This window comes from Gymnodinialimonas sp. JB5-7 (assembly GCF_055693405.1).
Genome location: NZ_JBVFUX010000006.1, coordinates 1 through 57,671 on the forward strand (window position 1 = coordinate 1; position 57,671 = coordinate 57,671).

Annotated in this window: 44 protein-coding genes, 1 tRNA gene and 6 pseudogenes (1 of these 51 running past the window's edge); 25 read left to right on the top strand and 26 right to left on the bottom strand. The window is 54.1% G+C overall.

Going from position 1 to position 57,671, the window contains the following annotated elements; translation table 11 throughout:
• Nucleotides 1–31: 31 nt before the first annotated feature.
• A pseudogene (locus ACZ1HK_RS05910) lies at nt 32–184 on the bottom strand (IS6 family transposase); the annotation flags it as partial.
• 185 nt (nt 185–369) lie between these two features.
• Here ACZ1HK_RS05910 and ACZ1HK_RS05915 point away from each other — a divergent pair.
• On the top strand, nt 370–1,662 hold the full coding sequence (locus ACZ1HK_RS05915; RefSeq protein WP_472627917.1) for a sensor histidine kinase: 1,293 nt from the start codon (nt 370–372) through the stop codon (nt 1,660–1,662).
• A gap of 58 nt (nt 1,663–1,720) precedes the next feature.
• Here the strand turns inward: ACZ1HK_RS05915 and ACZ1HK_RS05920 are convergent, their stop codons facing one another.
• Entirely contained in the window at nt 1,721–2,485 is a 765-nt protein-coding gene (locus ACZ1HK_RS05920) for an EAL domain-containing protein (protein ID WP_472627918.1), read from the bottom strand.
• Between the two features lie 161 nt (nt 2,486–2,646).
• Here ACZ1HK_RS05920 and ACZ1HK_RS05925 point away from each other — a divergent pair, with 161 nt between their 5' ends.
• Entirely contained in the window at nt 2,647–3,561 is a 915-nt protein-coding gene (locus ACZ1HK_RS05925) for a LysR family transcriptional regulator (RefSeq protein ID WP_472627919.1), read from the top strand.
• A gap of 791 nt (nt 3,562–4,352) precedes the next feature.
• Here the strand turns inward: ACZ1HK_RS05925 and ACZ1HK_RS05930 are convergent.
• The 3 genes and pseudogenes from ACZ1HK_RS05930 to ACZ1HK_RS05940 form a co-directional block, all read right to left on the bottom strand.
• Nucleotides 4,353–5,012 (bottom strand): annotated as a pseudogene (locus ACZ1HK_RS05930) (IS6 family transposase).
• Between the two features lie 144 nt (nt 5,013–5,156).
• Nucleotides 5,157–6,461 carry an HlyD family type I secretion periplasmic adaptor subunit gene (locus ACZ1HK_RS05935; RefSeq protein ID WP_472627920.1) on the bottom strand — a complete coding sequence of 435 codons (1,305 nt, stop codon included), beginning with the start codon at nt 6,459–6,461 and terminating at the stop codon, nt 5,157–5,159.
• Nucleotides 6,458–8,100: pseudogene (locus ACZ1HK_RS05940) on the bottom strand (type I secretion system permease/ATPase). Before ACZ1HK_RS05940 ends, ACZ1HK_RS05935 begins: the two are co-directional and overlap by 4 nt.
• Nucleotides 8,101–9,394: 1,294 nt before the next feature.
• Here ACZ1HK_RS05940 and ACZ1HK_RS05945 point away from each other — a divergent pair.
• The 4 genes and pseudogenes from ACZ1HK_RS05945 (at nt 9,395) to ACZ1HK_RS05960 (ending at nt 10,224) form a co-directional block, all read left to right on the top strand.
• Nucleotides 9,395–9,886, top strand: a complete 492-nt coding sequence (locus ACZ1HK_RS05945) for a calcium-binding protein (RefSeq protein WP_472627921.1) — start codon at nt 9,395–9,397, stop codon at nt 9,884–9,886.
• Nucleotides 9,887–9,895: 9 nt separating this feature from the next.
• Nucleotides 9,896–10,003: a hypothetical protein gene (locus tag ACZ1HK_RS05950; protein WP_472627972.1), complete on the top strand. Its 108-nt coding sequence runs from the start codon at nt 9,896–9,898 to the stop codon at nt 10,001–10,003.
• A pseudogene (locus ACZ1HK_RS05955) lies at nt 9,967–10,047 on the top strand (hypothetical protein); the annotation flags it as partial. The gene ACZ1HK_RS05950 and the pseudogene ACZ1HK_RS05955, both read left to right, overlap by 37 nt.
• Nucleotides 10,030–10,224 (top strand): hypothetical protein, encoded by a 195-nt coding sequence (locus tag ACZ1HK_RS05960; RefSeq protein ID WP_472627973.1) that lies wholly within the window; start codon nt 10,030–10,032, stop codon nt 10,222–10,224. The pseudogene ACZ1HK_RS05955 and the gene ACZ1HK_RS05960, both read left to right, overlap by 18 nt.
• 896 nt (nt 10,225–11,120) lie before the next feature.
• Here ACZ1HK_RS05960 and ACZ1HK_RS05965 read toward each other — a convergent pair.
• Nucleotides 11,121–11,990, bottom strand: coding sequence for a calcium-binding protein (locus ACZ1HK_RS05965; RefSeq protein WP_472627922.1), 870 nt, complete (start codon nt 11,988–11,990; stop codon nt 11,121–11,123).
• A gap of 1,607 nt (nt 11,991–13,597) precedes the next feature.
• Here ACZ1HK_RS05965 and ACZ1HK_RS05970 point away from each other — a divergent pair.
• Nucleotides 13,598–14,257, top strand: coding sequence for a hypothetical protein (locus ACZ1HK_RS05970; protein ID WP_472627923.1), 660 nt, complete (start codon nt 13,598–13,600; stop codon nt 14,255–14,257).
• Between the two features lie 199 nt (nt 14,258–14,456).
• On the opposite strand, the gene ACZ1HK_RS05975 is transcribed toward ACZ1HK_RS05970, so the two are convergent.
• Both ACZ1HK_RS05975 and ACZ1HK_RS05980 read right to left on the bottom strand, forming a co-directional pair.
• On the bottom strand, nt 14,457–15,929 hold the full coding sequence (locus ACZ1HK_RS05975) for a calcium-binding protein (RefSeq protein WP_472627924.1): 1,473 nt from the start codon (nt 15,927–15,929) through the stop codon (nt 14,457–14,459).
• 137 nt (nt 15,930–16,066) lie between these two features.
• Entirely contained in the window at nt 16,067–16,771 is a 705-nt protein-coding gene (locus tag ACZ1HK_RS05980) for a hypothetical protein (RefSeq protein ID WP_472627925.1), read from the bottom strand.
• A 506-nt stretch (nt 16,772–17,277) separates the two neighbouring features.
• On the opposite strand from ACZ1HK_RS05980, the gene ACZ1HK_RS05985 reads away from it, so the two are divergent.
• Nucleotides 17,278–17,538, top strand: coding sequence for a hypothetical protein (locus ACZ1HK_RS05985; RefSeq protein ID WP_472627926.1), 261 nt, complete (start codon nt 17,278–17,280; stop codon nt 17,536–17,538).
• Between the two features lie 1,281 nt (nt 17,539–18,819).
• Nucleotides 18,820–19,173 carry a thermonuclease family protein gene (locus tag ACZ1HK_RS05990; RefSeq protein WP_472627974.1) on the top strand — a complete coding sequence of 118 codons (354 nt, stop codon included), beginning with the start codon at nt 18,820–18,822 and terminating at the stop codon, nt 19,171–19,173.
• 969 nt (nt 19,174–20,142) lie between these two features.
• Here ACZ1HK_RS05990 and ACZ1HK_RS05995 read toward each other — a convergent pair.
• The gene (locus ACZ1HK_RS05995; RefSeq protein WP_472627927.1) at nt 20,143–20,622 is read right to left on the bottom strand and encodes an HGGxSTG domain-containing protein; all 480 of its coding nucleotides are present in this window, start codon (nt 20,620–20,622) and stop codon (nt 20,143–20,145) included.
• A 523-nt stretch (nt 20,623–21,145) separates the two neighbouring features.
• Nucleotides 21,146–22,468: a sensor histidine kinase gene (locus tag ACZ1HK_RS06000; RefSeq protein ID WP_472627928.1), complete on the bottom strand. Its 1,323-nt coding sequence runs from the start codon at nt 22,466–22,468 to the stop codon at nt 21,146–21,148.
• A gap of 230 nt (nt 22,469–22,698) precedes the next feature.
• On the opposite strand from ACZ1HK_RS06000, the gene ACZ1HK_RS06005 reads away from it, so the two are divergent.
• The 3 genes from ACZ1HK_RS06005 to ACZ1HK_RS06015 all read left to right on the top strand — a co-directional run bounded on the left by ACZ1HK_RS06005 (nt 22,699) and on the right by ACZ1HK_RS06015 (nt 26,257).
• The gene (locus ACZ1HK_RS06005; RefSeq protein WP_472627929.1) at nt 22,699–24,216 is read left to right on the top strand and encodes a tyrosine-type recombinase/integrase; all 1,518 of its coding nucleotides are present in this window, start codon (nt 22,699–22,701) and stop codon (nt 24,214–24,216) included.
• A 957-nt stretch (nt 24,217–25,173) separates the two neighbouring features.
• Nucleotides 25,174–25,455, top strand: a complete 282-nt coding sequence (locus tag ACZ1HK_RS06010; protein WP_472627930.1) for a hypothetical protein — start codon at nt 25,174–25,176, stop codon at nt 25,453–25,455.
• Nucleotides 25,456–25,552: 97 nt separating this feature from the next.
• The gene (locus ACZ1HK_RS06015) at nt 25,553–26,257 is read left to right on the top strand and encodes an IS6 family transposase (RefSeq protein ID WP_472627931.1); all 705 of its coding nucleotides are present in this window, start codon (nt 25,553–25,555) and stop codon (nt 26,255–26,257) included.
• A 525-nt stretch (nt 26,258–26,782) separates the two neighbouring features.
• Here ACZ1HK_RS06015 and ACZ1HK_RS06020 read toward each other — a convergent pair.
• Nucleotides 26,783–27,085, bottom strand: a complete 303-nt coding sequence (locus ACZ1HK_RS06020) for a hypothetical protein (protein WP_472627932.1) — start codon at nt 27,083–27,085, stop codon at nt 26,783–26,785.
• Between the two features lie 636 nt (nt 27,086–27,721).
• Here ACZ1HK_RS06020 and ACZ1HK_RS06025 point away from each other — a divergent pair.
• Nucleotides 27,722–30,334, top strand: coding sequence for a sensor domain-containing phosphodiesterase (locus ACZ1HK_RS06025; RefSeq protein WP_472627933.1), 2,613 nt, complete (start codon nt 27,722–27,724; stop codon nt 30,332–30,334).
• Between the two features lie 638 nt (nt 30,335–30,972).
• Here ACZ1HK_RS06025 and ACZ1HK_RS06030 read toward each other — a convergent pair.
• The 9 genes and pseudogenes from ACZ1HK_RS06030 to ACZ1HK_RS06070 form a co-directional block, all read right to left on the bottom strand.
• Nucleotides 30,973–31,971 carry a Hint domain-containing protein gene (locus ACZ1HK_RS06030; protein WP_472627934.1) on the bottom strand — a complete coding sequence of 333 codons (999 nt, stop codon included), beginning with the start codon at nt 31,969–31,971 and terminating at the stop codon, nt 30,973–30,975.
• Between the two features lie 466 nt (nt 31,972–32,437).
• Nucleotides 32,438–34,291 carry an EAL domain-containing protein gene (locus tag ACZ1HK_RS06035; RefSeq protein WP_472627935.1) on the bottom strand — a complete coding sequence of 618 codons (1,854 nt, stop codon included), beginning with the start codon at nt 34,289–34,291 and terminating at the stop codon, nt 32,438–32,440.
• 40 nt (nt 34,292–34,331) lie between these two features.
• Nucleotides 34,332–35,438, bottom strand: coding sequence for an MFS transporter (locus tag ACZ1HK_RS06040; RefSeq protein ID WP_472627975.1), 1,107 nt, complete (start codon nt 35,436–35,438; stop codon nt 34,332–34,334).
• Nucleotides 35,336–35,563, bottom strand: coding sequence for a hypothetical protein (locus tag ACZ1HK_RS06045; protein ID WP_472627977.1), 228 nt, complete (start codon nt 35,561–35,563; stop codon nt 35,336–35,338). Before ACZ1HK_RS06045 ends, ACZ1HK_RS06040 begins: the two co-directional genes overlap by 103 nt.
• 64 nt (nt 35,564–35,627) lie before the next feature.
• Nucleotides 35,628–36,413 (bottom strand): hypothetical protein, encoded by a 786-nt coding sequence (locus ACZ1HK_RS06050; protein ID WP_472627936.1) that lies wholly within the window; start codon nt 36,411–36,413, stop codon nt 35,628–35,630.
• A 973-nt stretch (nt 36,414–37,386) separates the two neighbouring features.
• A pseudogene (locus tag ACZ1HK_RS06055) lies at nt 37,387–38,073 on the bottom strand (IS6 family transposase); the annotation flags it as partial.
• A gap of 288 nt (nt 38,074–38,361) precedes the next feature.
• On the bottom strand, nt 38,362–39,177 hold the full coding sequence (locus tag ACZ1HK_RS06060) for a PAS domain-containing protein (protein ID WP_472627937.1): 816 nt from the start codon (nt 39,175–39,177) through the stop codon (nt 38,362–38,364).
• A gap of 650 nt (nt 39,178–39,827) precedes the next feature.
• Entirely contained in the window at nt 39,828–40,274 is a 447-nt protein-coding gene (locus tag ACZ1HK_RS06065) for a response regulator transcription factor (RefSeq protein ID WP_472627938.1), read from the bottom strand.
• A 12-nt stretch (nt 40,275–40,286) separates the two neighbouring features.
• On the bottom strand, nt 40,287–40,751 hold the full coding sequence (locus ACZ1HK_RS06070; RefSeq protein ID WP_472627939.1) for a hypothetical protein: 465 nt from the start codon (nt 40,749–40,751) through the stop codon (nt 40,287–40,289).
• 201 nt (nt 40,752–40,952) lie between these two features.
• Between ACZ1HK_RS06070 and ACZ1HK_RS06075 the strand changes: the two genes are divergently transcribed.
• From ACZ1HK_RS06075 to ACZ1HK_RS06085, 3 genes are all read left to right on the top strand, one after another.
• Nucleotides 40,953–42,647, top strand: coding sequence for a tetratricopeptide repeat protein (locus tag ACZ1HK_RS06075; protein ID WP_472627940.1), 1,695 nt, complete (start codon nt 40,953–40,955; stop codon nt 42,645–42,647).
• 112 nt (nt 42,648–42,759) lie between these two features.
• Nucleotides 42,760–43,458, top strand: a complete 699-nt coding sequence (locus ACZ1HK_RS06080; RefSeq protein WP_472627941.1) for a winged helix-turn-helix domain-containing protein — start codon at nt 42,760–42,762, stop codon at nt 43,456–43,458.
• Nucleotides 43,459–43,831: 373 nt separating this feature from the next.
• Nucleotides 43,832–44,341 carry a J domain-containing protein gene (locus ACZ1HK_RS06085; RefSeq protein ID WP_472627976.1) on the top strand — a complete coding sequence of 170 codons (510 nt, stop codon included), beginning with the start codon at nt 43,832–43,834 and terminating at the stop codon, nt 44,339–44,341.
• Between the two features lie 1,125 nt (nt 44,342–45,466).
• Here ACZ1HK_RS06085 and terL read toward each other — a convergent pair.
• From terL to ACZ1HK_RS06110, 5 genes are all read right to left on the bottom strand, one after another.
• A complete protein-coding gene (terL, locus tag ACZ1HK_RS06090; RefSeq protein ID WP_472627942.1) occupies nt 45,467–45,835 on the bottom strand; it encodes a phage terminase large subunit in 369 nt (122 codons plus the stop codon).
• A 5-nt stretch (nt 45,836–45,840) separates the two neighbouring features.
• Nucleotides 45,841–46,650 (bottom strand): hypothetical protein, encoded by an 810-nt coding sequence (locus tag ACZ1HK_RS06095; RefSeq protein WP_472627943.1) that lies wholly within the window; start codon nt 46,648–46,650, stop codon nt 45,841–45,843.
• Between the two features lie 249 nt (nt 46,651–46,899).
• Nucleotides 46,900–47,454, bottom strand: coding sequence for a DUF5681 domain-containing protein (locus ACZ1HK_RS06100; protein ID WP_472627944.1), 555 nt, complete (start codon nt 47,452–47,454; stop codon nt 46,900–46,902).
• The gene (locus ACZ1HK_RS06105; protein WP_472627945.1) at nt 47,454–48,890 is read right to left on the bottom strand and encodes a site-specific DNA-methyltransferase; all 1,437 of its coding nucleotides are present in this window, start codon (nt 48,888–48,890) and stop codon (nt 47,454–47,456) included. Before ACZ1HK_RS06105 ends, ACZ1HK_RS06100 begins: the two co-directional genes overlap by 1 nt.
• A gap of 183 nt (nt 48,891–49,073) precedes the next feature.
• Nucleotides 49,074–49,724: a hypothetical protein gene (locus ACZ1HK_RS06110; RefSeq protein ID WP_472627946.1), complete on the bottom strand. Its 651-nt coding sequence runs from the start codon at nt 49,722–49,724 to the stop codon at nt 49,074–49,076.
• A gap of 378 nt (nt 49,725–50,102) precedes the next feature.
• Here ACZ1HK_RS06110 and ACZ1HK_RS06115 point away from each other — a divergent pair, with 378 nt between their 5' ends.
• The 4 genes from ACZ1HK_RS06115 (at nt 50,103) to ACZ1HK_RS06130 (ending at nt 52,402) form a co-directional block, all read left to right on the top strand.
• The gene (locus ACZ1HK_RS06115; RefSeq protein ID WP_472627947.1) at nt 50,103–50,330 is read left to right on the top strand and encodes a DUF3489 domain-containing protein; all 228 of its coding nucleotides are present in this window, start codon (nt 50,103–50,105) and stop codon (nt 50,328–50,330) included.
• Complete coding sequence (locus tag ACZ1HK_RS06120) at nt 50,327–50,710, top strand: DUF2924 domain-containing protein (protein WP_472627948.1); 384 nt, start codon at nt 50,327–50,329, stop codon at nt 50,708–50,710. Before ACZ1HK_RS06115 ends, ACZ1HK_RS06120 begins: the two co-directional genes overlap by 4 nt.
• A gap of 16 nt (nt 50,711–50,726) precedes the next feature.
• Entirely contained in the window at nt 50,727–51,638 is a 912-nt protein-coding gene (locus tag ACZ1HK_RS06125) for a recombinase family protein (RefSeq protein ID WP_472627949.1), read from the top strand.
• A gap of 407 nt (nt 51,639–52,045) precedes the next feature.
• Nucleotides 52,046–52,402, top strand: a complete 357-nt coding sequence (locus tag ACZ1HK_RS06130; RefSeq protein ID WP_472627950.1) for a hypothetical protein — start codon at nt 52,046–52,048, stop codon at nt 52,400–52,402.
• Between the two features lie 356 nt (nt 52,403–52,758).
• Here the strand turns inward: ACZ1HK_RS06130 and ACZ1HK_RS06135 are convergent.
• Nucleotides 52,759–52,848 (bottom strand) — tRNA-Ser (locus ACZ1HK_RS06135).
• Between the two features lie 209 nt (nt 52,849–53,057).
• Here ACZ1HK_RS06135 and ACZ1HK_RS06140 point away from each other — a divergent pair.
• The 5 genes and pseudogenes from ACZ1HK_RS06140 to ACZ1HK_RS06160 form a co-directional block, all read left to right on the top strand.
• Nucleotides 53,058–53,939: an SPOR domain-containing protein gene (locus ACZ1HK_RS06140; protein WP_472627951.1), complete on the top strand. Its 882-nt coding sequence runs from the start codon at nt 53,058–53,060 to the stop codon at nt 53,937–53,939.
• A gap of 6 nt (nt 53,940–53,945) precedes the next feature.
• A complete protein-coding gene (locus ACZ1HK_RS06145) occupies nt 53,946–55,154 on the top strand; it encodes a D-alanyl-D-alanine carboxypeptidase family protein (protein ID WP_472627952.1) in 1,209 nt (402 codons plus the stop codon).
• 285 nt (nt 55,155–55,439) lie between these two features.
• Nucleotides 55,440–56,069, top strand: a complete 630-nt coding sequence (gene tmk, locus ACZ1HK_RS06150) for a dTMP kinase (RefSeq protein ID WP_472627953.1) — start codon at nt 55,440–55,442, stop codon at nt 56,067–56,069.
• 51 nt (nt 56,070–56,120) lie between these two features.
• Nucleotides 56,121–57,245 carry a DNA polymerase III subunit delta' gene (locus ACZ1HK_RS06155; protein ID WP_472627954.1) on the top strand — a complete coding sequence of 375 codons (1,125 nt, stop codon included), beginning with the start codon at nt 56,121–56,123 and terminating at the stop codon, nt 57,243–57,245.
• A gap of 24 nt (nt 57,246–57,269) precedes the next feature.
• A pseudogene (locus tag ACZ1HK_RS06160) lies at nt 57,270–57,671 on the top strand (TatD family hydrolase) (it continues 386 nt past the right edge of the window).

A 57,671-nucleotide genomic window follows, 5' to 3' on the forward strand; every position in this document is an offset into this window, starting at 1 on the left:
CAAACATCGGGCCGAACCGAAGCCACCACTATCGGACGCTCTCGTGGCTCACATCGACACCGCGCTCATGCAGCAGATCTTCGACGTTCCGAAGCGACAGAGGAAAACGAACGTACATCATCACGGCAAGACGGATGATCTCGTGACTGGTTTTGAAGTACTTGAATGGAGCGTGTTTGGTCATCCATGAAAGCTACGAGACAGCCCTGCCCCGCTCAAACGATGTTCCTCTGACAAGGCCATGCTCCTGCTAGGACAGCGCACCAATCGATCCGCTCATTAGAAAGGGCTTGCTTACCGCAATTGGAAGTGCACATCTAAGTTGCCAATGAGTATAGTAAAAACGCAACAGCCGTGCATCCCGTAGACTTGATCGATCCCCGTGACGAACTGGAAGAATTGTACCAGGCTGAGTACGGTGATCCTGTTGACATTCTATTGCGCGGTCTCGGTGTGCCTTTGGGTGCACTACTACTCCAGCTATACACTGGGTGGCTTGCTCCAGTTCTCTGGGTACTGATCTTTGCAGGTTTCCACGCAGTACAATGGCCCTTTCTTACGCTACGCAGGAAAGCGGCATCTCAGCTGGATGCAGTTATCGGAGGCTTGCTCTTCATTGCCGTGCAAATCTCATTTCTATGGCTTCCAACTGTGTTGGCCGCAAACGACGACCCGAGTCTGATGCTCATCGGAATGATAGTTTTTGTGATTACGGCAATGTACCATGTTCGCCGGGCTGACCGGTCGAGGTGGCTCGTGTTCACACAAGTTGCCATATTTGGAACGTCGCTTGCCTACATCTCATATGCATGCATTGAAAGGAGCGACGATCCAATTGTTCAAGCGGGCGTCGTCATGGTCACGTTGTTTGCCATCATCTTCATTTCCGTGACGATGCTTGGTGCCCATCATCGACGCCTTGAAATCATCCAGGCATCCGCAAACCTTGCACACGAACAAAAAATGTCCGCTATCGGCAAGCTGGCTGGTGGCGTTGCCCATGATTTCAACAATGCACTTACAGTCATCAAAGGAAATCTTGAGCTATTTAGCGAAATCCATGAGGCCAGTGAGCGGAGAGAGGTGATGTCAGAAGCTCTACGTGCCGCTGAGCGCGCCGAGGGCGTAATTGAACAGCTACTGATCTACGCCCGCAAGGCACCTTCAAAATCGTCCAAGATGGATGCCAACAAAGCACTGGAGGATTTAGAAGCGTTTGGCCAAACGATGGTACCCGAACGCATCCAGCTTGATGTCACCAAATTACCGCACCCGGTGATGATTGAAGTCGATCACCGACAGTTGTCGGCTGCGCTTTTGAACCTTTTGAAGAATTCAGTAGATGCCATTGAAGCTAACGGCACCATCATCGCCAGCATAGCGATAAGTGAAACAATGGGTTCTCGGACAAAAGTGAGTGAAAGTGTGCCGGGCGAGGGCAAGTATGCTATCTTGAGCATGTTTGATACAGGGTCAGGCATTCCGCCTGAAATTCTAGCTAGTGTCTCTGATCCATTCTTCACCACGAAGGAACCTGGGAAAGGAACTGGCCTTGGGCTTTCCATGGTAAGTGGTTTCGCAACGGAAAGTGGCGGGAAGGTGGAAATTGAGAGCACCAAATTTGGAACGTCAGTTTCACTCATCCTTCCGCTACACTTGTAACACCTGCTCACCCGAGGGTGGCCGAAAATCCAACGAGGAAGGTCGAGTGCCCGAACGGCTATGGCAGAGCATTGAGTCCTTCAGGTTGGTTCCTGCTTTGCCAAGCGTCCAAAAGGTTAGGCACCTTTGAGCCAGGTACTGGTTCGCAAAGGAAATGCCCTTGAACAAGGTCACATCCGAGTGCACTGATTGCTTCGAATTGAGGCTCGGATTCCACACACTCTGCTACGACCAGAACGCTCAGCGAATGGGCAACCTCTACAACACCTTCAACAATCGTGGCCACTCGCCAGCTTGTTAAAACCTCGTCGACGAACTCTCCGGCAATCTTGATCGCCGAGCACGGCACGTCACGGAGAATGGAGAGAGAAGATCCACCAGTCCCAAAGTCATCAAGCGCGATTTTGCAACCGAGTGCTTGAGCGGCTTCAATGTTGGACAACTTCTTTTCATAGGAATGGCCCGTCAAAGCTGCTTCAGTTATCTCAATGGCTAATGCCTTCGGGCTCAACTTAGTGCTTGCCAAACAGTATTTTAATTTTTCAATGAAAGTGTCTGAGCGCAGGCAGCTTCTTCCAACATTCCAACCGACGCTCTCAAACGGCACACCCTCTGCAATCCAGTCCCTGCAATTCTCGAGCACTCTCGCGAGCATCAACCAATCAAACGACGCCTCTCGTTCTGAGTTGCCTTTCATGCACTTCATGAATTTCGCTGGAGCGAAAACACGTCCACCGCGGTGGTATCTCGCTAACGCTTCCAATCCCTCGAAGCTTCCGGTCTTAACTCGGATCAAGGGTTGGAAGTATGGCACAACCGGCATGGCACAAATCCTTTTTAAGGTTGTGAGGTGTTTCCAATGACTACGAGCGAGCCGCGTCTCTGCAGAGTGGAACCCGACCTACTTGAAAGCTGGCTTGGGTTGATGCGGTCGAGACTAACAGCTACGGAAAATCCAATCCATCGATGAGAAGGTAATTTCGTATGCGAGAAATCGATATATACCGGCTGGACGCCCATTCGCTACGTGTTTTCGTGACCGTTTTTGAACTCAACTCGGTGAGTCGAGCTGCGGGATCACTGGACCTTAACCAATCGACCGTGAGCCACACCTTGGACAAACTTCGTTCGGCGCTCGGCGACCAGCTTTTCGTGAGAGCGGGTCGAGGTATCTCTCCAACCGAAAAGGCAATTTCCATCATGCCAAGGGTTCAAAGGATCATCGCTGAATTTGAAGGATTGTCGGCGCCAGAAAAATTCGACTCCACACTAGAAACGAGACCACTAAGAATCGCAATCTCGACACCTGCTTTAGTTGAAGACATGCGGGCACTACGGGCGGAGCTTCGAGTTGTTGCGCCAAGATCAAGTCTTCACATTCGAAGGTTAGCCCCTCGCAGTAAGGTCACAGCGATGCTGACAGAAGGCGAAGTCGATGTGGCGATTGCAGTTGCTGGTCTTCGATATTCGCCGACCCTGAAAAGCTGTCTTTATGGTCACGATGAGCTTGTGATCTTCTTCGACCCAGAGTTGAGATCACCTATTTCGAGCATCGAACAGTACTTTGATGCGTCGCACGCTGCGGTTGATTTCGGCGGCCACACCAAGAGTGTTGTGGAAGCCGCATTCGAGGAAAAGGGGTTCAAACGGAGCTATAGCCTGCTGGCCCCGACTGCCTCGATGCTGGCCGATTTGATGGTCGGCACGGACTTGGTAGCTACTATGCCACGGCGACTCCATGAGGCGGCGTTTGCCGAACTGGACTTTTGCCCTATTCCCTTCGCATTGCCGAAGCTGAAATATGAACTGGTTTGGCATAGGAAGTATGAACATTCAGGGCGCAACGCGTGGTTACGCAAGTTGCTGTTGACGGTGAGTGCGCGCCTTCACGAAAGCTAGCTAACAAAGCCGCAAGGCAGTCCTCTGGTTCTACAACGCAAGACCAATTGAAAGTCATAGCTTTGCACACCTGCCGAAGAGAAATTGCACGCTTCACAAGATGTAAGGGATATATGGGCATTAATGGTTGTCGGGTGGGAGGCTACTTGTACTTCGCCCCCGCTAATAGGGCCATCTCTTGACCCAGGACGCGTTCGTTCAGGGTGGCCCTTCGTTCCGCGACAGAGTAACGAGGGGCTCATATCAGGTCATCCAGGGGCTACGTTCGTTCTGCATCTTGGCAGTAGCGCATAGTTGCAGGCCGACGGTTTTTCGGGGGACGGCGACATGCTTAGGTCCAGCCAAGAAGGTGAGAGGCTTCTAGGCGGTGCTTCCAACCGATTCCAAAGCACCCCGCTAGGCCCAATTGCCATGACGGGGTGCACACTGCGGAAGCGGCGCTCTGCCAAACGCCTTTGTGGGTACATGTCCTTGCTCACTATATAGGAAAGGCCACGCATAAAAACATTGAGCCGAAAGCGTTAAAATTGGGTTAAAGTTTGATCGCTGCCATATGCGACTTGCACGTAGCAATTCGATGTGGATGGCTAATCAGAATTGGACGCGGCTTCGACGCTCGCCTTTGCTCATTTCGGAACGCATCCATATGCAGGATTTCGGCACTTTGCGGAACCGCATCGAAGCTCGGTTGCGGCCTCAATAGTTTAGATGGGTCTTGAACCTATAGCACGTTGAAAGTGTGACGTCAGACGAATACGTTTCAGTGTCACTTAGGAAATAGTCACCGCCACTTATTCAGCACAAGTGACCCGCCACTTGGACAGAGCAGCGGTCCGGCTCAGCAGCATGTTGTTTCGACTTGAGAGACTGCAGTCTCGGTTGAAGTGGTTGGAACCTGAGGCGTGGACGGAGGCAAACTTCTGTAGACTTCGCATTCGTCGGAACCGGAGCATTGCTCGCTCTCTTCGTCGAAACGGAAGATGCGAATTCTTAGCCCGATCGTTGACCCAACGCCCGGTCTCTTGGCTTTCAATGCCACCAATCTCTTTGAGTGCAGCGCCATAGGAGCGAAGCTTGTCGGTCACAAACACTTCAGGCTGCCCATACTTGCGCATTGCTTTTCCTAAGAACTTCAGCGCTGCCTTTTTGTCACGCCGTTTGGTGACATAGCTCTCCAGCACCTAGCCCTCGTGATCCACGGCTCGCCAGAGATAGTGCGTCCTGCCCGCGACCTTCATGAAAACCTTGTCCAAGTGCCAACGCCACTTGCTTGATTTCAAGCCTTCGACCTACCGCTTCTTGATCTCGGACGCAAACATGGGGCCGAACTTTTGCCACCGGTATCGGTTAGTCTCGTGGCACACTTCCACTCCACGTTCATGAAGCAGATCCCCGACGTTCCGGAGTGAAAGTCGAAGTCGGACATGGAGCATCACCGCCAGGCGGATGATCTCTGGGCTCGTCTTGAAGGATTTGAACGGGAATCCTTTGCTCTCGAGCCAAGATTAGAAAAGCACCCTGCCTATCTCAATAAAGCTTCGTCTAACAGCACCATAGGGGTTGTCCGGTTGACGACAGATGTAAGGACTGCGCCGTCAGCTCTCGCGAAGCGCCCGTCCAATAAACGCCGTAAACGGTTCAATCAGATACGTCATTGGTGTGCGCTCTTCGGTTTGGATGAATGCATCTACGGGCATGCCGGGCACAAGCACGCGATCCCCGAGAAGTGCTGCCTGATCTTCTGGCAGAACAATTTCAGCGCGGTAAAAGCTGTTGCCACTGACATCATCGACAAACGCGTCCGCTGAGGTCTGACTTACTAGGCCAGTAACTTGTGGGAGGTCGTTTTGATTGAAGGCCCGAAACACCACTGTGACTTCTTGGCCTGCAAACACCTGGTCGATGTCGATTGCGGGAACGCGCGCGGAAATTACCAACGGCCGTCCTTCGGGCACCAGATATGCAAAGGGATCGGCGGGACGCAAAACCGACCCTTCGCCAAAAATCGTCAGACCATGGATACGTCCTGCCACCGGCGCGCGGAGGTCCAACCGCGAGATACGTGAGGCGAGGTTGCTGGCGCGTTCGGTCAGCTCCTGTTCGGTGACGCGGATTTCGCGAAGCTCGGTGATCGCTTGTTCACGGCGCTCCGTCTGAAGCTGCAGGATGGCCAGTTCGTTTTCGATGATCCGTTCTGCGGCCTCAGCTTGGCCCGCAGCAACTTCCCCAGCGGAACCCTGAAGTTGAACAAGTTCCTGCTGCAATCGGACCACTGGTTCTCGTGTACCGCCCCCGCTGTCCAGCAAAGCTTGCCGCCGCTCCAATTCCTCTTCGACAAGCGCGACTTGGCCTGCCAGCGCGTCTTGCTGCGCTTCAAGCGCGCGGACTTGGGCATTGATCTGTGTTACGCGCCCACGCACTTGTTCCATCTGTCGCGCTGTTGTCTCGGCTCGTGCCGCAAAGAGATTTTGTTGACCGGCCAAGAGGTCCGCAATCCCCGGATCATTTTCAGCAATTGCTATGAGCTCAGGCACAAAGATGACGTTTTCGCGGCCATCTTGCTCCGCTTCCAACCGGGCCCTGCGCGCCTGGACCTCGGCGAGGTTGGTTTGGACGACCCTGAGTTCTGTCTGCAGCTCTGACGGGTCCAACCGGGCCAAGACTTGCCACGCCTCAACACGGTCGCCTTCATCGACGAGCAACTCAGCCACCAATCCGCCATCGGGATGCTGGATGGCCTGGCGATTGAGGTCCACTTCCACCTGTCCAGCTGCCACAACGGCCCCCGACAGAGTTGTTGTCACAGCCCAGGTTCCGAAGCCGCCAACGAGAACAAGCAGGGACAGAAAGCCAAGCCGCATCGGGCCCGCTACGGACCAATTTGTGTCGGCGTCGCTCATATCAGTCCACCTCTGCCGGGATTGTCGGATACCAATCGCACATCCGCCGTGTTCTTCAGAACACGCGCCAAAACCTCGTCCCGTGGTCCGAAGGCCTGGGCGATTCCGTCGCGGAGCACTAAAAGCTTGTCACACTGCTGAATGGCGTTCGGGCGATGCGCCATGATGATAACGGCGAGCCCCTTTCCTTGATGCCGTGTACGGCTTTGTTGAGGGCATCTGAGCCCGCGCTGTCCAAGGCCGAGTTCGGCTCATCTAAAACGAGCAGAACGGGATCGCCATAAAGCGCACGGGCCAGGCCAACGCGCTGGACCTGCCCGCCCGACAACATCGGCCCCATCCCAGAGACCTGCGTCTCATAGCCATCCGGAAGGGCTCGGATCATCGTATCGGCATCCGCCGCCACCGCTGCCGTCGAAATGGCCTCTGCATTTGGAGAGGCCTCAAGCCTGGCAATGTTCTGTGCAATCGTCCCGTCAAAAAGCGAAACGCTTTGCGGGAGGTATCCGATTAGATTTCCAAGCCGATCTGGCTCGTACTGGTCGAGGGTCGCTCGGTCAAGCCGGATAGACCCGCCCGACGGTTGCCATAGACCTGTGATCGCACGCGCCAAGCTGGATTTACCGGAGCCAGACGGGCCAATCACGCCGACCGCTTCTCCGGGCTCTACCCGAAACGAAATGCCCCGGAGCGTCGGTGCGCTCGCCCCGAGCGGTACGACCGATAGGCTTGCCACTTCGAGCGCCGCTTTCGGTCGGGGCAGGTCCAGTTTTGGAGACGGTACGGGTTCATCCGCCAGCAAGCCCTGCAACCGACCCCAGCCACGTGCAGCCTCCGAGATCATCGACCATTGCCCAATGGCAAGATCAATCGGCGCCAATGCGCGGCCCATCAGGATGGATCCTGCGATCATGGCCCCTGCCCTAAGCTCGCCCCGCAATACCAACAGCGCCGCCAGACCGAGGATCGCAGATTGCAGGAAAAGACGCAGTGTCTTGGATAACGTAGAGAAGCCGCCGACCTTATCCGCCGCCCGCATGGAGACATTCAACGCGCGCTTGCGCAGATCGTGCCACCGCGAGAAAGCCGCGTCCTGCATGCCAAGGGAACGTATGACTTCCGCCTGCGACTGCATCTCACCGGCCATGCGGTCAGCGAGGCGACCTGTCTCAGCGGCCTCACGAAGCGGCTTCGCCGTCGACTGACGATTGAGAATTGTTACCACAACCAACACAGCAGCGCCGCCGACCGCCAAACAGCCGAGCCATGGGTGGAAAATGAAAATGACCGCTATGAAGAGCGGCGTGAAAGGAAGGTCGAACACGGCCATGAAAACGGGCGATGAGGTAAGACGCTGGACAGAAGCCAAATCCGACAAGGCTGTTTGCGTCTGACCCGTGCGTTGCGCCCGCGACAGCGCCGCGCGGAAGATCCGTGCATCGAATGAATGTTGCAACTTCGCCCCATATCGCGCGGCCACACGAACACGTGCGAAATCCAACAGGCCCATCATGATGAACAGGAAACAGACGAGGACCGTGAGAGCCAGAAGCGTTTCTTCGCTGCCAGATCCCAATACACGTTCGTATACCTGCAGCATGTACAGCGGACCGGTGAGCATCAGCACGTTTACGAACAGGCTGAAAAGAAGCACTGACCACAAAAGCCACGCATTGCGGCGCCGAAAGTTATCGAGTTCGTCTGCGTGGTTAGACTTTTCTATAGTCAATATCTGAACCCATTCACTCCAAGACAAGTGTGGCAACAGGCATCCATCAGTGCCGGGACTGCGCGTGAAAGCCACTAAGGAGTCACTCATAAAACTAACTCGTTTAGAGAAGGTGAAATCATAACAATCAGATCTGCTTTGGCAGCTTCAAGAATGTGAAAATGCGTGCGCAACCGATAGACCTCGTGGCCTTCCCTCAGAGCCATTCACGTAAAATCCGCGAAGAAATCGGCCTGTTTTGTCCACGGAGATCAGTTTTCTCTTTGACATCGATGGCGCAGATGTCCGTGAGCGCGAAACTCATTATGCTGACTTGTTTGGTGGCTTGGGTCTCTCACCTGGTTTCTTCGAGCAGTAATCGAACCAAAATCGTGGAATGGCATTTCGCCTCAGCCGTAAGTGACATCGACTGTGCATCTCAAGAGAGAGAGAGAGAGAGAGGGGAGAGACATGCCACGAAAACGAAGACGAGCCTTGCGTCACATTTTTTCGGCTATGAGCTCGTAGCCTCTCGAGACAATGCCCCCCACAGAGTTGGGGGCATAAGAGGCCCAAAACGAGGCGCGATAGAGAGCAAATACCGCCTTCAACCACTTGCAAAAGATCATCCAAGACTGCCCGGCGAGGAACAAACCGACGCAAAAGCTAGAACGGTTTGATTGATCCACCCCCACGCTCCCTCATTCACAACGAGAGCTTAGTAGATACTTAATTCCGTTTAGGTACCGTTTCTCGTCCTGCACTATGGAGTTCAGTATGCTAGGTAAACAAGAAGACGTAGCAGAAAAGAGGCTCAAACTGTTGGCGCTTTGGAGGATGGAGCCCCCGCACGCGACAACCGATTGGACATCTGTTTCTCTCACAGCCAAGAAACCAGCAAGAATACAAGAAAAGGCTATGACGTTTCGCCTTCGCTGCCAACACTCAGCCGGTCATCCAACGCTTGTTCGTTTGACCAATGTTTCGACGCTTCAGATGAATTTAGGTTTGCTTGGTTGTAGTCACAGCTATGCTGTAGACCTCTCCCCTTCTACTTGGTGAGTGCGCGCTTCTAATGATCCCGTTATCAAATTGCAATGCAAAGTGATTAGGTGACCCAAAAGGTCCGTAGCAAAATTTTCAAGAAAGACCTTACGTAACTTTAATTTGCGGGCCGTTGCCCTCAGCATTGGCCTCCGACGCAAGCACTGGGGGCGACGTTCCATTGCTAACTGTTTTCTCGTTGCTGCTTCTCAGCTTTACGGCTTCGCTTGTTTTTTTCGGAGACGACAACGATGAAACTGATACACCGGACGCACCATACGGGGACGACAATGATCGCGTCTTCATTAACGACGAGTTCGCATCAGATATTCTCACGTTCGCTGGTGATGAGACGATCGCTATTCAATCCGAAGTGGGGATCAATGTGCTCGAAGGAGACGCCAACGATTCAATAACCTCTGGCTCCGGTGCGGACTACCTTTCAGGTGAGGCCAGAAACGAAACAATCGGCGGATCATCTGGCAACGACACGCTATCCGGACGCCCAAGAAACGATATTCCGTCGGGTGGAACAGGAAACGACTTTATGTCCGGTGGAACCGGACAAGACACATTAATCGGAGGTCAGTTTAATGATCGTATTTCAGGAGGCGCTGCAAGCGACCTTATTCGAGGGTTGCGTGGTACAGACCAAATGAACGGTGGAGGTTGAAATGACACGCTGCTTGGCAGCGCTGGCAAAGACTTTCTAACCGGTAACAGTGGGAGCGACACCTTAGAGGGGGCGAAAACACTGACAGGATTCTCGGTGGCAGCGAACATGATCTGATCAGTGGAGACGCCGACGATGATACACTGCTTGGCGGAACTGGCTCAGATACCGTACTCGGCAGAGGCGGAGATGACGAAATCAGGGGCGGGTACGGAAAAGACGTTATCTACGGTGGAAATGGCAACGACACGCCACGCTTAGTTGAGAATGACACAGCAGTGGGCGGGGCAGGAAACGATAACTTCAGTGTCACCGTGTTTAAGCTCAAAGGGTCGTAAGTAGCTGTCGTTACCGATTTCGACGTTACGAGCGACCGTCTTGCACTCAATGTGATCAACCCGTCAAACGAAGATGTCGCAAGTGTTACTTCGCTTCGAGACGCTGTTGATGGCTCGGGTATAGAGGTTTTCTTCGGAGTAGACGAATACGCTAAGCTGCTGAACGTATCGGCGGTTGATCATCCTACTGTTGAGATTATGTTGCATTAAGTCGTGCTAACTAGCCCACGCCAGCATTTGGGGAGTGCCACTATCACTGAGCTTTTCTCTAATTCTTGGACAGCATTTAACATGTCTATTGCTGCCATCTGCTCGTAATTGATCGCGCAGTATGGCGTTTTCTTTGACCAGCACGCCACCGCGGACCGGCTACGGCAAAGGGCACCGTGGAAAGGTTTGTGATCGTAAGACACAATCCAATTGATGATCCAAGCGCGAGTTACTAATTCGGAATCTTAGGCGTGCAAAAATACGGTCCTTTTTCATTGACCGTCAGAGCAGCTTCACGAAATCGTTGTCCAAGCGGCGCTACATACCATCCATTGAGATCCTGAAGCTGGATAGCTGTATTCGATCTGTCCAGGCAAAAGGCATCAACTGGCTGTCCCGATCCGTATGTATGATCGCGGCATGGCGCGCTGGCTACAATCACCAACGCCCAATTTCAAGCCTCGAAAGGCTAATCCCGTTGGAGTATTATCGACGGCCAAAAATGGATCGAACCGCGAACTACGCTCACTGAAAAACGCGTACTAGAAGCGGGGCAGGTCAGTCGAAATGTTCAAGCTCAGCCATTTTTTCATACCTAAGGTGGGTTTCTCGAGCTATGTGGCTGCCCAAGAGCAGGAGACACTTTGAGCAGCTTGGTCATTCAAGAAAAAATCCTGTGCTTTAAGCTACGCTTGCCACTCTAATATCCAACTCAGCGGTTTGAGAAACTCCTCCAAAAAGACAACTGGCACTCCGTTCACGACCACTTCGACGCCGTACTCTACTGGCCGAACATCGAGATGAAGCTCGCCTCCAGTTTGGTCATCCCTCATTTCTATCAGCAAAGACTCAGCTGAAGCGTCAAAATCAGCAATTCTTGCAGTCGTGGGAGTGGCTCCATCATCAGAAAAAACATAGAAAAAATCGGTTCCATTTCCCCCGACCAAGAGGTCGTCGTTCTCGCCAATGAGCGTGTCATCTCCATCGTCACCGTATAGCTCAGAGGCAGGAGCTTCATCTCCAAGGTATGGGTTTGAGACCGCCACAATCAGATCGTTACCGTCTCCTCCCAAAATAGTATCGGATCCTTCCCCACCGTATAGGTAGTCATCACCAGAACAGCCGGCGATTGCATCAGAAGCACCCCCTCCTACAATCAGGTCGCTTCCACTTGTGCCAACGATCTCATTGTCGGTGTCTTGCGCGAACTCGACCGACTCAAACGCTTCAAGATCGAAGTCGTTTTCGTATGGAGCATTCGATGTGCCGGTCCGGTTGTTATCTGCTTCGCTATCGTCAGCAACAACAACATCCGCTGCCCCTGGCCCCGAGATGATATCAACGCATGGTTCGTCAATCGCCACATCACCGGAACCTCCCGGCAAAAGATCAAGTAAGTCAGTCTGATCAGGCGACACAGCGCTGTCGTCAGTTTCTACAGAAGGCTCATCCGAGTTGGCATCGCCTCCCAAATCCGAACCGCCGTCCTCAGAGCCGTCCGGCAGCATCAGGGAAATTCCCATACCCAGAAGCAAGAATCCAAGAATGCCAATCATGATAAGAGTCTCGCAAGTTGAACCTCATAAGACCCTTAGCATACTACACTGCTTGAATCCGTTATTCTTTGGACGTTGGTTAACGCGCCGCTGATATGCGCCGCCAAATCGAAAACCCAAGTTAGAAACGGCGGGTGCTTGATACACGACAAGACGTCAGACGAGTGTTGTGTCAATTGCACGGACCGCAAGAATAAGTTTCGTTACACCAAAAGGCTTCACTCAAACGTAGTTCCGCGTTTATGCCCACTTGGTTCTCCGGCATGTCGAAGCACTGTAACACATGCATCTTCACTGACGCTGTCGACACCGTTGCGGATGTCTAAGTGCCACCATATGGCATGCAAAATCGCATCATCCAACACCGGCCTGTTCTTAGAGCTTCTCTCCAATAGAAGCGGTCGATGATCAGCCCTTTTTTAGCAACGACAGAGGCGTTGCTTCTCGCATGCGAAAAGAAAAACAGTCCGATGGAAGCTGCAGTTAAGACAACTTGTGTTGCGCAGTTGTCTCATTCTAACGGTGGTTCCTTCGAGCATTTGGCCGTGCTCCAAGTGACGACACAAGATTACATTTGGTAATCCTTTTCGGCCAAAATATCGGTTCATCGCACCAGTTGTGAAACACTCGAGACAAGGAGACAAAGAAGATGTCCAGCATTTGCTCCCAGAAGGCGGCGCCATCGGCTCGGTTTACAAATCAACTTCGACCGACAACTCTTGGATTAACCCTCCAAAAGCGAGCTGCAGAGAGGATCTGTTGGCCTGCCGCAAGATAGTCAGTCTCGGAGTTCGCCTTGGAGAACGCCACAAGCTGGGAAGGGACGTTAAGCTAACCGCCTTACCGCAGCGAGGGTTGCAATCACGGCATTGCGCTCCGTTATTTGGTGACCGTGTCGCGAGTTGCCTTCAATCGACACGGAAGCAAACAGCGGGTGGGGCAAAACGGAACCCTTGAAAGTTCGGGCAACTCACGAACACATGACTGCTATACATTCGCCTCTTCCATGCGGGTTTTTTCTTAGTGGCTAAGGTCTACACTGTTCCTTATTGCCCTTGGAAAATCGTCAGTAAGCCGCCGAGGCATAGGGGCGATGACGCATTCTTCATCCTGTTTCCTGCACCCTAACACCATCCGTAAACAGCACGCGCCTAACAGGTGATCGACGCACCATTGCGGATTACACCATATTTCACCGTCCTTCTGGTTTCGTACGGCAACCATAGTCTCTCAGTTGGATTAGCGGAAATACAGCGCAACTACGTGCAGCTGAACTCTTTGTCACTACAGATCCGAAATTGTCCGATGCATTTGCTTTTCTTTAATTCTTTGACGTCATCACGTGGTTGAGCAGTCACTAAACTTATCAACTTACTGAAACCGAAACTGTATCAAAGGCTGGCCAGATGAGCCCTTGGCTCACTGGTTGCCTTGTGCACATTTGCAAGCAAGGCGGTTGGTCCGGTGGGACTGGCGACCTCCCAATTTTTCCAATCGTCGCTGCGCACTCCCATCAAACTGCGTAAGGCTTCCATAGTTCTAGGTGATCGCGTTAACACTATTTTTACTATGTCTGACGTTATCTAAGAAAAAAGCGGGTAAAAGACATGGCTAACTGGGACGACAGACCACCGAGAACGGCAAACGTCGTAGGGTCTCCAGCTGCAAACAACTCACGAAATGAGCTTATCAGCGAGCTGATCAACGAGCACGCTGGGTTGCGACTTAGGTATGCGGAGGAAACCAAAAAAGTAACGGACGCGTACGCATGCATCGCAAAGCACCATCAGAGAGTTGGCCGAGTCGCCACAAGCAACAGCGACGACTGCCTGGTTCCGGTAAATGATACGGTGACGCCCAAAGGGGTTGAACAGGCCATCTCTTCGCCGCAAAATATGACCCAACCTCAGCAAATCGAAAAGAGCGAATACGCGGTTGGTTTGCCTGCAAGCACATTTCAAAAATCGGAGCCAGACCGCCCCTCGGTCGTACATATGGACATCAGTGAATACGAATTTGAGCAACTTGAATTGTCCGAGCTACGAATTCATAGTTTCCTTCATCAACTAGAGGAACTGGAAACTGAGATTGCGGGGAGCACCCCCAAAACTCCAAAAGGACTAATAGAGAAGCTTCGTTTCTTTGCAAGGTTGGCATCTGAAGGCTCTGAATTTGCATTGGAGGTTTTGCCATTTGTTTTGGATGTATCCTTGGATCACCTCGAAGAGATTCTTTGGATCAAGGGAAGAAGAAGCAATAGAAATTGACCCTACCGCTTTATACAGGGCCAAGAAACCTGCGCGCATAGTAGCATATTGGCAACTGGCAAAACGCCTTCACGAAGCAGCGCTGAAAAAATTGCGACGCTAAAAATCACCAATTGAATTTAGAAGATTAGTATATCACTTGCGTCAATACTATTATGGTCGACACTATCCAATACAATACCGCCAAGAGATTTATCAACTATTTCATTGGAATCAAGGAACCGTACCACAGTGGAAACGCCACCGTCATATGCGATGAACTGCACTCCGTTGAACTCTCCTCCAAACCCCCTGAATTGAACACTAGTAGGTCTTCACCAACTTGGAAATCTGTCACCCGGTCAAGGCGATCGTCGAAATTGTCGAAATAAAATAAGTCGTCTCCAAGTCCACCGGTCAAAACGTCAGCACCCGACCCGCCGTTGAGGGTGTCATTTCCGGCACCACCATCCAACGTGTCAAACCCCCAATCACCGATAAGTTCGTCGGCACCATCTCCTCCGCGCAGAGAGTCGCTATTTCCGCCACCAATCAACAAATCTTGACCGGCATCTCCTTGGAGAAAGTCGAACCCATTGTCGCCAAAAATAGTGTCGTTACCGACTCCTCCCATGAGAGAATCGTTGTCCTCTTGGCCGTGTATCCGGTCGTTGCCGTTTCCACCTAGAATCGTGTCCTCACCAATGCCTCCGACCAGAAAATCTTGGCCCGCGCCACCCTCCAATTCATCTCGCCCGCCGTAACCAAGTATGGTGTCTGCACCGTCCCCACCTATCGCTGTATCGTTGCCCTCGCCTCCGTCGAGCACATCTGCTCCATGTTCACCACGAATGTAATCGTCGCCCAAACTGCCAAGGATAGTATCATCACCGTCGCCACCCTCGATAAAATCGTTGCCACCTTCACCAATCAAAACATCATCTCCGTTTTCGCCAGAGATGGAGTCTGCTCCTTCCAGGCCAAGGAGAAAGTCATCGGCCGCAGTACCAAAGATTTCGTTGACGGTTTCTACAGGGGAAGTACTAGGCTCGTCGATTGTCTCGACAGACGTAATGTGCAGCACCTCGTAAGGGTTCAAAAAGACTTCGAGAGTGCCGTCAATCCAAGCTGAACCAAGATCAACTGTGCGCAGCTCGGCGTTACGGTGATTACCTCCGGTTTGCGCATACCCGACAATATATGCAAACAGTTCCGCATTTTCATCTACAACCGAAGAAAGATCTACCGAGAAGACGCCAGCCTCTGAAGTTCTAGAGCTGATAAAGATCTCGCTTCTCTGCGGCATCTCCTCAGGCTGCAATAAGCTGCTGAAAACAGTAAGCTCAAGATCTTGCGCACCCTCAGTCGCGGTCCAATCAGTATTCAAAAGCTCCAGGCCAACGGTTACCTCACCAAGAATGTCGAACATTGCCGCGCGCGTGCTGTTAACGACGACGTCGTAGCCGTTCACAGTTTCGATGATTATATCCTCATGGCGGTTGAGATACGCATTTTGGGTACTATGGATGATCGGCCAAGCGAACGAGAAATCTACTTCTGCCTCCACCAGGTTTGTGTAGTGCTCCAATATAAAGGATGCCCCGTGAATACCGATATCAACTTCATCACCTCTTAGGGCCATGTTACGATTAATGTTGAATTCGCCGACAACTCGCAAAAGCTCGGTTCCCACCCATTCTTCCCAATTTGCCGACTCGCCTCCGTCGAGATTTTCACTAAGCCCACGATCTTCAGCAAAGATTCCACTATCATCCTGGAAGCTACCCTGGTCGGAATCCCGCCAATAGAAGTTTCTAACGATGCCGTCGATCAGACCATGCGGATCAGCAACTTGCTCAAAAGCGTTTTGAATTGCTGCATTCGCTGTGCCGATGTCATTTCCATAACTTCCCCAAGGTTTCCACAGGCTTGAATTAGGATAGCTGCGCTGTCGCCCGAAGCGTCCATGCCAGACTTGAGCGCGACTGCAGCCTGGGCGGCACCAGCTCCATAGTCTACTTCACGCGTCTCGTCGCCCGGCTCCCTCTTGATCCAGTATTCATTGCCGAGTTCATATGACGCCACAGTGCCGGGATACTGTTCACCGATCAGTTGCGACATCGTTGCCAGTTGGTCGTAAAGCTCTGCTTCGCCAACGCCTCCATATGGCTCCAGTGTTTCAACTGGAACGACCAGGCTTACCTTGATGCCATGCTCATGAGCATACGAAAGGTATTCGTCTAGAAAATCACTTAACTGTCCGTTAATTACGATACCGTATTCTGAGAACGCTTCTTTTTCTTGACCAGCCGGAAACCTGGTGTATTCGACTCTGAACTCAGAAAGAGCATTAAGAGTTTCCTGCGTTGGCGCGCCAAGCGGATTACCATCGTTCCCTCCCCAAGGTGTCTCACCTGTATTCGCACCAGGCAAAATATTCACGTTGAAATGGCCGTCGGTAGAAAAAGCACCGGTCGACTCAATTGCGTTGATCTCATAAACAGTCATCATCACACCCTCAGTTTCGCTGACCAAGGGCTAGACCTTCTACAGGTTGTACCAGATGTTCAAAATTGGGCAAAGCGATGGAGGATGGAAACCTGTTGAAGGGGTTTCTGAAGGCTTTTGTAAACCATGTCCTCTTATCTAGATACACCGCCTGGCGGGCGGGCGACGTATCTTTGTGGGCACTATCAGTGTCACTGGGTGAAGATGTTGGTTAAAGCCCGATACGTGAATGCGTCATTGGCAAATTCTATACTCACGGCCGGCATTGGTGTATCGTAGTACGCGATCTACCAGACCATCTTTTGACAGTTGAATGCGCCCCCAAGGTCATTCTCACTCTGGGAAGCCGTCTCGTTGAAGAGGTCATCGAAGTAGCGCATCGTGTTTACAGCGGTGTTAACAAACTCCGTACATTCGCCCTGGGTACTACTTTTGAGTATATAGGGAGCGGATGCGTACCGCCTTCTCAGTGATGGGCATCGCGCCAAACGCGAGCCCTTTTGTCCAGCCTGCTGTGACCAGGTGGTGCGGAGATGCAGAAGACGCCGCTCGATTTCGTTACCGCGGCCTCACCAGATTTCGCGTCGCAGAAGGAGCCGCAGGTTTTTTGCCACAAGAGCAAAAAACTGGCCTGGGACTTGCTTTCTCACGCTTGCCTATTTCTAGGGCAATTAGCGGGTTTTGACACTCCAAAAGAAGCGCAGGCATCATATGGCGGACGCAACAAAAAACTCATCGCCGCTTGCGCTCCAGTACTCAGCCAACTGCCATGCCAAGACGTGACTCTGTTGTGAGGTCTGAAGAAAGCAAACATCAGCGGCAATGGTGGTAGCTGTCCGATAGATGGCAAGCGGCAATGGCACTCCTAATTTGGGGTGATTGATGATTGGCGCTTCAAGATCTCGCTGCGACCGAGCAAAGTGCAAAGCAGATCTCCAAAGCTGACGCGTCTGGAAAGCGACTAGCTACTACTGCTGCTGTGGCGTGTGCCGTGTTGCCATTCTCAAGCAGCTCATGAGCCGCTAGAGCCTCCATTTCCCTAATTTGCCTCAAAAAGAACTTCTCTTACCTTGCCCTCAGAATGCAAATAGTAACTACAGCTTTGACCCTTCGAAAGCTATCTTAATGGACAGGAAAGAAATTGAGTAAATTCAACGTGATTTCGCCCGTCTAAAGCTGTCCAAGCGAACACCAATGCGGCGCCCTTCGGCAGCGCGCTCATGTTTTTCTTAATTTGGACGGAGCAATCCTAAATCCTTGTGCGCGCACTATGCTCGTGCCCTCAGGCATACCGTGCGGCTAGCACAAGATTGAACTCAATTATGGAACTTCTCATTTCAAACCATAGGAATGAATTACGATCGCTGCATGCAAAATCACGCCATCGAATATAGTCTTTAGCTCGGGTGTGCCTGACCGGCAGAACCCGGAGTGCACGGAGTCACGAAAACACCAACTGAAGTTACTACCTATGCTGTCCGGATTACCATAGAATATTAGTTTGATGTATCCATTCACGAGCTTTTGCTGACCGGTTGGTCTACCGCAACACGGATCAGAGCGCATGGTGGACCGGTCGAGATAACACTGTGCAAACCCCAGCCATTTTAAAGGCGTCTGTCGCATCAATGGGACTAGGGCTATAACCTTGTGCCAATCAAGTGGATGCAGAACCGTATTCTGTAGACGACCGCAGATCAGAGGTATTCTTTCCGGGTGGAACTGGCTGAAGGGTACCATTGGCTTCGGGAGTGTTTCGCTGTTTGCGTTTCAGCTTCTGCGGAAAGGCACATAGCGTAAGTATTTGAGAATGCGACCATGTGTTCACTTAGAGATTTTGCGTTCGTGTAGTCGCAGAAGCGACCTCCGAAGCACAGAAAATGGTTCCAAGATTCTAGAGCGCCTCTAGACTATGGCTAACGTAGCATTCAATTGCGACCCTGCAATCTTGTTATGAAGCGCAAGGCTTGACAATTCTTGAGACTAGTCAGCGTGCGACTGGTCTGGGAGTATCGTTTTGCCCTAGGGATTGGATACTGCCTTTGCCTCGGCCATTCTCGTTTCATTATCCGCTCTTGGAGCAACGACGATCCAGTGTTGTAACGGAACCGATCGCTATACTTGCGTTTGACGGTGAAACGCATTCGCCAAGCGACGTAGACCCATGCCTTGCTGGGTTCGACACACCGGAAGAGCACACAAATGCCTGTGGCGGCTTCACCGAGATTGATTTGGCTCGAGGGGCTTCCAGACGCTTGGTTGAATTGCTGAACACGAGCGGCTGGCAGATCCAAACGTTGGGAGAAGCCGACCGCTACGGTAGAGTTCAGGCAAACCTATATGTGAACGGCGAAGACGTTGGCGACATACTCGTTCGTAAAGAGCTTGCAAGGTATTGGCCTGATGGGCCGGAATTTTGGTGCCAGTAGCTCGTGGAAGGGACAACAGCGAGCGTTCCCATGAGTGAGTAGAACACGCCTCCTGGAACCGCCCGCACTAGCAGGTAAAGCAAGGCCCGTTCGCCTGCTTGAACGCCTAGTGGACGTTCCTCAGGAAATCGTGCGCTGTTTCGCCAGCTCGGCCCGATTTCGGGAGCGGACTGCAAGCAACGACGCATGATGGATTCAGAGCCACTATCTGCCGTCGAAGCCGCGACCGAAGCAAATGAAGGCTCACTCCAGAGTCTTCGCTCAAACCCTTCAATACGGGTTCCAGTCTTCTCAGTGAATTGTCTATTCCGTGTTCGCTTGAACATTCGAGCGCGAGTTCAGCGATTGCACGGAACACGTCGTCTGTGTTTCTCGTCATATCTCTTCCCCATACAATAGCGAAGAGGATGCCGACGCGTGGTTAACAATCCCCTAACGAACGTTTAGAAACCGCGCGGCGCGGATTTGTGGTTCCGTTGATGGGCGCAACATAAAAGCCCGTGCCGCGAACCAGGAGGCTTCGGCGTTCAATCTCAATCATCTCAGTAAGCGCTCTCTTGGTGTTCGTAAAACCACGCCGCTCCGCTGCGGTTTCCGCGACAAGCAGCTTTTCTAGAATGGAAGTATCTGGGGTCATGGTCATTCTCCCTATTGGCAAAAGGAAGTGTCGGCAATGAGTGTTAATGAAGTCTTAAGTTAACCTTTGCGTAAGCGGTTTCTCGCCCAAATCTCGTATCTGGAGTTGGTAAGCACGCTATTGGTGGACAGCTATACAGGGATGTAGCCGTTGTGGCGGCGCACCACGTGCGATGCACGAAAGAGCAATGGAAAATTATTTGAGCGGTCATCTCTCGCGCACAGAGTTGCTGTGCAGCGTCGCCGCCGATGCGGCCTAAGCACATTCAGCGCGATTTTCCGTTAAACCTCAAAACCAACTCATGATTGGACCAACTGGAGGGATGCCGGATTTCATGACGCATCCCCGATACTGTGCATTGCCTTAGCCTCCCGCCATTCAGCACATCGCTGCTGCTGAGCAAGAGAAATGCGATTGCGACCTTCTTGAGTGCGCGGGCCAGTGCTAAGGCCCCCGTGCAGCTCGCAGCGTTTGCGGCCTGGCTCGCCTTTGGCACGACAGTGGTGGCCATTCCGGGTCTTTGCGCCACAGGTTGGCCGCTGCTTTCCATGCTGGACAGTATTTCGCGGAACTACGGACCCGAGATGCGCGCGCTTGGCTGGATCACGAAAATACCGCCGGAAATCGCTGAATTGCGCAGCGATGCGGGCAGGAACGCCATGAGCCAGCGGCACAATGCCCTTTGCCTCCCAATAGCCGACAGCGTGGCGGCCACAGCCAATCATTTCGCCCAACTCGGCCTGCGTCTGTCCAGAAGCCGTGCGCAGAAAGGCAAGGTCTGACCCTTTGATGTGGGAGGGCTTCATTGCCATGTGCGCCTCCGTGCTCTTCGATCCCGTGCAGCAGCTTTTCGGCAAGCCTCACGGCAAAACCGTGCGTCCACCCTCTTCCAGCTTGGCATGACTGAACCGCAGCGCTCACAGATCCACCCAGTCGCGTAGCGCCGATACATCGCGATTGCACGCCGCCTCATACTAAGGTTGCGCTCCGCCGGTGCCTCGGCTCGGATCACCAAACTCCCATTTGGGTCTGCTTCCATCGTGATTGAATGTGCATCCGGTGCTGGCATTTTGTGAGCTCCATAGGCGGATCAATACACTAGGAAGATATCATTTGGCTTCCATGCAGTGCGCGTAACATCCACGGCAATGGGGTGCCAATTTACCTCATCTGTTCAAGGGGTTTACGCGACTATTGCCCAATATTTCTTGGCGAAAACCTTAGGGTAGTCTTCGGGCTTCTGTTCTCCTGCTTTCAGGAAACCAGAACGCACCTTTTCCGGCAAAACGGAAAAGCACAAATGGCCCCCGAAGATGCCCCTAGAGGGGCGCCTGGCTATCCTATCATCTCGACGCGTGCTGATCTCTGAGGCGAAGTCGGTTCAGCAAGGTCATTGGCCAACGGTAGGAATAGTGAAATTTCAGTGCCTGCATTCGAGCTTTGGATACAAAGCCCACCGCTGTGCTCCGCCAAGAAACCGGCCACCATCGAAAGCCCGAGACCAGTTCCCTTCCCTTGCGGCTTTGTAGTGAAGAACGGCTCAGTGACCAAAGCCACTTCTTGATCCGGAATTCCCGAACCAGTGTCAGTCACCGTTACCAAGACGTACCGACCGTCTGCTGGTCGATCACCTATGAACCGCAAATTGGGGTCCAACGCTTCAACAGCCGAGAGTCTGATGGCTATTGTCCCATTTCCGACTATCGCATCCGTTGCGTTCTTTACTAGGTTGAACAATGCGGCTGAGAACTGGCGATCATCAACATAGATTTTTGATCCCGGTGCGTCCTGCTCAGATTTGAAGTGAATACGTTCAGGAACCATCGGCCCTGCGAGTTCGATTGTGTCTTCCAAGACGTCATTCGCATCTAGGAAGCGCTTCGTCGATGGTGCTCTTCGAGCAAATACCAGGAGTTGTTGGATTACGCCTTCCGCCCGCGTCGCTGCTGACAATGCTTGAAAAAGTACTTCATCTCGGTCTGCAGGATCTTTCACATACTGCTGCAGTTCCAGGTTTCCCTTGATGACTGTGAGTGCGTTGTTGAAGTCATGAGCGACTCCACCGGCGAGCCGACCAATTGCGGACATCTTCTGCTCTTGGGCTAATCTCTCAGCGCCTTCCAACAGACGGACTTGCCGCTCGTGACCGCTGCGTAAGGTCAAGGCAATATACACTGCAGTCATCACAGACGTGAAAATCAAACCGGCCTGCACCAACGGTTCATCAATCCGCATCACATGTGTTCCGGAAACGAAGACCACAATAATCGAAAAGACCGCAATCTGTGAGGTCACCAACCAACCGATGGTATCGGATCTCCGGACAAAGAACATTGCTGTCGCCACGATCACGAACATTCCAACTAACATCAAACCTGGCTCATCGAGTGAAGCCAAATATGCGGGCAGCCATAGAAATGACGCGTGAACGAAGACGAACAGTGCCGCACCGACAGCTACATGCCTTCTAGTGGGATTTCGCAGCGCGATGCTTAAGCGAAAAAGCCAAAAATGAGCGGCATGCAGTGCGGCGTATGCGAGCACCCAAAGAACCACAGAAAGCCAACCTGTGTACAGGTACAACAGGACGCCGCCGACTGGCACTCCAATGGCGCGGACGATGATGTCGAGCTTTTCGCCATACTCGATATCGTACATTGCCTGCAGCTCGTCTCGGGGTTCTCTGATAAATGCAGCAGGCCTTTGGTGTTGCCCAATTGCTATACCTTTGGACGGGGCCACCGGTCAATTTAGTTCGAGAAATTTCGCTTCCAACACTATTTCGAATGCGGCCCACCAACAGACGACGTGGCTGGCTGAATGGACTCCTAGACTCCTTCCTTCGTAAACTTCCTCATCCACCGAACTTGAGAAATCAAATCCGGTTGGTGGCGAGTTCTGATCCGCCGTGTGGCCAATTATTCGTTGCTGCCTTTGAAACCATAACGACATTCACCGCATCGAAATTTGTGGAGGCACTAAACATGAGAACAGCAGCACATGCTCCTTCCTTGTCATGCGAGGAGAACGTTAGAGCACTTGCCCCAAGAAAAAGCCCTTATTGGAATATCCTGGAGTTCTGTCGCCACATTGGTTTGCAAAAGCTCTCTTCTGGAGAACTTTACTGGGTGGCGCGAATTCGTTGCTTGGATGGGCGGTACAAGCAGACAAGGCTCGGGCCTCATTTGTCCAACGAAGGCCATGGGCTGAATTACAAAGAGGCCTTGGCTCGTGCGCAAGACTGGTTCAATGACCCTGGGATAATGGCCATCTCATCCGAAAAGTACCCCGTCGGGGTCAATACCAAGCTCAAATATACTAAGAAAACAAAAAGCTTCACAGTCGGAGACGCAATGCACTATTTTGTGGAATGGAAGCGCATCGCAGCCGCAAGGACATACTTCGAAACAACCCTTACGCTGATTAACCATCATATCATTCCTCGTCTTGGCCACTTGCCGGTTGAGGAACTCACTCAACCCGTTTTCACCCAATTCTGTATCGACGTTCTTGAAACCGCGCCCAAGAGGGGCAGAGGTGAGTCAGGCGCGCGAGTTCGTTTGGAAGACATCGATCATGAGCGGCTTCGAAAAAGGAAGAAGACCCTTAACACCGTCATCGGCCTGTTGCGCACGGCAATTGAAATGGCCTGGGAAAACGGTGACGTGGAGAGTGAGCTGTATTGGCGACGCCTACGCCGCGTTCCCCACGCCGATACGCCGCGACAGTTCTTTTTGACGCGGGCTCAGGCAAAAAGTTTGATCGTCTCCTGCAGACCCGACCTAGCGCTCTTGGTGCAGGGCGCTTTGTATTCTGGTTGCCGCGTATCTGAACTTGCTCGCCTTCAGGCGCGAGACGTCGGCGGCCACGTGTTCGGGATCTACGTAGCACCCATGAAAAGCTATCGTGGACGTTATGTCGTGCTGCCGAACGAAGGCATGTCGTTCTTCTTAGACCTGGTCGAGGGCTTGGAGGACGAAGATTTGGTTTTCAGAATGTCATCAGGAAGATCATGGTCAGGCTGTCACAAACACCTCTTTAGGGACGCCGTGCGACGGGCCGGATTACCCAATGGTTTTGTGTTTCATGGGCTTCGACACACATATGCAAGCCAGCTCGTACAAGCGGGTACGCCACTCGCAATGATTGCCAAGCAACTAGGGCACTCGAACACTGACACTGTCAGCCGCACATACGGACATCTTTGCTGCGATGGTCTCGAGAGCGAGATATCCCATCGATTTGCCCCCCTTCAAAAAAAGCGAAAGGATGCCAGGCTCGAACGTCTGAGAGACTCTTTGCAAAACCGCACGGAGCCGCATTGGTCCTGGCCAAGAAAGAATAGGAGCAAAGCATCTGGTGAACTGGTGGGCTTACTTAGGTCTCATGAAGAGGAGCTGAAATAGGGCTCTACGAACAGCTACCATTCTTAGTTCGTATAACCCATCTAACCTGCGCGCGTGCTGTTCTCTTCGAGCTTTCTCGCGCAGTCACGGACAGGCGATTGCGACTTAGGCCCTCTGGCAGCACGTAGAAAAGTTTGCCCGTTCAAAAAGTATCCACCGGGACCCCCGGACCCGTGTACAAAATCAGTGGTCCCGGTGAATACAGTGCGGCTGTAATCCGAGCGATACGGCCGTCCAGCATGGATAGTCCTGGAAATCTTGACATGAAGTTAAGTCGGGGCACCGAGGCAGGCTCTTTCACAATGAGAGGAGATTTCACCTTTAAGAGACGATCAGCTTGTACGGCACGCCGTTAACTCTCCGTTTGCCAAATTGGCACACAATTCAGAGATGAGCGGAGTAACTAAGTCTCAGTTCTTGGTCGCTGTGGCCGCGTTGGGTGCGATGATCGCGGCATTGCAGTTCGGGTCGACGTTACTCGAGACAATGCTGGCATTGGCTGGTTGGTCTTTTCTTGCAGGACTTGTTGCAATTGCTGTGCTTGGTGCTTTCAGCTTGTTCAGGTCAACAGATCCAGTTCAACCTCTAAGGCCACATCCGAGGTTTGATGCAGTTCCACAAAGCGCTGAAATCCTGCATCTGGATGCCTTCCGGAATGAACGAGGAGCGACCGACGAAGCGGCGTCCAAGTCTGACTAGCCATACTCAACTACCCGGCAGTTGTAGGTCGCACCTTGCAGCAATCCTCTGTTAACCCATTATTAGCGATTTCAGCTCAAGGCTTTGAAGCATTGCCCTCCTTAGGCATAGGGACGGGGCAAGTACCCACAAAGGCGTTTGGCAGAGCGCCTCATCCCCAGTGCGCACCCCGTGACGGCATTCTGGCCTGGCGGGGTGTTTGTGGACTCACCGATATCTTTCTGTGAGCCTAAAAGGAGATCATTGGAGGATGCTGAAATGAGTGAAGTTGAAAAACTACGCAGAGTATTTGAGGCGGCAAATGCCAAGGCGAGCGCCGAACGATTGATTACAAAGTTGATCCTCCAAACCTTGCTGGCAAGGACCGCAAGGATGGACGACGACCCAGAGCAATTCGTTATGACATTGATTGCCCCAATAGTTGAGGGGATTGACGGTTCAGAGCCGAGCGGCGACTTGCAGAAAACAGTCTTTTCACGAGCAACGGAGTTCGCGCAGGAAATTGAATCTGCGGTTCTTGCCCAACTCGAATTGCAATAGTTCTAGCGAGTGACGCACCCGCGAAAACAACAATACCGATGGCCTTGTCAGAGGAACATTGCTTGAGCGGGGCAGGGCGGTTTCGTAGCGTCGCGGGATGACCAAACGCGCCCCATTTAAGTACTTCAAAACCAGTCCCGAGATTATCCGTCTTACCGTGATGATGTACGTTCGTTTTCCTCTATCGCTTCGGAAAGTCGAAGATCTGCTGCATGAGCGCGGTGTCGATGTGAGCCACGAGAGCGTCCGATACTGGTGGCTTCGGTTCGGCCCGATGTTTGCGTCTGAGATTAAGAAGCGACGGGTCGAAGGGATGGAGTCCGGTCGCCGGCGCTGGTATCTGGACGAGGTCTTCGTGAAGATCAGCGGCAAGACACACTATCTTTGGCGGGCCGTAGATCACGAAGGCGAAGTGCTCGAAAGCTGCGTCACGAAGCGTCGCGACAAGAGGTCCGTACTGAAATCTTTAAGAAAAGCGATGCGCAAGCACGGTCGACCTGTAGTGTTGGTAACCGACAAGCTTCGTTCCTATGGCGCCGCTCTCAAGGAACAAGGCGGCGCAGACCGGCAAGAGACAGGTCGCTGGGTAAACAATCGAGCGGAGCATTCGCACTTTCCGTACCTACGAAGGGAGAGGGCAATGCAGCGCTTCCGGCGGATGCGAAGTTTGCAGAAGTTCGCCTCCGTCCACGCCTCAGTCTCCAACCACTTCAACCAAGACCGTAGTCAATCGAGTCGAAGCCGCTTCAAACTTAGCCGAACCGCCGCTCTAATTGAGTGGCGCGAGCTTTGTGCTGAATAAACCGCAGGGGCTCTGTCCTAGCTGAGACTGGTTCAAATTTGTCTCGATAGCACCCCTCAACAAGTTGCGGGACGACGAGCCAGACCCCGAGCTGGTCGCTGATCTGGATCGGGTGATCGATACCAACCAGAGGATTGTCGACAAGGCGAACTTGATACTGCCAAGCGAGAGCTGAAGCTGCAGTGCAGCGATGGCGGTGATTGGGAGGTCGGGCGGGATGCGGACGTTCGCCGCAGCGCCGCGATCGTCCTTTAAAATCTCAAACCGGACGGTTGGTGTGCACACGACACTGAGAATGCGGCCGCAAGCCCAGCGAAGGTCTGATTTGAGCCCGAAGCTCTGAATTTCTGCGTTCTGCCTAAACGACCGCTCTAGGGAGAGCCGAGGTCGTCTTCCAGTCAGTTGTTGCGGCCATGAAAGGTGTGGTTCTGTTCGAAGAAAAACTCGCGTCGTACAGCATTTTCGGCACGTTCGTAGCGCTTCAGCCACAAAGAGATCGCGGCCTTAGCTGTCTGACGTCGGTAGTTAGTGGTGCATCGGCAGCAACGTTTTTCGGCTACTGCTCGCGCCGAGTCTGCAATTCCCATCATGATGGGTTGAAGCACAATAGGAGTGATCGACTGTTCTGGTGGAACAAACTGTAAACCCACTTGACTGGTTTGCTTCAGCCAATAGGAGAAATACCTCCACATCGGTCGGCGCCATTTGCGTGTCGACTGCAAGTGCGTGGATTAATGATTGCCGGATTTCACTGTGACCATGATCGCCCATCATTGATGAAAGCGTCAGAAGGTTTGCTATTTCGGCGAAGATCTTTTCGTCATGCATTTTGTATTCATCCCGCAAGAAAGTAGCTAGTTTCGCGTGAATTGAATTAGCAAATGATTACTCGCTGAAGCTGTTGCCGTCAGCAGGATCGAAAGATTACGTTTTCTGCTTCATCCCTCAGGTTGTGAACCCCAATTTCTCTCTGAGGATTAGTCGTCGCCAAAAGCACAAGCTCAGCGCGAAACGCGTTGGCTGTATGCTCAAAGCCTTCGACTTCCCCGGCCATTAACGCAGCTGTTGTTCGCTCAATTAGTTCAATTTGACTCATTTCAGTCCACCGTGCTTTACGGCAAATTTTGTCTGCTGTACTTTACAATACCTCCACCTAGAGGTGAGTAGTTAATGAACGGTTAACGATAAAGTCATACAAAAATTCCTCGGCATGAATTAGCCGACTTGCACTAAAGTCCCCTAACTGCGACTTCGTGCTTGGAGGTGGGGCGGATCAATCAAAACTACAATGAAGAAGCAGTACGTTTGCTTTCGTCGATAGCGAAGTGTCGAAAGTAGCTACGGGGAACAAAAAAGACGGACGGCCACTTGGTCCGCAGTCCTACCGTTAACGTTCGGTTAAACAATTGACTGCTAATGCCTTTTGGTAATTGGTACCTAAAGTCGCGATTGGCGATCCTACACATGCCCGACTACCCGCTGCCGCAAAACGAAGTAGCTCGCTTGCAAGCTTTGTGCGACCTCAACATCTATCGCAGCGAGCGGTGTCCCGAGTTTGATGCGATTACTGGGCTGGCTTCTGAGATTCTTGACTGTCCAATTGCACTGATTTCTCTGGTCGAAAAGGATGAGCAATGGTTCAAGGCGAAGGTCGGATTAGATGCCGACACCACGACGCGAGATGTCGCATTTTGCGCTCATGCAATTGCAAAGAACGAGCCCCTTGTCGTTCCAGACGCCCGCCAAGATTGCCGGTTCGAAAACAACCCACTCGTTTTGGGGCACCCAAACATTGCTTTCTATGCTGGGGTACCAATATCGATAGATGGAGAACACAATCTTGGAACACTCTGCGCGATCGACACGAAGCCGCGAGAGATAAGCGAAGCACAGCTTTCACAGCTGGTCCAGCTCGCAAAAGTTGTAGGTGGGCTCATCTGTTCACTTCGAGATCGACGCGCATCGGAACTCGCACAGATCGCTAGGAGCGAACAACACCAACAATTGGTTCGTTCGCTGACGTTGCTGGAGCAAGTGAAGGAGCTTTCCGGGGTTGGGGGATGGGAGCTGCGGCTCGATCCCCAAACTCTCACTTGGACGGAGGAAACGAAGCGAATTCATGAGGTCTCGCTGGATTACGAGCCACAACTGGACACCGCCATTGAGTTTTACGCACCGGAAGCCAGGGAAGTAATTGCCGCTCACGTCTCAAAAGCGATGGAGGATGGCACCGCATGGGACACTGAACTTCCTTTGATCACAGCCAGAAAGCGGAAGATATGGGTGCGTGCAATGGGCCGTCCCGTCTACGAACACGGTGAACTTGTAAGCCTTGTGGGTGCTTTCCAAGACGTCACTGAAACGAGAGAGGCACACAATCGAATTTTGGCTTCTGAGGAGAAGGCGCAATCGCGTTCAAGACAGCTTCAGGTAGTGATTGACAGCATGGATGAAGGTGTATCCGTGTTTGATGGTCAGGGCAAACTGAGAACGTGGAACCAACGTTACATCGACCTTTTCCGAAAGCCAGACGGTGAAGTTCAGCCCGGTGTAACGTTGAAAGAGCTGCTCGAGTTGGAAAAGGCACGCGGCGACTTTACGGTAGATATTGATGCACACCTGAAAGACTTGAAGGCTCAGCTTGCCACCGGCGAAGCTCAATCGCGTGTCTTCCGAACCCAGAACGGTACGATAATTCAATCGACTCATTCTCCGATCCCCGGAGGTGGTTGGGTAGGAACGCACTCCGATGCCACAAAACGGATCACCGCCGCTGAGCAAGACGAGTATGCCGCCCGTCACGATCAGCTAACGGGGCTTGGCAACCGGCTGGAGTTCGAGACTCGAATGGCGGAAGCAGCCAATGGTGAGCTTTCCGGCCAAGCGCATGTGCTAATGCTCGTGGATCTGGATCGATTCAAAGAAATCAATGACACGTATGGCCACCAATCTGGTGACGATGTACTTGTTGAGGTGGCTCAACGCTTGCGCAATTGCATTCGAGAAGATGACTTCATTGCTCGACTAGGTGGAGACGAGTTTGCGATCCTGATAACTTGTGTGCACCGAAAGGCGCGAGCTCATGCTGTCGATCTTGCAGAGCGGATAAATGCGTCCGTTGCGCACCCCTTCGAAATTGGCTCCAAGAGCGAGAGAATTGGTGCAAGCGTTGGAATTTGCGTCGCAGACGGGCCAAGACTCGCGCCACGTGTCCTTATCAGACGCGCAGATCGCGCACTCTACAAGGTCAAGGAAACCTGCCGCGGCAGCTACTATTTTCATGACAACGTTCTTGTCTCAGAGGAATATGCGAAGCAGCGCAGCGACGCTGCCGTTCGCAACTCGGCCAAAAACGGATCGCTGGCGTTAGCCTTTCAACCGATATTCGATTTGAGCCAGCAAGAATTCTGTGGGGGTGAAGCGCTTATTCGATGGGCGGGTTCCTCTCCGACCCAGATTACTCCCAGAGATCTCATTCAGATTGCTGAGAGTACGGGCGCAATTGAAGAGATAGGCACGTGGGTTTTGGAGGAGAGCCTTCGTGTTGCGTGTGATTGGGACCGGGACACGAAAGTGGCCGTGAATGTCTCACCCAGCCAGCTAGGGAATGGCACCTTCTTCGATAAAGTCAGTCAAGCATTGTCGCGCCATCGTTTCTCGGGAGAACGGCTTGAACTAGAGATAACTGAAAAGGTGCTCTTACAGGACAGAGGTGCTGTGATTGAGGAACTTCTGTCGCTTCAATCGCTCGGCGTAAGGGTGGTCTTGGATGATTTTGGTACTGGTTTTGCGTCCCTAAGCTACCTACAGAGCTTTCCATTCAACAAACTCAAGATAGATCGCTCATTTGTGGCAGAGTCATCTCATTTTGCGTCGTCGCGGGCAATCCGAACAGCGATCATCAACCTGACCAAGGAGCTTGGTATGGATTGTACCGCCGAAGGCATTGAAAACCGTGAACAGTTCCAAGACATCGCCGCAGCAGGATGCGATTTTGCACAGGGCTTCTTCCTGGCAGAGCCGGTAAGCGCTGCCGAGCTTCAAAAATCCGAGGCATTCCAGAAAAAAGCCGCGTAGTTAACCGCTGAAGGTGAGTGCCCACTAACTGGCATTGGGTCGCGAATTCAGACTCGTTTGGATTCGCCGCAATTGAAGACTGCAGAAGGTGGATCCATTGGTTTTTCGGTCAGTTTTCAGTTGGTTGGCATCTCCGAAGCGGTCAAAGGCTAGAGGTCCGCAGTGTTTCGCGAACTGTGAGTTCGACTGCGGCCAGGTTACACTGATCCAGCGAACGTGCGAACCTAGGGCCTGCATCGCAGCATGCCGATCGGCCAGTGAACAGCAGCTTGGGGCCGTTGGTTGCCAATATGCCCACTCGTCAAGGAAGATTGACGAATCTGGCAGCTTGCATCGGGAAGGGCCTTCAATGTTCTGGCTGTGGAATGGACCCAATGAGTGAAATCATTAACTTGGTGATAGGCAGCGCATTGGACTTGATCCTAATAGCAGTAGCAGTCGTCGTTATTGTCTTTCGAGCGTATGTACGACGGGCGAACAAACAAAAGGATCAATAAAAGTCGCGGCTGGCGCGAATTGCGACGCGCAACCCCACTACCTGGCGAGGGTAGAAGGGACACCCTGCCTTAGCCTTGCAAGGGTTCCGATCACTCGTACCAAACCGCGTTTTTTCGTATCAAAGCCGAATGCACACCAACCTACGCAACATTCAGTATATCTTGCCGCGGTTCGTCGCAAAGCAGAGTTCCATTCTTCTGGTGACGCAGCAGAAGTTGCTTCAATTTCTTGCCTTTGGCGAAAACTCTGGCAGGTGTCATGGCGAAGATTTCCGATGGGTTAAGCGTCTTCCTGATGGACCTCATTTCCGGTCGACTAAGGTCTGCAAGAGCGCTTCGGCCCAAGTACAGGCTCTCCGTTCCGAGTCCATTTGCTTCAATTACCGAGTGTTCACTTAGCAGCAAGTGAATGTAGGAGAACGGCTTCACTGTTTCCACGCGGCGTATTCCCTCGAAGCCTATTAACTGCGCTGCGGGCGCAAGGATTTCCTGTGCCCCATACATTCTTTGGGCAACTTTTGACCGGATCAGCATCCGGTGCTGTGGTGAAACGAATAGATCGGCATGGTTGGAAGTAAGGGCGAACGCCGTCCCCGGTATTCTAATCGGCGCATGCCTCGGGTTGGCTCGCAAATGCGGTGCCGACATTCTGCGATGCCGAATGAAGGCGACAGGTTTGGCACTACCGCCCAGTACGCAAACAAGATCACCAACGCGGAGATCCTCAATTTTCACGGAGCCAGTTGGGGTGGAAATCAATGTTCCTGGTAGAAAACACGGTGGGCCGAGTTGGCTCGTCAGGAGAGGTCCTTGCGTCGTCACATATGTCGAGGAAAAAAATTCCCCTTCAGAAAGTACTTGTCCATCTGTCGGGGTGAAAATGACGCTGCCATCGCTGATGTAGATTGTCGTGCCCACGTACGTCACGTCGCCAACCCCAGGTACCGTGATCGTCACTGTATCACCTGGCCAAGAAGCTGTGACATCCAGACCGGCTACAGCGTCGTCATCAAACTCGTCAATATCGCCGTCATCATTCTGATCGGTGAGAGTGAACTGTTGGACAGTCACTACTGTTCCAGGATCTGGTGGATTTGCTGGATCAAACGTGAAGAATTGATCTGTAAAACTTGTCGGCATATGGTCACCCAGTTGGTTGAGTTGACCGAGCAGTAGCTTCCCAATTTCAAAGAACTACTAACGTTAAAAGGAATGCGGAATTGTCTCCAGATTTATGGAATACTCGAGAAGACGTGCAAAAACAATCTGGTTGAATACAGAATAACTGTATGCGGTGTGGAGGCCACTGTTAGTCCGTTGCGTCATGCCTTGTTTGCCTGAAGCTTAATGGAGACTCAATAAAGAACATCAAAAATGGTCCCTTCTGAGGGGGCCTTGTCGCGATATGATGCAGATTGGGGGAGCAGAAAAGACGGAGCGCCTGTCTTTCATGGTTGTGCAACTGATTAGCCCCACTTGAGTGGTTCGAAGCCAGTTTTGGGCAGCCAACTGACTTAGTCACCTAAGCTGAGATTGATGCAAGATGCCAAAGAAACAAACCCCGCCCCTGGGCCTCAATGCTAGTTGGTCTCAACGACGAGTGGCACTAGGTCAGATTGTCTGTCGATAGTTCCACTTGTGGGAGCCTCGAAGCTGAACGCCAAAGGCACCCACTCTTCTGATTCAGCATTTTGAATAGGTCGGACCCGGTCATTGGCTTGCCAAAGTAGAAGCCCTGCAAAGTGTCGCATCCCAATTCGCGAGCGAGTTGCGCCTGGGCTTCAGTTTCCACCCCTTCTGCGACCACTTTCAGCCCTAGGCTCTTCCCAATGCCAATGAGCGACTCGAACAACGCTCGGGAATGTTGGCGTTCCGCAGCAGGCCGAATGAACTGACGATCAATCTTGAGAATGTCTGGGTTTATCTGAAGCAGCCCCTGGACTGAGGCATGTCCGGTTCCGAAATCGTCTACCGCAATCTCTACACCGATTTCACGCAATTCCTCTAATGTCCAACTGGTGGCGTTATGGATCTGCTCCAGGTAAACTGATTCAACAAGCTCAACAATCAAACGTGTCGGGTCGATCCCTGAGACTTTAATTTCGTGTAAGAGAGCCGTATCGGAGAGGCGACCAGCAGAAACGTTGATCGCAAACGTGGAGAGCTTGGTATGTGCTTTATCAAGATATGCCACCGCCTTGCCAAGGCGGCTGAACAAGATCGCATCAATCTCTGCTAGGATCCCCATTTGTGCCGCGACTCCTAAGAAATCTGCTGGCGGCAAAAGACCCCTTGTCGGATGAGACCATCGTACAAGAACTTCAACACCCGTAATTTGACTTGTCGAAGCATTCACTAAAGGTTGGAAATAAGGAACGAACTCTTTCCGCTCGCACGCAACTAGTAGCTCTGCCGCCAGATGTCTGGTCGCCAAGGATTTGGTATGCATTTCCGCCGTAAAGAAGGACCAACGCCCCCGGCCCGCCGACTTGGAGTGATAGAGCGCCGTGTCTGCATCCCCGACGATTTCTTCGGGGTTCTTGGTATTTTCGTCCGCGATAGCTAAGCCGACACTGGCCCCACAAGAAACCAATTTTCCGTCGTATTCAAATGGCTTGGACATCTCCTGCATGATAACGTCTGCGAGGCCGCTGATTTCGAGAGCGCTCTCTCCGAGATGCCTCAAAATCACAAACTCGTCTCCCCCAAGCGCGCAACAAGGTCTGGAGTCGGAGGTGATCCGTTTCAGCATTGAGGCGACGGCGACAAGCAAACCGTCGCCCGCTTCATGGCCAAGCGTGTCGTTGATGGTCTTGAAGCGATCCAGATCGATGTAGAGGATTGCGAAGGCGGCGCCGCCATTTCTTAGGGAGGAAATCCAGGTGCTTAGATTCGCCTCAAAGTGCCGCCGGTTAGACAGGCCGGTTAACGGATCCTCGTTGGAGTCGCGTGTGACGGCTGTGGCGATGGAGCGCAGGCGTCTGTTCTCGCTTTCCAAGAAAGCGACTTGTTCCGTGTATTTCGCAACTAGATCGTTGGTGGAGGCGTCGTTTGCGCGCTCTATAACGTTCTTCAACGGTGTTGAGTCGGATTGAAGCTCGATCAAGGAGCAGAGCCACCAGCGACTGCCGTCCTCTGGGTCAGTGAGCGGTGTCCACGTCATCGTAACCCAGACAGGGTCACCGTTCTTCTTGTAGAGCCGCACTCTGACGGAGAAGTGCTCCCAGCGCATCAGCTTATCGATGGTAAGGAGGTGGGCGCTTTGGTCCATGTCCGGGCTGACAAAGATCGTCGCCCGCTGGCCGATAACGTCGGCTTGGTCGAACCCCATTATTCGAACTAGCGACTTGTTGCACCAATGGAACACCATCACCGCACCGTCGTCATCACTTGCGAGGGCCAGCCCCAAGCCTTCTTTGCACTGGGAGGGCACTTGTTCGAGGAGGCCGAGCGATATCATGAAACCATTCACTATGTACCTGAATGGTATCGCTCATAAGTTAACGAGTGGTTAACGGAGCCCGGCGTGTCTGCGGTCGAAGCCACGTATGTTTGGCGGCGTCCGCCAGAGCAATTAGCGGCCGCTCGCGGGCGGCAGGCCTGCTTCGTCTGGGCGCCGGCTTGCGCCAAATGCGCAGAGCAATGCAAGGAGGCACAACCCACATATCGCGAGGCTCGCGTACCCTATATCCATCCGTGCTAGGACGGAGACTGTCGCAATACCGCCGATCCGAGCAAAAGTGATGTCCAGGCTCGCCGAGAAGGTCGTTAATCCTTCGGGCGCGAGATCTTAGGATTAGCTGCGTCGAGGGTGCATTGCTACACGCCAGTCCAGCGCCGACCAGAACGGACGAAACTGCGACGAGCAGGAAGCTTTGGTGATTGAACAATAGCAGCACTGCGACCGCCAAAAAGAGCGGCGCGGCCAGCATGATCCCTTGGACATGATCGCGATCGACCAAGTTCCTCAGCACTGTGCTGATGCACGAAAAGGTGATCCACGCCAACGACAAGACGATCCCGATACCGGAGGCGCTGATGTCACTGTCGGACAGCCAAACCGGGAGGCGGAATAGATAATAGGTGACGCTTCCGTAGGTGAAGAAGACGTAAGCGAGTGTCAATAGAAGGTCCCGACTGCGCAGGATTTCCAAGTGGTTTGGTGTGGGTGCCGTGGAGGGTGCGGTATCTTGCGACTCTGTGGATTTCTTCAGCAAGACCCACGCGCTGGCAGCCAAAATTGAGATGAAGACGAAAGCCAGTCTCCAGCTGTACCCCCCAAGTAAGTGCCCATAAAGAAGCGGGGCGAAGGCTGCGATGTAGCCTGTGAGACTCCCCCACAAGATCAACGCACGTCCTGGCATGTCAGGGGAGGCGCGCGTGAGGTAAATCGGGACCAGCGGGGAGAAAATGCCGCTCCCGAACCCTTGCACGAGGCGCCCGAAAATGAGGGTTTCAGAGGTCTGCGCTGTGGCAGCGACCAAAGCGCCCGCCGCGAAAAACGCTACTCCCGCGCCAAAGACTTTCCGGATGTTGAACGCGTCGCCGAAGCATCCGCAAAAAGCACACCAACGGCGACCGCGGCGCCGTAGGTATTGAACACCCAGGCAAGATCCCCGACCGACAAAGCAAACTGCGCCTGTATGGCGGGCAACAAGAGGGGCACGAGGGTAAGATCCATAACGAAGGCGACGTAGGCCGAAATTGGTCCGAGGATCACGGCACTGGGCAAGGTAAGCCCTCCGAAAATCGTACGAGTGTTTGCGGATCTCGTAGTCAATTTCCAAAGTGTTTCCTCATCCATTGGCAGGAACTCCAACCCCAAGGGTGGCGCGCGCGAGCGACGCGGGAATCGTTGTCATTGCTGCCACTGTCGCAGCTTGGACGGCGGGTCGTGTCTTGGATAGTGTGCGCGCCAATTCGCTGGCTTCCATCCAGATCAGATAGTCTTCCTCGGTCACCTGTTGGTCCGGCCCGATCCAACGTCCAGGCTCGCAATGGTTGAAACAATAGCGCAGATGCGCACCTTTGGCAGCGACACGCTGCGGCACAAGCGCGAAGACATACGAGGGGTTCCAAGCCGCCACTGCAATCTCGAGCATCAGACGCGAGAGGAGGGTAGTCACGCCTTGACTGCGCGCGCCACCAAGGCCTTGGGCGCGCAGCCAGAATTCGCCCTGATAGCAGACCTGTCCGGTGATGAAATCAAGCGCGTTGGGTCCCGAATAAAAGGTCTGATCCGGGTCCGGCGTCGAGTCAGGCGTGATGTATTTGTGGCGATGACAGACCAGGTGCGTGTTCAGCGAGGTGCCCGACAGGTCAAGAAGCCGCACGGCTTGCGTATGGATCAGATCACCGTCTTCGTTGAACCCGCAAATCCAAAAGCCGTTCGTTTGGTCAATGTAAGAAGCCGCTACGTCGAACATTGGATAGATTGGCCCACGATCAGATAACTTGCTTCGGTAGGCCCGGTATTTGGCGAAGTCGTCGCCAATCTCGATACGAATGCCGGTTTCTTCCAGGTCTCTAGCAATACGGGACAATTGGGTTGTTAGTTCAAAAAGTCTACTTGGCGACGTCATCCTTGAGTAGCTCCTCAGTCCCAGGTCACTGGGCGTTTTTGACGACAATATGGTTAACATACCGTTAGTCATGAGTTGGTTTTGAGGTTTAACGGAAAATCGCGCTGAATGTGCTTAGGCCGCATCGGCGGCGACGCTGCACAGCAACTCTGTGCGCGAGAGATGACCGCTCAAATAATTTTCCATTGCTCTTTCGTGCATCGCACGTGGTGCGCCGCCACAACGGCTACATCCCTGTATAGCTGTCCACCAATAGCGTGCTTACCAACTCCAGATACGAGATTTGGGCGAGAAACCGCTTACGCAAAGGTTAACTTAAGACTTCATTAACACTCATTGCCGACACTTCCTTTTGCCAATAGGGAGAATGACCATGACCCCAGATACTTCCATTCTAGAAAAGCTGCTTGTCGCGGAAACCGCAGCGGAGCGGCGTGGTTTTACGAACACCAAGAGAGCGCTTACTGAGATGATTGAGATTGAACGCCGAAGCCTCCTGGTTCGCGGCACGGGCTTTTATGTTGCGCCCATCAACGGAACCACAAATCCGCGCCGCGCGGTTTCTAAACGTTCGTTAGGGGATTGTTAACCACGCGTCGGCATCCTCTTCGCTATTGTATGGGGAAGAGATATGACGAGAAACACAGACGACGTGTTCCGTGCAATCGCTGAACTCGCGCTCGAATGTTCAAGCGAACACGGAATAGACAATTCACTGAGAAGACTGGAACCCGTATTGAAGGGTTTGAGCGAAGACTCTGGAGTGAGCCTTCATTTGCTTCGGTCGCGGCTTCGACGGCAGATAGTGGCTCTGAATCCATCATGCGTCGTTGCTTGCAGTCCGCTCCCGAAATCGGGCCGAGCTGGCGAAACAGCGCACGATTTCCTGAGGAACGTCCACTAGGGTGCGGCAGACAAATTCGAACCAGTCCCTGCCCGGACAGAGACACTGCCGTTTTTCAGCGCAAAGACCGCGCCACTCGGTCAGAGCGGCGGTTCTGCTCAGCTTGAAGTGTTTTCGACTTGCGAGACTGCGGTCTTGGTTGAGGTGGTTTGAGACAGATGCGTGGACGGAGGTCATCTTCTGCAAACTTCGTATGCGCCGGAACCGCTGCATCGCTCGCTCCCTTCGTCGAAATGGCAGGTGCGAATTCTCCGCTCGATTGTTTACCCAACGACCTGTCTCTTGCCGATCTGCGCCGCCTAGTTCCTTAAGAGCAACGCCATAGGAACGAAGCTTGTCGGTCACCGACACCTCAGGTCGACCGTGCTTGCTCATTGCTTTTCTAAGGAATTTCAACGCTGCCTTCTTGTCGCGACGTTTGGTTACATAGCTTTCCAGCACCTCGCCCTCGTGATCTACGGCTCGCCAGAGATAGTGCGTCCTGCCCGCGATCTTCACGAAAACCTCGTCCAGATGCCAACGCCAGCGACTGGACTTCATCCCTTCGACCCGCCGCTTCTTAATCTCAGACGCAAGCATCGGACCGAACCTCTGCCACCAGTATCTGATGGTCTCATAGCTGACATCGATGCCGCGCTCATGGAGCAAGTCCTCCACGTTTCTGAGCGAAAGTGGGAAACGGACGTAGTACATCACCGCTAGGCGGATGATCTCAGGGCTCGTCTTGAAGTATTTGAACGGGGATCGTTTGGTCACCCTGCGACGCTACGAAACCGCCCTGCCCCGCTCAAGCGATGTTCCTCTGACAAGGCCATGCAGGCGTCTGATAGAGGTCCTTCCGCCTCACTAGAGTGGACCGCACGCAGTCACAGGAGTCCGGCCCAAACCGGACATCGGTTTCCTTTGGGCTCGCTGCTGTGCAGCTTCCCAATAGCGAACATCTGGCGCGCACCACTTACTTCATGGCGGCCCTGTTAAAGTTGACATCGGCAAATGGCTTAGCTCGAAACGAGTCCGCATCCCCTGCATGAAACAGCAATGCAATTATTGCGGCTTGAGCTGCACGATAAAGTAAGGCGTGCCGCGGAAAAACGTCGCGCTCATTCGTAATTCAAAGTGCATGAGAAGTTGGTTTCGAGCACCCAGAACTCGGCGGACGGTCGATGACTCGGCTCGAGCAAGCGTTTCGGCGCTGTCGGGAAGATCTATGTCGATGCCGCAATACTCCGACAATTCAACTCGAGGTAGAACCGGATCACCGAACAATCGACATGCAGACGCATTCGCAAACATCAGAAGGCCATCTTCTTTTGCAACGAGTGCTGGGTCCGGCAGGGCCTCAAGACCCGCGCGCAAATCATTGTCGGGTATATTCACCGCTGCAATCATCTGAACTTGGCTCGCTTCGTCCAGGAGTGGAACAATGAGCCTTCGCCAAACGGTTGCAAAAACGCCGATTGGGGGGACATGGACGCTTAGTACGCTTTGTTTGCGAAGGACGACGGCAGCATAGAGCGCAACAAAGAAATCAGAGATGTGCCCACCGATTTCTGAGGTTTTGGAGCCAGTCATGTCTCGCCCAAACACTGACGAAATCCCGGAACCGTATTTCAGGTACCTAAAATCCGTGAGGTCTGAAAATGGTTCGAGCAGCATGACCCATGGTTCAAACGAAAGGCTCTCCAAGCAAGAAAAGCGTTCTTCCGATTGCAGCAGCTCCAGTGTTCCGCCGATTTTCAAGTACTGTGCAAAACTCTTGATGGTCGGGTGTACGATGTCGAATTCGGATGGGTTCCACAAAACCGCTGGAGAACCTGTCTCGTTTTCCGCAAACAGGTTACTGACGGTGCTGAAATCCATCCTCGTCAGCGTTTCGACGAGAGTAGGTGCCGAGCCGCCGTTTCCATCGCGCTCTTCTCGTGTCAAACCGCGCTCCAAATCACTGCATTGCGAACCTTAGCGTTCCTCAAGAGCTGATCAAACCACCATGTTGGCCTAAGCGCCTCCACTCGGGATCGCGGAGCGAAACAGGGCTTCGATTGCTTCGACGATCCGGTGTTGCATTCCGATTACTGAATGCCAGTAGCAAACTCACGCTGCCAAACTCTTCAAGAGTACTGCTCTGAAGTCTTCACGCCATGTCGGCTTGTACGCGCAGGTCTGTATGCCGGCGCGAACCAGTTGATCCTTTAGGGCCAATGGGTACGTGCCGACCATGGCGAACCTGAATCCGTGGTCAAGCAGGCAGCCCCGCAACCGCAGATACTCTACCAAAACAGGGGGAAAACTAAGGCAGCGATCCGCGTCAATGATTAGGTCGTGGTAGCTACCGCGACCAAGGCTCTCAAAGTGCGATGTGTGACCATCGGAATTCTTGATGGTAACCGCGAAAATCGAGCATTGCAGATAGATCTCTGCCAGTGCTTCAGAACTAGTCCCAATTGCAAGCACATGTCTCATATTTCTTAAGTCCTTTGAAAACATGAACCTCCAGCGGTGCGGCTGGAACGCTATCCAGCCTGTCTTTTGCCGATGCTTTGCAATCGGCAAGCCGCCGCGCGGGTGAAGTTGACCATGTACATCTTTGGATCAGAGGGCTTGGGCACAACGAGATCTGCACCGGCTTGAGTAAGTTGATCCCTGAATCCTTCAAAGGACATATTCACTACAGCAAGGAGTGTTGCATCCGAAGACGGCCCCTCAGTATTTCGAAGCCGCAATATCAGTTGAGGGGCGAAAACTTCCAAGTTTTCAGTATCAACAACGGTGACGTCAAAACGCTGAGCCTCAAATGCAGCCTCTATGTCAGTTGCACTCTCAAGCACTGTTGTCTTCCACCCCATAGCTTCGAGTGCAGATGAAATGCCATCTGCCCCCTCGTCAGGGAAGCCTGCTAGAAGTGCTCTTGGCTGATTTGGCTGTACTGACCGCATGTCAGCGCAGTGACATTGTTCCATCGTGTATTCCTGTCATTCTTGAAAATCGCGCCAGTTCGCCTGGCTTGAATTGATTGAGTTTACGTGTCTGCGAAGCTCGGCTTCGAGGACGGCGACCATTTTTTCTGGCTTTTGCCGCTTCGCGATGCAGAGGTCAGCTCCGCGTTGTTCAACAAGGCTTGGGAGTGTGCTGGGAATGAAACTCGAGGAGACGACTATCCGGGTTCCCGGCCCTTCGCCGAAATGGGTTCGCAGAAGCTTGATGTTGTCCAGCGTGTGCAGGTCCATGGCGTCGATCTCCAGGGACACAAGATCGACCCGCTCTTGGCAATTCATGTCTAGAAACGAATCTACCGTGCTCTTGTGCTTTGCATGAACGGAGCGACTTCTAAGTTTGGTCACCAGAAGTTGCCCGTATTCTGTGTCTTGCGCCACAATAAGGACATGTGGCGTGCAGCGGCCCCAGGACAGTGGAACTAGTCTAGTCGCTTCGGCCAAAGGTCATTCCTCCAGATTTTAGTTCTGAGAAGGCACCAGCAACGGCGCGGGTTCGAAGGCTAAATCGCAGTTCACTCGCAGAGAATGTAGTACGTACGGCGCTGTTACGGCGATCCAGGCGGAGCGCAGATCCATCTCGAGGACGGTTCTGCTTTGTCAAATTGGCTTTCCGCCATAGGTTATTCCCAGAGGATATTGGGTGTGGTCGAGGCATCGGAAAATCACAATGAGATCAATGCGTGGCTGGAACGCGCAAGATCGGAAACGCTGCTCAAGGGCGGGCAGCGGAGATACGATCTACTCGACTATCTCGTCCGTGAGGAGCTGGAGGGGCGTGGCGAAAACCTCAAGGCCTACTCGATTGCTCTAGATGTGTTGGGGCGCAAAGAGGATTTCGATCCAGCGACTGACAGCATTGTGCGCGTCGAAATTGCCCGACTGCGCGACGCGTTAGAACTTTATTACGCGCGCTCAGGTGATCCAAACGAACCCAAGATTAGCATTCCGAAAGGAAGTTATCGTCCGACAATCGACATTGCGCCATCGGACGGTGAAACCGTTCCAGCAAGTACGCGTGTGGCCAGCCGCAAATTTGGGCTACCTGCCGGATTAGTGATCAGTTTGGCTGTCCTCTGCTTTTTGGTGTATTTTCTTTTTGTCGCTTCTCCTCCGCAACCTGCACATACTGACCGCCCTGTTGTCGAGTTCGCGTCGATTGCGGCAGATCAAAGCTCCCCTGGATACAGTTTTGCGCAAGGCTTTCGGCAGCAGCTCCTGACCGATCTCGCGCATCTTCCGACCGTGATCGTAAGAAATGGGCCACTTGCCGAGGACGATGTGCGCAGCGCAGCAGCTTCTGAACCCGACTATCGGCTAACCATCACTCCCGCATTTGAGGGTCAGTCAGGAATAATAGGAATAGAACTGAGCTCGCTCGTGACAGCTAGTGTCGTTTGGACACGCACAATTCCGATCACTGACAGCAGCTCGGACTTCTATACTCTTCTAACCGATGCAGTCCGAGGCATTGGGCAGGAAGTGGCAGGTTCTTCCGGTGTCATTACGAACGAACAAGCGACACTTGCGTTGGCAGCTATGGCAGATCGCAGCTCTCCAAGAGTAGAGTATCAGTGCCTAATTCTCTCACTTGTCTTCGATGCAACGAAAGACGAGGAAACAGGACAGTTGTCCAGAGAGTGCCTTACCGACGCAATCGCGAACGGAACCCAGAATTCGACACTGTTGGCACTGTTCGCGCTCAATGAATTTTTTGACAGTGCGGGTATTCCAGGAGAACACGGTCGACCGGCACTTGAAACAATACTCTTGCTGGAAGACGCCCGCGGACACGCACTAGCGGCCATAAATACCGATCCTTCCAATGCCTTTGCGCATGAGGTGCTTGGAAACATCCTGTCCGCTCTGGGTGACCATGACGGGGCAATCGAACGCTATCAGCGGGCGGTAGACTTGGCTCCCTCCCGGCCAGCGCCGCATTTCCTTTTGGGCTGGCAGATGGCTTTGCAAGGCAACTGGGAGGAGGGCGTTATCAAGATGCAAGAAGGGATCGACATGCAGCCCAACATTCCGGGCTATATGATCGTTCCGCTTGCTTTGGACGCCTTTCGGCGATCCGACTATGAGCAATCTTTGCAGTACGCACGGGCCGTGATCGACCGAGGCGATGCCCGAGGCTATTCGTTGGCTTTCGCGGCAAGCTTGGCTCAAGGCGACACAGGAGCAGCCGAAGAATTTTTCTTTGCTCCGGGCGCGCGAACATCAACCGATCCGTCCGATCCGATGCGCGAAGTCCGAGTGACTTTTAGCAATCCCGACGTGATGCCGCGCTACCAGGAAGTGATCGAGTCTTTTCTAATCCAATTGGAAACCCCATAATTTCAATGGGCTGAATGCGTTGTCCGGTTCAAAAGTAACGCAGGAGTCACACGCATGTACGTGATTTAGTGAAGCTTTCGCGGTTTCCAGTCGATGAGCTGGAGGAATCGCTATGAACATATTGTTTTATGGATCGGATGCATTGCTAGCGCGTGTGCGCAATCAAGCTATCGGGCAGTCTTGGGACATCCATCGCGCGGAGGACCCGGATCAGGTCCTGGACTACAAAGGTACACAATCGTTCCAAGCCGCGCTTTTTGGGCTCTGTGAAAGTGGACATGCAGTCCGCGCTGCAGTCCGGAACGCAAAATATGCGTTGGAGATTCCCGCGTCGATTGGCCTTGCAAAGCAGAACGATGTTGTGAGTATCTCCGAAATATCGATGCCAGGATTGGATATCGTCGTGCCAGAATGCGGCGATGATCGTCTCACCAAACAGCAGTGCGATGCCATCCTTCGTTTGGCTAACGGCGCGAGGTCCGAATGCGTTACACTAGGTGGCGTGAGTTTTCACATATCTGAGAACAGGTTCTCAGTTAACAGACGGGACATCCACCTACCGCCCAAGAAGCACAAGTTGCTTGAGCTCCTTTTCCTGAAGCGTGGGTGCACAGTGACGAAAGAGATGGTGTTTAACCATCTCTACGGCTGGAATGAGCCGCCAGAAGCAAAGATCATTGACGTCTTTGTGTGCCAAATCAGACGATCTCTGCGTGAGGCCGGATTGGAGAAAGACTGCATTCAAACTGTTTGGGGGCAGGGCTACAGAGTGCCAGATACTTTGGACACACAAACACGATCAGCCGCATAGTCTTGGTTTACGGCCCAAAGCGGTCGTCCACGGTGGGGTTGAGATGCTGCGGCACGCCTGCCAACCCTGCCTTTCGCTGCGGTTGCAAAACTTGTTCGGATGAACTCAACGTCTGCGGCCTCGGCAGACAACTATCGCTCCCACTCCTGCGCTCGCGCAAATGCTCAAGACAATAGCATTTGTTCTTCGTCTTGGTTTCTTGGGCTCAGGATTTTCTGCCTCAACCAATCTTGAAGACCGTTAACCAACTGCTCATGAATCGGGTTCCGCAAAAATCGTAGATCATTTAGCGATCATTTTAGATTGTTCTGAGACGCCCGAACCGGGCTGATCTTCTGAAGTGGACTGCAAAATGGCGCAACCAAGCTCAGATATGCTAAAAGCGTTAAACCTCTTGGGCTTGACGCCTGAGGCAGGCCCAGTCGAAATCCGTGCGGCATGGAAGGCGATGATAAAATCCTACCACCCGGATCGCGTTTCCGGGGACAAACGGGCTGCCAACGAACGCCTTGCTGAGATTAACGTGGCATTTGAGCAAACATCCAAATGGACAGCCGATATGGCGCAGGCTTTCCGAGCCGAACGCACCAAGGCGAAAGCGCAAGCTGCGCAGGCTCTGCGCCAAGCCGAGCGACGCGCTGCCGAAACGGCACGACAACGCGCGGAGGCCGCAAGGCAACGCGCCGCTGGACGGAAATTGCTGGAAGAGGCAGCACGAAAGCGAGCAACGGAACTCGAGCGCTACGAAGCCAGAAAACGCGAACAACGAGCCTTACGCTCGCACCGCCCCTCCGCAACCGAGGGGAAAGCGGAAGCTCGGTTTTTGGCTTCGCTAGAGAACTTAGCAATACGTGTACCTGTGCGTGAGCTTGGCTTCGCCTAAACAGGGAATTGCTCGGTCAGTGTGAATACCATGCAGCCAATTCCTCACGTTGGCTACAGGTCAGAGCTAGCCGCTAGCATACCCAAGTAGACGCCGGTGAGCAAAGCGCTAAGCAACCTGTCACCAGTGGGAAAACCCCAACGCCTCGAACTCTCGATGTTTTGTTCGCTTAGCTATGGAGCGGTGACCAGCATGTCTGGCATCCGAGTATACCATGTCCACAAATCTCCGTGTCGAAGGCAATCACGTTGTCGGCGTGTGCTGCCGTTTCGCTCCCAAAAACGGCTCGTGCAGCAAGCCGGTTTGCCTCGGCTAAGTGGAGTAGTGTGTCTACATCCGTTGGTGACATCCCCGTGTCGGCAGCAAGAGCCCGAACTAGGGTTCGTTTGAACCCGGGATGATCATCGTGTCCCATCATTGACGCAAGCGTCAGAAGGCCGGCGATTTCTGTGAATAACTTCTCTTTGTACATTCTCAATTTGCCCCACATGAAGGCACAAACCTTCATGTGAAAACACTTAAGGAACCGTTAATCCTTGAGGCCTAAGGATCGCTCCCTAGGCGGTGCAACATCAGCTGGTGCCCAAAAGTCCACTGACTGAGATGCAAAATTTGCTTGTGGATAGGGTGTTAGTAGGCGCTCAAGTTCAGACCGCAGTGCCTCGGCCGTGTACAAAAAACCGTGGCTTTCTGCTTCGAGCAGTGCGGATTTTGTACGCTCAATTAGTTCCATGTCACTCATGGCTACATACTCTGTCGCAATTTTGCTCTGCCTAGAGGTGTGTGGTTAACGAGAAGTTAACGCTCACGTCAAACCGTTGCAGTTCGGCAATAAATGGCCGAATGATTTGTGAACGATCACGTCACTCTCGGGTACTTGAATACGCTGCCCATCATCCAGGCGCGCGGTAAGATAGCAGAATGTCCGCTTGATCTGACAGCCGTAAATCACAGCGCAGCTCCAGCGAAGGTCCGCTATCCGCCCAAACTCTCGGTTCCGTGGGCACATGGAACCGCTATATGATTACCTACCGCACTGGATGAATAGATCTCGCAATAGTGCCGCCAGCGCCACGCAGCAGCCTGAACAACACTTCACCCGATGCAACCAGCTGCTGGCGCAAGTCAAAGCCAGTCCACGTCAGGGCCTTTCTCTGGGAACTCGTAGGCAAGAGCGTGGACGACGGAGTCAACTTGGTCGTCATGGCGCCCGCTTGGGAAGGCGAGAAGTTCGGCCTCCAAAGTGGAAAGCCACGGAGCTGACTTTGGAAACAACACACGACCAGACTCGAATTTCGGTGTTTGGATGTAGGCTCGCGTTTCCTTTGACTGGTTCGGCGTGACTGCTACGGCGTCGAACCCTGCGGCGACCAAATCCGCGATCAACCCCGTTCCGACACCCGTATCTTCGACCAAGATCATCCAGGCGTTGTGTTTCTGGGCCTCGGCTATCATGCGCGCCTTCAAAGCCGGATAATCCAGCTTCTCCCTCACGACATCTAAGAGGTAGTATATCCCCCCTTACAGAGCCAGGTTGTCCCAGCGGACCAATCGTTTTCCAGCCCCGTTTTTGAAGCTGTGTCCCAACTCTGGAATATACCATCGTCTTCCGTGATTTCGGGCAGGAAGGGGTAGTAAGACAACCACTCGCGCTTGAACATGTTCCCGCCTGGAGGAACAGGGCGCTGCTGGTATTGAGCTTCAGATCCTTCAGATCCAAGGTGCAGCCTAAGCTCATCTAAGATAGTCTGCGTCTCGCGGGCCGCGTGGAGCAGCTCGCCCTTCTCGCGACGATGATATCGATTTTTCCCGATCTCAATGCTCTGCGCCGCATCCGCTATCGCAGGCAAATTAAGGTGGGTCCACCCCTGGTCATGCTCAGTCACATGACCGACCAGGTCATCAACGTGGAGGCGCTGCGTGACTATGACGACTGCACCCTCAGTCTTCTGATTGAGGCGGGATAGCAAAGTGGAACTATACCATTCATTCACCCGGGTGCGTTGGGCGTCTGATCGAGCATCGTCTGCTTTGAGCGGGTCATCAATTATGATGGTATCAGCGCCGCGCCCTGTGAGTACGCCGCCTACAGAAGTCGCCAATCGACTGCCACGCTTAGTGAGGCGCACTTCCTGCTCGGACTCTTTTTGTGGATCGATCCTGGTTGCCGGAAACAGCTCCTTGAACCAACCGGAGGCTATCACAACCCGGTAGTCATTGTGCAGCTTGGTCGCGAGGCTCTGCGCATATGACACTGCGACGATCTTTTTGGTGGGATCATGGCCATGCAGGAAAGCAGAAAAAGCCACCGAAGCCGAGATCGACTTGGCTGATCTCGGAGGCATCGTGATGATCAGCCGCTTGATCTTGCCAAGCCTGACCTGCTCAAGGTGCCAAGCGATAGCTTCGATATGCCAATTGTGCTGGAACGGCGTACCTGGATTTAAGGTACGGAAAGTCTTCTCGATAAAGTGGTAGAAACTTGATCTTAGGAGCTCATTGAAGACGAGCTTTTGTTCTTCATTGCCCAGTTGCGCAATTCTGCATCCGTCGGTTTTCTATCGATCATCAACGTCATCCTCGTCACCGGTGACATTCTTTGGAGAGTCTTGGTCATCGTGAGGCGGCGACATCCCGTCCTGATCTTGAAAGCGATCCACAGCCGCGCTCATGTTCTCCTCCCCGCATTGGGCAGAAGGCAGATCCGGCGCGTCAGGCTGCGCGAAGCTCGACATCATCTGATCAAGCATCGCTTGGTCTTCTGGAGAGAGGTCCGCCTGATCAATGACGTCCGTTTCTGCGTACGCTGGATCATGCAATAGGCTGAAGACCAACCTCGCCGCACGCAGATCTCCCTTGGCCGCCTTGTTCGTAATGGCTCGGAAGATCAAATCTTGGATCGACATACGTTTAGACACGCCCCTCTCAGTGATCGACACTTTCCTCACGACCTCTTTCCGCATCTGGGCCTGCACGGACTTTGGCTTTCGCTTCCGCCCCTTGGGGTTGCCACTCTGGCCAGGCTTGAACTGGGTCGCCTTCGGCGGCTTGCCGTAGCCGACTTCGTAGTCAGGCTCAGCGATTGGCGGCTTTTGCTCGTTGCTTTCAGACATCACTCGTCCTCCGCTGCCGGAAGCACGAGGTCGCGCGCAGCCGCGAACAATGCATCGAAGCAGCACCCGATCGCAGAGTCCGGGGCGCCTTCGTCGGTGAGACGCTGTTCCAAAATAGCGTCCTTGCCGGTCTGCTGCTGCCATCGGCGAATGGCCGCGTCGACATAAGACGGCTCGTACTCAACGCCGAAGCAATGACGTCCAACTTTCTCAGCCGCCAGTAGGGTCGTCCCAGAGCCCAGAAAAGGATCGAACACAATTTCTTTGCGATTGGAGGCATCCTTTACGGCCTCCGCAATCATTGCCACTGGCTTCACGGTAGGATGCAGCGCCAGATCATCGCCCGTGCCTGTCTGGAACGTGTTCACGCCAGGATATGTCCAAACGTTGGAGCGATTGCGGCCGTACTTGCCGAGTTGCACATTGTTGGTTGATGGGCCGTCGGGCTTTGCAAAAACAGCCACCAGTTCATGTGCAGAGCGGTAGAACGCCCCCTGCCCCGGCGTGGCTTTGTTCCAGACGCATACGTTCTTGAGGTCTAGGCCAAGTTCACGACCGACACTCAGCAAAAGCTCAATGTGGCGCCAATCCATGAAGACATAGAGCAAAGATCCCGCCGCCGTGTGGCTCAGCATGACCCTCAAACTGTCATCAAGGAAAGCCTTGAATTCCCGATCGGACATTTCTCCCGAGGCAAAGGCGAACTCGCTATGTTTCGTCTTCCCTCGCCCGCCGACATGTCCTTGGACCTTCACGTTATACGGTGGGTCAGTGACAACGAGGCTTGCGGTCTGATCCTCAAATAGCGTTGCCGCAGCACTGGTATCTCGAGCATCTCCGCAGAGAATGCGGTGCTGCCCGAGTTGCCAGATGTCCCCTCGCTTCGAGGTCAGGACGTCTGCGCGACTGGGAATTTCATCTTCTTCGCTGAGCGAAGGCATTGCATCCTCATTGTCTGTCAGGATGAGGTCGATCTCGCCGGTTTCAAAGCCTATCACCTCGAGATCAAGGTCGAGCTCAGGCAAAAGACTAGCAAGTTCCTCCAGTTCGACGGCCAGCAGATCAGTGTCCCAACCAGCGTTGAGCGCGATTTTGTTGTCGGCGAGAATGTAGGCCCGTTGTTCTGCATCGCTCAGGTGACTTAGGCGTACAACCGGAACCTCGCTAAGGCCCAACTGTTTCGCGGCCTCAAGCCGACCATGACCGGCAATCACGCCGCACTGCTCGCCCACCAAAATCGGATTGTTGAACCCGAATTTCCTTATGCTTTCTGCGATTTGAGCTACTTGCTTACGCGAATGCGTTCGGGCGTTCTTGGGGTTGGGCACAAGCTTGCTGGTGACGATAAACTCGATACACCGCGCGGCAATGGATGCGATTGTTTCAACAGCGTCGTCGCGTTTTTCGCAAGCAGCACTGGCAGGTTTGAGTGTCATCGGTCGGCCCTCAGTTTCGATTGAACCAAGAGCTACGAAAGAAACCCTTCCTATTTCAGTGCGCCAAAATACCTCTTTCGATCACAATTCTGACCATTTCTGCAACATTCGCATCGCCGACATTGGAAGGGCCCGTGTACCTCATGAATTTGTTTCCTAATGACGTATGCAAAACTTGGCACCTCAGTTCCGGCATCGAGATCCGCTTTTCCAACAAGCACTGAGAAACAGAACAAACCTAGTATTGCGCCCTCGAGTGATGCCTCGCCCGGTCAAGTCACTCCAAAGGTTCGCAATATCGGCAGCAAACACTATTTTTTGGGCTTCGGATGGACGTCCATTCTTGTGGAGACGCTCGTCTTCGAGATCCTGGTCGATCCAATCACGGAGCCTTTCCAAGTCTGATGGATTGCTCGGTGAACACTGGCTAATGTCTTTCAACGTGCCGAAGCGAAGCCGCCTCCTATCGTCCAGCACCCCGGCGCGAAACGTCCTGACGACCTTCTGAGCAAAGTGTTTTTCAACGGGTCGGTTGGGCGCAAGCATCTGTTCCTCAACCAACTGCCTAATTTGCTTTAGTTCCCTCAGATGGCCTGGCCGATTTTCCCCTGGCAAAAGCCCGGCGTTCGTGAACGCACGTTCGATACCTGCATAGACGAACGCCGCAACGCTTTCAGTCCAAAGCTCGTCACCCAGTTTTCTTGGTTTCAGCACGATTTTGAGACGTCTCTTTCCAGGCTTCGGTGAAAAAAGAAACTCGTCTACTGGCAGAAAGTCATACGGTGGTCGCGAAGGGTCTTCGGTGCAAACCACCCTGCAGGCAAGGTCGGACAATCTTTCTCGAAGGCGTTCAGCTGCTAGCAAGCAGTCGTTCGGCGCTCTGGCGGGCAATGCTAGGACGTCCATGAAGATCTCCGACGAGGCGAAGCATCAGCGCTCCTCTGTTTACACTTATCAAATCTTTGCGCATTTGCCCTCGCAAATTTGTTCATCCCATTCAATTTCTTGATACCACTGGCGAGCTAATTGCAGCAGGTCAAATGGCGAAAGACTAATGCGATTGGCTCTTTCTTAGGCGCTCTCGTCGAGATGGGAAACGACTGGACTATTGCTTGAAACCACGCATCAGTGACGACACGCCCGACAGAGTTCTCGGGCGCGCCTCAGTACAGAGGCTGACATTTCGCCGGCCTGCGCACTCAGGAGGCACACATGCCAGACTCCAAACCTACCAAGATCGAAAATTTCCAAACGCTCTTGGAGCGGTCATCCGGTGTGACGCTTGTTGAGATCTGCAAAGCCACTGGCTGGCAAAGGTATTCCGCCAGGTCAGCGATCATCGGTTTGAAGAAAGCAGGCCACACCATAGTACGGACGTCCGGTAAGCAGGGCGAATTGTCTTTATATCGCATCCTCGCCAACATCGGTGCGGGCACGTGACCCTCGCTGAACTCGAGGCCTTGGACCGGGTTCAGCTTGTTTCGACCTGGTCGAATGTATTCGGCGCTCCAGCTCCCAAGACAATGAGCCGCGTTTTTCTGCGTCACTTCCTCGCCTTCGAGCTGCAAGCCCGACAAAGTGGCGGGCTTACGAAGCGTGTTCGCAAGGCCGTGGAGACGGCGAATGAAGAAACAAATAAGCTCAACTCACCTGCTCTCAAACCTGGTGGCAGGCTGATCCGGGAATGGAATGGCGTGACGCACGTAGTCGATGTTCAGGACAATAGCTTCAGCTGGAACGGTGAGACTTACCGATCGCTCTCGGCCATTGCTCGGGAGATTACTGGTGCGCACTGGTCCGGTCCTCGGTTTTCGGACTGACGGGAAAATTGGCGCAATGAGCCGTCCCACCGTCCGCTGCGCGATCTACACACGTAAATCCTCCGATGAAGGCCTCGACCAAGACTTCAATTCCCTCGATGCACAACACGAGGCGTGTGCCTCCTATATTGCGAGTCAACGCCACGAAGGGTGGAAGATGCTTCCGGCTCGTTACGACGACGGCGGAATTTCGGGCGGAACGCTAGAACGCCCGGCCCTGCGAAGTCTGATGGCGGACATTGATGCCGGGCGCATCGACATGGTGGTTGTCTACAAAATCGACCGCCTTACACGGTCGCTCGCCGACTTCGCCAAGTTGGTGGAACATCTGGAGAAGGCCGAGTGTTCCTTTGTTTCCGTCACCCAAGCTTTCAACACCTCTTCCTCGATGGGACGCCTCACCCTCAACGTGCTCTTGTCCTTTGCTCAGTTTGAACGCGAAGTAACAGCCGAACGGATCCGGGACAAAATCGCTGCTTCCAAGAAGAAGGGCATGTGGATGGGAGGCGTCGCGCCCTTAGGATATGTTCCGCACCCGGATCCGACCCGTCGCGAACTTGTTGTGAACGAGGGTGAAGCCGCAATCGTTCGTCGTCTTTTCGTGCTCTATGAGGCCCATGGTTGTCTCAATGCCACGTCGCGAGAGGCAGACCGCGTTGGCCTGCGCTCAAAACGCCATGTCTTTTCCTCGGGAAGGGTTCAGGGTGGCGGTCCATTCAGTCGCGGACAGATCCACAAGATCCTGACAAATCCAATCTATCGTGGGCTTGTCCGACACAAGGAGAAGACATGGCCCGGATTGCATGCAGCCATTGTTGATCGGGATCTTTGGGATCGCGTGCAAGGACGACTCGAGAGCGCTAGTTCACGGAGGCGGGGCATAGCGCAGCCACGAAGATTGCGGATGCAACTGCCGCCCCACTTCTAGGAAAGGTGCGGGACGAGACCGGGGATATCCTGACACCATCGCACACCCATCGGCACGGTCGCCGCCACAGATATTATGTATCCAACCGATTGATCTCGGGCGGACGCGACCCGGAAGCTTGGCGTCTTCCAGCCCGAACCCTGGAAAGGGCAGTTTCTTCTGCCATCGCGGATCATTTAGCAGATCATGCCAACCGGCATGCGATAGCGACCCGTGCAGATGCGACCACATGCGCTGCAATCACAGAGAGAACATATGCTCTTGCCGACTCAATCAGATCTGGCGGAGTCAGGAGCGCCGTACCTTTGCTCGACAGAATTGCAATTGCGCGAGGCATATTAGCATTCCGACTGAATCCGGGTTCCCTTGGATCAGAGTTGAAGGTGCCCCAAGAAGAATTGGCGCCCTTGCTCCTGTCTTTCGAAGCCCCGTTTACGTGTCGACGTCGAGGAGTTGAGACAAAGATTGTCGCGGGGATCCGCAAACCTGAGCCGGATCGGACGCTTCTACGTGCGCTCCGGACGGCACATAATTGGGCCACGGCATTGCGCGGCGGTGTATCGCTCAAAGCCATCGCAGCAGATGCGAGAGTAACCGATCGGTACGTCGCGCGCATCGTGCCTCTTGCCTGTCTCTCGCCGCGAATTCAGCAAGCGATTGTCACGGGAACGCAACCGGTGACCCTCACACTTGCTGAGCTGATCCGAAGAAAGCTGCCGCTCGACTGGGCGGATCAAGAACAGCTCTTCTTGCACCAAGACTAATCCCTGCTTCGGGTTCCGCACTCCTTGCTCGTTCGGTGATATTCCCTGCTTGGCGCACATATTTCCCTGCTCGGACACCTAGGGAAATCCGCTTCAAGCGCTTGATTTGCTACTGATAATCACACGAGAAATGCCCAAATCATGGAATTCCGTACAAGGTTCCCTGATAATTCCTTGCTACCAGGGAAATCTCCCGAAAACCGCACCGACCAATTTCGCCAACTGAGACCGGTCTGGCAAAACCGGCAAACTCACTGACGCAGGTGCGTCTCTGTTCAGGGAAACGTCTGACAAGCCGCCGGAAACACGGCGAAAAATCGCTCAACTTTGCTACCGGGAACGGAGACAGGGGTCGATGGCGGAGGAGGTGGGATTCGAACCCACGGTACGCTTTCACGCACGCCGGTTTTCAAGACCGGTGCATTCGACCACTCTGCCACTCCTCCGGCGGGGTCTGGGCCACGCGATACTGTGACATGTGTGATTCTGAAACCCGCCCTGTGAAGGCAACTTTCACAAGCCACCTTTTCAGAACCGAATCAGTCAGCTATCTTGCTCGCAATACAGGTGTGCCCGCCAAAAGGGCACAGGTCCGGCAACGACCGGGAAACCAATAAAACACCGTGCGCTCGACGCGCGGGAAATGAGTGCAGAGATGAGCAGTATGACACAACACCGCCCCACGCCCCGAATCCGCCTGGCGCTTGCGCTTGTGCCACTGATGGCCCTGTCCGCCTGTATGGGTGAGGACGGCGAATTCTTCGGCTCCCGCAACGCTGATGCCGATGGCCCAGCGCCAATTGGCGCCACACGCCTCGTCGAACGCGACGTCGAGGCGCCTGAAATCTTTGAAGAAACCACCGAAGGCTTGTGGGATGGACGCCCCTCGCTTGGTGGCGTCTGGGTCGCGCACCCCGATGTTGGCGATCCCGAACGCGTGATCATCCGCAACGATGAAAACGGCCGCTTCGTGATCGGCGCGCTCTTCCGCCGCGAACGCGATCACCCCGGCCCGACGCTTCAGATCTCCTCTGACGCAGCCGCCGCCCTGGGCGTTTTGGCCGGCGATCCAACCGTGCTAAACGTCACCGCCCTGCGTCGTGAAGAAGTGGCCGAGACCGCTGAAGGCGCGCCCGACGCACTGGCACCGGGCGAAGAAATCGCAGCCTCCGCCGCTGCGGCCGAGATCACCGCAACCCCGCTCGACGGCGCAGAAGACATCGCAAGCGCCGCCGCAGCCGCCATTGAGGCCGCGGATCCCGCACCGCAACCGGCCGCCGCGCGCACGCCTGCGGCCAGCGATCTTGAGAACCCCTATGTTCAGATCGGCATCTTCTCTGTGCAAGAAAACGCCACCAATACCGGGCAGGCCTTGCGCAGCGTTGGACTAGAGCCCACAATCTATGACCAGTCGAGCAACGGTCGCCAATTCTGGCGCGTCGTGGTGGGCCCCGCGAATACGTCGGAAACCCGCGATGCGATCCTTGAAAGCGTGCAGGGGCTTGGCTTTGATGATGCCTTTTTCGTAAGTCGATAGGACGCCATGCACAGCGCAATTCTGACCAGACCCGCCGCGACACTCCTCGCGGCGGTTTTGTTTTTGCTCACTGCCCTGACCGCCGCAATGGGCCAGGGCTACGACACTCAGGCCCGCGCGGCCTATGTCTATGACCATGCCTCGGGCCAGGTCCTGTTGGAGCTGAACGCGGATGAGGCTTTACCGCCCGCCTCTATGTCCAAGCTGATGACGCTTCTGATGACGTTCGAGGCGCTTCGCGATGGCCGCCTGACGCTGGAGACGCGCGTGCCGGTCTCAGAGCATGCAATGAGCTTCGGCGGCTCTACCATGTTCCTCAACACACAAGACCGTCCGACCATCGAAGAGTTGATCCGCGGCGTTGTGATCGTATCCGGCAATGACGCGTCGGTGGCCTTGGGCGAGGCGCTCAGCCCCGATGGGACAGAGGCCGGATTTGCCGAAATGATGACGGCACGCGCGCGCCAGTTGGGAATGATGAATTCGACCTTCCGAAATGCCTCAGGCTGGCCCGCGGAAGGCCACCGCATGTCGATGCGTGACCTTGGCATTCTGTCGGTTCGCCTGATCGAGGAGTTCCCCGAATACTACCACTACTTCCAGGAAACGGAATTCGACTACGAGGGTCGCTCTCCCGCCAACCGGTTCAACCGCAATCCCCTTTTGGGGCTGGGGATCGGTGCGGACGGCCTGAAAACCGGCCACACGTCCGAGGCTGGCTATGGACTTGCAGGCTCGGCCATGCAGGGCGATCGCCGCGTGACCTTTGTGATCACTGGCCTGTCTTCGTCTGAGGCGCGCGCGGCGGAATCCGAGCGCATTGTGACCTGGGCCTTCCGCCAATTCGTGATGCAGGAGGTCGTGGAACCCGGCATTGAAATCGCCCGTGCACCTGTCTTCCTTGGCGCGGAAGAAAGCGTAGGCCTTGCCCCGGCGGAAGGCGTCGAAATGCTCGTGCCTGCCCTGCTGGACCCGGAGATCGAGGCAAACGTCACCTTCACAAGCCCCCTGCCCGCGCCCGTCGCAGCCGGAGACGTGGTCGGCGAATTGCATATCATGCAAGGTGTCCTGGGCTTTGAGGCCCGCGTTCCAGTTGTCGCGATGGCAGATGTCCAACGCGGCGGTCCGATGGTGCGTCTTCGGACGGCATGGGGCGATGTGATGGGCATGGTCGGCGGCGGCGAAGACGCCGCACCGGAAGCTGTCGCCAACTGACACCGCCCCACCCGGCACGATCCCAATGTGCTCCCGCCCATGACCGAAAGCAGAGCTTTCGGTCAATGGTTGGGCGTGGCACGCCGGGCGGGCCAGATGGCCCGCGTCGGCGCGGACGGCGCTTCATCTGATAGCTTTCGATGTAGGGTGCGCGCTGTGCCATATTTTGCATTTTCATGGAACAAAGATGGGCAGTACATCCAAAGGAGCGCACCAGCTTGCTCTGCGGCACGGACCGTGTAATGGCTGGCGCCTCAACGGATGGGACAAGGACCAACACGCGATATGGCTGAGACGAACGGCCTCTTCATCAGCTTTGAGGGCATTGATGGCTCTGGCAAGTCCACACAGGCGCGCAAGCTCGCGGATTGGTTGCTGGATCAGGGGCGCGATCCGGTTCTGACGCGCGAGCCGGGCGGCGCGCCAGGGGCCGAGGAAATCCGTCGGCTGCTGGTTGAGGGGGAGCCGGAACGCTGGAGCCCCGAAACCGAAATCCTGCTCTTCACTGCCGCGCGCCGCGACCATCTGGAGCGCACAATCCGCCCCGCGCTTGAGGCAGGCCGGGACGTTGTGACGGATCGCTTCGCCGATTCCACACGAGTCTACCAAGGGGCCACACGTGGCGATCTTCGGGGGTTGGTGGACCAAATCCACGACAGCGCCATCGATGTTGAGCCTGATCTGACCCTCATCCTCGACATGGATCCTGCCATTGCGTTGCAACGCGGCTTGGCGCGTCAGAGCGGCGAGGACCGGTTTGAGGAGTTTGGCCTTCCGTTCCAGCAAAAGCTGCGGTCGGGCTTTCTCGACCTCGCCTCGGATCAGCCCGACAGGTGCGTTGTGATTGACGCCAACACAGATGCAGATGCGATTGCCTCTGCGATCCGCGATGTGGTGGCGGGCAAGCTGGGTTGAAGCGCCCGCTTTTCGCCTGCCCCTGCCCCGCGCCCGTGCTACGTTACCTGCATGTCTGACGACGTCCCACTCGAATCCGATCGCCTCGACGGCGCACCACATCCGCGCGAAACGCTGCAGCTGTTTGGCCATGCCGGGCCGGAGGCGGAGTTCCTGTCTGCAGCCTCTTCGGGCCGCCTGCCTCACGGTTGGCTCCTGACCGGCCCGCGCGGAATAGGCAAAGCCACCTTCGCATGGCGCGCCGCGCGTTTTCTGTTGGCGACGCCCCCGATGGCAGATGACGACATGTTCGGTGCCCCGCCGCCGCCCGAGAGCCTCGACATCGACCCCGAGCATCCCATTGCCCGGCGGATGCTGGCCCTGACTGAGCCGGGTCTGTTTCTGCTGCGGCGCCCGGCGGACGACAAGGACCCGAAGAAGCTGAAGACGGTCATCACCGTCGACGAGGTCCGGGGTCTCAAGGGCTTTTTCCAGATGTCCGCAGGCGATGGCCGCCGTGTCGTGATCGTGGACAGCGCGGATGAGATGAACCCGTCGGCCGCGAACGCCCTTCTCAAGGAATTGGAAGAACCCCCGGAAGGTGCCGTTCTTTTCCTCATCTCGCACCGCCCCTCGGGCCTTTTGCCAACGATCCGCTCCCGGTGCAGGACCTTGCGCTTCAACGCGCTCAAAAATGCAGACCTCGCCGCAGCGCTGGCGCAAGCCGGGGCGGAACCACCCGAAGGTGTTGCATTGGCCACCCTCGCCCAAGGGTCGGTCGGTGCGGCCATCACCTTGGCCGAACAAGGCGGACCCGCACTTTACGCTGATGTCATGCGCCTGCTGGAAACCTTGCCCAACATGGACCGCGCGCTGGCCCTCAAACTCGCCGAAAGCACGGCGGGCAAAGCCAATGAAGCGTGCTTTGATCTGACCCTGAGCCTGTTGGAAACCGCGCTCTCCCGAGCGGCCCGCCTTGGCGCGACCGGACAAGCCACCGCTGACATCGTCCCAAACGAGGCGGCAATTCTCGCCCGCCTCGCCCCGGACCCGCAGAGAGCCCGAGACTGGGCCATGCTTGCACAATCGCTGACCGCGCGCGCCCGCCGCGGCAAGGCGGTCAACCTTGACCCCGCCGCGCTCATCTTCGATATCTTCCTCGATCTGGACCGCACTGCGGCCCGCCTTGCCGCGTGAGCGTCCCCATGACCCAACCTCGAGATCGTCGACAGCCACTGCCACCTCGATTTCGACAGCCTCGCTTCAGAGCTGCCCGAAGTGATCTCGCGCGCTTTGGATGCTGGCGTCACGCGTATGGTCACGATCTGCACGCGCCTCAAGAACGCCCCGCAGGTACAGGCCATCGCCGAGGCGCACGCACCGTTTTCTGGGCCGGCGGCACCCACCCCATGTCCGCAGCGGAGGAGCCTCTGGCAACTGTCGAAGACCTGGCGGCACTCGCCGCGCATCCCAAATTCGTCGGTATCGGTGAGACCGGACTGGATTATCACTACACGGCCGATAGCAAAGCCGTGCAGCAGGAAAGCCTTCGCATCCATATCGAGGCCGCTCGGCGGACAAATCTGCCCCTTATCATCCACGCCCGCGACGCCGACGATGATA

Excerpts from the sequence above, each read along its gene's own strand:
- ACZ1HK_RS05965 (WP_472627922.1), bottom strand. The coding sequence starts at position 11,990 with ATGATTGGCATTCTTGGATTCTTGCTTCTGGGTATGGGAATTTCCCTG.
- ACZ1HK_RS06050 (WP_472627936.1), bottom strand. The coding sequence starts at position 36,413 with ATGACGTCGCCAAGTAGACTTTTTGAACTAACAACCCAATTGTCCCGT.
- ACZ1HK_RS06080 (WP_472627941.1), top strand. The coding sequence starts at position 42,760 with ATGAACATATTGTTTTATGGATCGGATGCATTGCTAGCGCGTGTGCGC.
- ACZ1HK_RS06030 (WP_472627934.1), bottom strand. The coding sequence starts at position 31,971 with ATGCCGACAAGTTTTACAGATCAATTCTTCACGTTTGATCCAGCAAAT.
- ACZ1HK_RS05985 (WP_472627926.1), top strand. The coding sequence starts at position 17,278 with ATGCAGAAGACGCCGCTCGATTTCGTTACCGCGGCCTCACCAGATTTC.
- ACZ1HK_RS06105 (WP_472627945.1), bottom strand. The coding sequence starts at position 48,890 with ATGACACTCAAACCTGCCAGTGCTGCTTGCGAAAAACGCGACGACGCT.
- ACZ1HK_RS06020 (WP_472627932.1), bottom strand. The coding sequence starts at position 27,085 with ATGCATGACGAAAAGATCTTCGCCGAAATAGCAAACCTTCTGACGCTT.
- ACZ1HK_RS06100 (WP_472627944.1), bottom strand. The coding sequence starts at position 47,454 with ATGTCTGAAAGCAACGAGCAAAAGCCGCCAATCGCTGAGCCTGACTAC.
- ACZ1HK_RS05920 (WP_472627918.1), bottom strand. The coding sequence starts at position 2,485 with ATGCCGGTTGTGCCATACTTCCAACCCTTGATCCGAGTTAAGACCGGA.
- ACZ1HK_RS06065 (WP_472627938.1), bottom strand. The coding sequence starts at position 40,274 with ATGGAACAATGTCACTGCGCTGACATGCGGTCAGTACAGCCAAATCAG.
- ACZ1HK_RS06125 (WP_472627949.1), top strand. The coding sequence starts at position 50,727 with ATGAGCCGTCCCACCGTCCGCTGCGCGATCTACACACGTAAATCCTCC.
- ACZ1HK_RS05935 (WP_472627920.1), bottom strand. The coding sequence starts at position 6,461 with ATGAGCGACGCCGACACAAATTGGTCCGTAGCGGGCCCGATGCGGCTT.
- ACZ1HK_RS06155 (WP_472627954.1), top strand. The coding sequence starts at position 56,121 with ATGTCTGACGACGTCCCACTCGAATCCGATCGCCTCGACGGCGCACCA.
- ACZ1HK_RS06140 (WP_472627951.1), top strand. The coding sequence starts at position 53,058 with ATGAGCAGTATGACACAACACCGCCCCACGCCCCGAATCCGCCTGGCG.
- ACZ1HK_RS06145 (WP_472627952.1), top strand. The coding sequence starts at position 53,946 with ATGCACAGCGCAATTCTGACCAGACCCGCCGCGACACTCCTCGCGGCG.
- ACZ1HK_RS05925 (WP_472627919.1), top strand. The coding sequence starts at position 2,647 with ATGCGAGAAATCGATATATACCGGCTGGACGCCCATTCGCTACGTGTT.
- ACZ1HK_RS06115 (WP_472627947.1), top strand. The coding sequence starts at position 50,103 with ATGCCAGACTCCAAACCTACCAAGATCGAAAATTTCCAAACGCTCTTG.
- ACZ1HK_RS06085 (WP_472627976.1), top strand. The coding sequence starts at position 43,832 with ATGCTAAAAGCGTTAAACCTCTTGGGCTTGACGCCTGAGGCAGGCCCA.
- ACZ1HK_RS05995 (WP_472627927.1), bottom strand. The coding sequence starts at position 20,622 with ATGGCAATGAAGCCCTCCCACATCAAAGGGTCAGACCTTGCCTTTCTG.
- ACZ1HK_RS06010 (WP_472627930.1), top strand. The coding sequence starts at position 25,174 with ATGAGTGAAGTTGAAAAACTACGCAGAGTATTTGAGGCGGCAAATGCC.
- ACZ1HK_RS06035 (WP_472627935.1), bottom strand. The coding sequence starts at position 34,291 with ATGATATCGCTCGGCCTCCTCGAACAAGTGCCCTCCCAGTGCAAAGAA.
- ACZ1HK_RS06060 (WP_472627937.1), bottom strand. The coding sequence starts at position 39,177 with ATGGATTTCAGCACCGTCAGTAACCTGTTTGCGGAAAACGAGACAGGT.
- tmk (WP_472627953.1), top strand. The coding sequence starts at position 55,440 with ATGGCTGAGACGAACGGCCTCTTCATCAGCTTTGAGGGCATTGATGGC.
- ACZ1HK_RS06015 (WP_472627931.1), top strand. The coding sequence starts at position 25,553 with ATGACCAAACGCGCCCCATTTAAGTACTTCAAAACCAGTCCCGAGATT.
- ACZ1HK_RS06025 (WP_472627933.1), top strand. The coding sequence starts at position 27,722 with ATGCCCGACTACCCGCTGCCGCAAAACGAAGTAGCTCGCTTGCAAGCT.
- ACZ1HK_RS05970 (WP_472627923.1), top strand. The coding sequence starts at position 13,598 with ATGGCTAACTGGGACGACAGACCACCGAGAACGGCAAACGTCGTAGGG.
- ACZ1HK_RS06000 (WP_472627928.1), bottom strand. The coding sequence starts at position 22,468 with ATGTACGATATCGAGTATGGCGAAAAGCTCGACATCATCGTCCGCGCC.